Annotated in this window: 36 protein-coding genes and 2 pseudogenes; 12 read left to right on the top strand and 26 right to left on the bottom strand. The window is 43.1% G+C overall.

Features of this window, described 5'->3' with window-relative positions; genetic code table 11:
* The 3 genes and pseudogenes from QL919_RS11635 to QL919_RS11625 form a co-directional block, all read left to right on the top strand.
* Positions 1-212, top strand: a pseudogene (locus tag QL919_RS11635) (IS982 family transposase); the annotation flags it as partial.
* Between the two features lie 2 nt (positions 213-214).
* A complete protein-coding gene (locus tag QL919_RS11630; protein ID WP_290189686.1) occupies positions 215-1,258 on the top strand; it encodes a histidinol-phosphate transaminase in 1,044 nt (347 codons plus the stop codon).
* A 271-nt stretch (positions 1,259-1,529) separates the two neighbouring features.
* Complete coding sequence (locus tag QL919_RS11625; protein ID WP_290189685.1) at positions 1,530-1,907, top strand: hypothetical protein; 378 nt, start codon at positions 1,530-1,532, stop codon at positions 1,905-1,907.
* A gap of 301 nt (positions 1,908-2,208) precedes the next feature.
* On the opposite strand, the gene QL919_RS11620 is transcribed toward QL919_RS11625, so the two are convergent.
* From QL919_RS11620 to QL919_RS11610, 3 genes are all read right to left on the bottom strand, one after another.
* The gene (locus QL919_RS11620; protein ID WP_290189684.1) at positions 2,209-3,894 is read right to left on the bottom strand and encodes an alkaline phosphatase D family protein; all 1,686 of its coding nucleotides are present in this window, start codon (positions 3,892-3,894) and stop codon (positions 2,209-2,211) included.
* Between the two features lie 204 nt (positions 3,895-4,098).
* Entirely contained in the window at positions 4,099-4,488 is a 390-nt protein-coding gene (locus QL919_RS11615) for a hypothetical protein (protein ID WP_290189683.1), read from the bottom strand.
* Positions 4,489-4,875: 387 nt separating this feature from the next.
* Positions 4,876-5,391 carry a hypothetical protein gene (locus tag QL919_RS11610; RefSeq protein WP_290189682.1) on the bottom strand — a complete coding sequence of 172 codons (516 nt, stop codon included), beginning with the start codon at positions 5,389-5,391 and terminating at the stop codon, positions 4,876-4,878.
* A gap of 371 nt (positions 5,392-5,762) precedes the next feature.
* Here QL919_RS11610 and recJ point away from each other — a divergent pair, with 371 nt between their 5' ends.
* Positions 5,763-7,592, top strand: a complete 1,830-nt coding sequence (recJ, locus tag QL919_RS11605) for a single-stranded-DNA-specific exonuclease RecJ (RefSeq protein ID WP_290189681.1) — start codon at positions 5,763-5,765, stop codon at positions 7,590-7,592.
* Between the two features lie 214 nt (positions 7,593-7,806).
* On the opposite strand, the gene QL919_RS11600 is transcribed toward recJ, so the two are convergent.
* The 6 genes from QL919_RS11600 to QL919_RS11575 form a co-directional block, all read right to left on the bottom strand.
* The gene (locus tag QL919_RS11600; RefSeq protein WP_290189680.1) at positions 7,807-8,472 is read right to left on the bottom strand and encodes a trimeric intracellular cation channel family protein; all 666 of its coding nucleotides are present in this window, start codon (positions 8,470-8,472) and stop codon (positions 7,807-7,809) included.
* A 24-nt stretch (positions 8,473-8,496) separates the two neighbouring features.
* A complete protein-coding gene (locus QL919_RS11595; RefSeq protein ID WP_290189679.1) occupies positions 8,497-9,132 on the bottom strand; it encodes a trimeric intracellular cation channel family protein in 636 nt (211 codons plus the stop codon).
* A 152-nt stretch (positions 9,133-9,284) separates the two neighbouring features.
* Complete coding sequence (locus QL919_RS11590; protein WP_290189678.1) at positions 9,285-10,439, bottom strand: multidrug resistance efflux transporter family protein; 1,155 nt, start codon at positions 10,437-10,439, stop codon at positions 9,285-9,287.
* A gap of 131 nt (positions 10,440-10,570) precedes the next feature.
* Positions 10,571-11,302: a 7-carboxy-7-deazaguanine synthase QueE gene (gene queE / locus QL919_RS11585; RefSeq protein WP_290189677.1), complete on the bottom strand. Its 732-nt coding sequence runs from the start codon at positions 11,300-11,302 to the stop codon at positions 10,571-10,573.
* A 387-nt stretch (positions 11,303-11,689) separates the two neighbouring features.
* Positions 11,690-12,511: a 2,3,4,5-tetrahydropyridine-2,6-dicarboxylate N-succinyltransferase gene (gene dapD / locus QL919_RS11580; RefSeq protein WP_290189676.1), complete on the bottom strand. Its 822-nt coding sequence runs from the start codon at positions 12,509-12,511 to the stop codon at positions 11,690-11,692.
* Between the two features lie 300 nt (positions 12,512-12,811).
* Positions 12,812-13,768 carry an alpha/beta fold hydrolase gene (locus QL919_RS11575; RefSeq protein ID WP_290189675.1) on the bottom strand — a complete coding sequence of 319 codons (957 nt, stop codon included), beginning with the start codon at positions 13,766-13,768 and terminating at the stop codon, positions 12,812-12,814.
* 157 nt (positions 13,769-13,925) lie between these two features.
* Between QL919_RS11575 and QL919_RS11570 the strand changes: the two genes are divergently transcribed.
* Entirely contained in the window at positions 13,926-14,627 is a 702-nt protein-coding gene (locus tag QL919_RS11570) for an IS1 family transposase (RefSeq protein ID WP_290189674.1), read from the top strand.
* A gap of 279 nt (positions 14,628-14,906) precedes the next feature.
* On the opposite strand, the gene QL919_RS11565 is transcribed toward QL919_RS11570, so the two are convergent.
* The 3 genes from QL919_RS11565 to QL919_RS11555 all read right to left on the bottom strand — a co-directional run bounded on the left by QL919_RS11565 (position 14,907) and on the right by QL919_RS11555 (position 17,161).
* The gene (locus QL919_RS11565; RefSeq protein WP_290189673.1) at positions 14,907-15,380 is read right to left on the bottom strand and encodes a GFA family protein; all 474 of its coding nucleotides are present in this window, start codon (positions 15,378-15,380) and stop codon (positions 14,907-14,909) included.
* Between the two features lie 167 nt (positions 15,381-15,547).
* A complete protein-coding gene (gene lipA, locus QL919_RS11560) occupies positions 15,548-16,591 on the bottom strand; it encodes a lipoyl synthase (RefSeq protein WP_290189672.1) in 1,044 nt (347 codons plus the stop codon).
* A gap of 162 nt (positions 16,592-16,753) precedes the next feature.
* Positions 16,754-17,161 carry a carboxymuconolactone decarboxylase family protein gene (locus QL919_RS11555; protein ID WP_290189671.1) on the bottom strand — a complete coding sequence of 136 codons (408 nt, stop codon included), beginning with the start codon at positions 17,159-17,161 and terminating at the stop codon, positions 16,754-16,756.
* Positions 17,162-17,558: 397 nt separating this feature from the next.
* Between QL919_RS11555 and acnB the strand changes: the two genes are divergently transcribed.
* Positions 17,559-20,162, top strand: coding sequence for a bifunctional aconitate hydratase 2/2-methylisocitrate dehydratase (gene acnB / locus QL919_RS11550; RefSeq protein WP_290189670.1), 2,604 nt, complete (start codon positions 17,559-17,561; stop codon positions 20,160-20,162).
* A 231-nt stretch (positions 20,163-20,393) separates the two neighbouring features.
* The gene (locus QL919_RS11545; protein ID WP_290189669.1) at positions 20,394-20,840 is read left to right on the top strand and encodes a PACE efflux transporter; all 447 of its coding nucleotides are present in this window, start codon (positions 20,394-20,396) and stop codon (positions 20,838-20,840) included.
* A gap of 124 nt (positions 20,841-20,964) precedes the next feature.
* Here QL919_RS11545 and QL919_RS11540 read toward each other — a convergent pair whose 3' ends face one another.
* Positions 20,965-21,762 carry an enoyl-CoA hydratase-related protein gene (locus QL919_RS11540; RefSeq protein WP_290189668.1) on the bottom strand — a complete coding sequence of 266 codons (798 nt, stop codon included), beginning with the start codon at positions 21,760-21,762 and terminating at the stop codon, positions 20,965-20,967.
* 422 nt (positions 21,763-22,184) lie between these two features.
* On the opposite strand from QL919_RS11540, the gene QL919_RS11535 reads away from it, so the two are divergent.
* Complete coding sequence (locus tag QL919_RS11535; RefSeq protein WP_290189667.1) at positions 22,185-22,997, top strand: alpha/beta fold hydrolase; 813 nt, start codon at positions 22,185-22,187, stop codon at positions 22,995-22,997.
* Between the two features lie 93 nt (positions 22,998-23,090).
* On the opposite strand, the gene QL919_RS11530 is transcribed toward QL919_RS11535, so the two are convergent.
* From QL919_RS11530 to QL919_RS11515, 4 genes are all read right to left on the bottom strand, one after another.
* Positions 23,091-24,179 carry an HpcH/HpaI aldolase/citrate lyase family protein gene (locus QL919_RS11530; RefSeq protein ID WP_290189666.1) on the bottom strand — a complete coding sequence of 363 codons (1,089 nt, stop codon included), beginning with the start codon at positions 24,177-24,179 and terminating at the stop codon, positions 23,091-23,093.
* 83 nt (positions 24,180-24,262) lie between these two features.
* A complete protein-coding gene (locus tag QL919_RS11525) occupies positions 24,263-25,489 on the bottom strand; it encodes a cysteine protease StiP domain-containing protein (protein WP_290189665.1) in 1,227 nt (408 codons plus the stop codon).
* A 78-nt stretch (positions 25,490-25,567) separates the two neighbouring features.
* Positions 25,568-26,386, bottom strand: a complete 819-nt coding sequence (locus QL919_RS11520; RefSeq protein ID WP_290189664.1) for an HAD hydrolase family protein — start codon at positions 26,384-26,386, stop codon at positions 25,568-25,570.
* 46 nt (positions 26,387-26,432) lie between these two features.
* Complete coding sequence (locus tag QL919_RS11515; RefSeq protein ID WP_290189663.1) at positions 26,433-27,692, bottom strand: phosphoribosyltransferase domain-containing protein; 1,260 nt, start codon at positions 27,690-27,692, stop codon at positions 26,433-26,435.
* A 693-nt stretch (positions 27,693-28,385) separates the two neighbouring features.
* Between QL919_RS11515 and QL919_RS11510 the strand changes: the two genes are divergently transcribed.
* A complete protein-coding gene (locus tag QL919_RS11510) occupies positions 28,386-29,096 on the top strand; it encodes a hypothetical protein (RefSeq protein WP_290189662.1) in 711 nt (236 codons plus the stop codon).
* A 137-nt stretch (positions 29,097-29,233) separates the two neighbouring features.
* Complete coding sequence (locus tag QL919_RS11505) at positions 29,234-29,974, top strand: MHYT domain-containing protein (protein ID WP_290189661.1); 741 nt, start codon at positions 29,234-29,236, stop codon at positions 29,972-29,974.
* Between the two features lie 294 nt (positions 29,975-30,268).
* Here the strand turns inward: QL919_RS11505 and QL919_RS11500 are convergent, their stop codons facing one another.
* Positions 30,269-31,414 carry an ATP-grasp domain-containing protein gene (locus QL919_RS11500; protein WP_290189660.1) on the bottom strand — a complete coding sequence of 382 codons (1,146 nt, stop codon included), beginning with the start codon at positions 31,412-31,414 and terminating at the stop codon, positions 30,269-30,271.
* Positions 31,415-31,688: 274 nt separating this feature from the next.
* Here QL919_RS11500 and QL919_RS11495 point away from each other — a divergent pair, with 274 nt between their 5' ends.
* Complete coding sequence (locus tag QL919_RS11495; protein WP_290189659.1) at positions 31,689-32,930, top strand: TerD family protein; 1,242 nt, start codon at positions 31,689-31,691, stop codon at positions 32,928-32,930.
* Positions 32,931-33,059: 129 nt separating this feature from the next.
* Here the strand turns inward: QL919_RS11495 and QL919_RS11490 are convergent, their stop codons facing one another.
* The 3 genes from QL919_RS11490 to QL919_RS11480 all read right to left on the bottom strand — a co-directional run bounded on the left by QL919_RS11490 (position 33,060) and on the right by QL919_RS11480 (position 35,402).
* Complete coding sequence (locus QL919_RS11490; protein WP_290189658.1) at positions 33,060-33,668, bottom strand: TerD family protein; 609 nt, start codon at positions 33,666-33,668, stop codon at positions 33,060-33,062.
* Positions 33,669-33,744: 76 nt separating this feature from the next.
* Entirely contained in the window at positions 33,745-34,497 is a 753-nt protein-coding gene (locus QL919_RS11485; protein ID WP_290189657.1) for a TIGR00266 family protein, read from the bottom strand.
* A gap of 329 nt (positions 34,498-34,826) precedes the next feature.
* Entirely contained in the window at positions 34,827-35,402 is a 576-nt protein-coding gene (locus tag QL919_RS11480) for a TerD family protein (RefSeq protein WP_290189656.1), read from the bottom strand.
* A 319-nt stretch (positions 35,403-35,721) separates the two neighbouring features.
* Between QL919_RS11480 and QL919_RS11475 the strand changes: the two genes are divergently transcribed.
* Entirely contained in the window at positions 35,722-36,381 is a 660-nt protein-coding gene (locus QL919_RS11475; protein WP_290189655.1) for a 7-cyano-7-deazaguanine/7-aminomethyl-7-deazaguanine transporter, read from the top strand.
* 285 nt (positions 36,382-36,666) lie between these two features.
* Here the strand turns inward: QL919_RS11475 and QL919_RS11470 are convergent, their stop codons facing one another.
* From QL919_RS11470 to QL919_RS11450, 5 genes and pseudogenes are all read right to left on the bottom strand, one after another.
* Positions 36,667-37,734 carry a DUF475 domain-containing protein gene (locus QL919_RS11470; RefSeq protein WP_290189654.1) on the bottom strand — a complete coding sequence of 356 codons (1,068 nt, stop codon included), beginning with the start codon at positions 37,732-37,734 and terminating at the stop codon, positions 36,667-36,669.
* A gap of 382 nt (positions 37,735-38,116) precedes the next feature.
* Positions 38,117-38,692: a TerD family protein gene (locus QL919_RS11465; protein ID WP_290189653.1), complete on the bottom strand. Its 576-nt coding sequence runs from the start codon at positions 38,690-38,692 to the stop codon at positions 38,117-38,119.
* A gap of 296 nt (positions 38,693-38,988) precedes the next feature.
* Positions 38,989-41,295 carry a bifunctional 23S rRNA (guanine(2069)-N(7))-methyltransferase RlmK/23S rRNA (guanine(2445)-N(2))-methyltransferase RlmL gene (gene rlmKL, locus QL919_RS11460; protein ID WP_290189652.1) on the bottom strand — a complete coding sequence of 769 codons (2,307 nt, stop codon included), beginning with the start codon at positions 41,293-41,295 and terminating at the stop codon, positions 38,989-38,991.
* A 182-nt stretch (positions 41,296-41,477) separates the two neighbouring features.
* The gene (locus tag QL919_RS11455; protein ID WP_290189651.1) at positions 41,478-42,677 is read right to left on the bottom strand and encodes a mechanosensitive ion channel family protein; all 1,200 of its coding nucleotides are present in this window, start codon (positions 42,675-42,677) and stop codon (positions 41,478-41,480) included.
* 229 nt (positions 42,678-42,906) lie between these two features.
* A pseudogene (locus tag QL919_RS11450) lies at positions 42,907-43,006 on the bottom strand (IS1 family transposase); the annotation flags it as partial.

Here is a 43,006-nt window from a genome sequence, read left to right as displayed (position 1 = left end):
TGGTAAGGCGGCTAATGAAAGCCCGCCGTATCGTTGAAACAGTCATTGGTCAGTTATCAGAACGATTTAATATACAAAAGGTACGAGCAAGAGATTTATGGCATTTGTCTCATCGATTGATTCGTAAAATCCTGTCACACAATCTGTGCTTTGTACTCAACAAAAAACTTGGTAACCCGCCTCTTCAGTTTGAATTGCTTATTTCAAGTTGAGAGTGGGGTTACTAGAGTTAAACTCTAACGAAAACTCATTGGGCATGTCAGACGCTGCCAGAAAAGCCATTTTAGAATCTTTAGACATTGGTTTTCGTTATCCAGATGATCAACGCGCAGCTTTAATCACTAAAGTTGCTAAAATCAATGGCGTGACGGAAAGCCAAATCTCTTTGGGCAGCGGGTCGAGCGAAAATATTCGAACGGTCGTGCAAATGCTGCAAAACAAAGCGTTGAGAGCAGGCAAGAAGTTTCAAGTAATTGTGCCGCATCCAACCTTTGCCTATGCTGAATTATATGCAACTTCCATCGATGTGCCTGTGGTAAAGGTGCCGCTTGTCTCTGACAGCTATTCCTTTGATTTGCAAGGTATGCAAAAAGCAGCTGATGACTTTAACGGTATCAGCTTATTTTATCTGTGTAACCCCAATAATCCGACGGCGACGATTGCTGCTACGGATATGCTAAAAGAGTGGGTAGGGACAGCGCCAGACCATCATTACTTCTTATTAGATGAGGCCTATTCAGAATACGTCACTGACTCAAGCTTTGAGAGCGGGATTGCGTGGATTAGAGAGCAGCGCTCAGAGAATATCGTTGTGGTTCGGACCTTCTCAAAACTGTGCGCGCTCGCGGGTATGCGTGTCGGTTATGCGGTCGCCAGCCCGCAAATGATTGCTAAGTTAGAGGCGTTTATCTCGGTTGACAATACCAATTTAGCCGGTGCTGTCGCTGCGCTAGCGACCTTGGATGACGAGGCGTTCTTGGCACTAAGCCTGCGTACCGCCAATGAGTCGCGCCAACTGGTTGAGCAAACGTTAGATGAGCTTGGTTTGCGCTACTTGCCCTCACAAGCCAGCTTTATATTCCACGAAATAAAAGGCGATGTGCAAACCTATATCAATAGAATGCGTGAGCATGGCATCGCTGTTGGTCGTGAGTTTGCACCTATCACAGGTTTCAATCGCTTGACGCTTGGCAGGCCTGATGAGATGACAGTATTTGTTAAAGTATTGAAGTCGTTCCGTGAAAAAGGTTGGGTGTGATTAAACTAGGTATATTTTAATAAGCAGAAAAGGGAGGCTATCTATTGTGTAGCTTTCCTTTTTTTATTGAATCTATACCAAAGCTAAAGTTAAAAACACGTTTTACCAACTGCAAACGCAGTTTTACATATCCTGTCTTAAAAACTAGCCTTCTATCTTATACGATACATTTATAAAGCACGACCTACCAAGCAGGCAAATAAATGCTGGTTGATAATCATAAAGTCAGGCGTGTGAGTGTATTTTATAATTTTAAGACAAGGGTGTATCTATGTTTGATATCAAATCATTTTTTAAACGAGAAGTAGAAAAAAAGCTCATTGATGTAGAAGATTATATTTTTATGCCTGAGCGCGTAGAAATGGCGCTTGAAGGTGGTGAGCTAAACTGTGTATTAAACAGCGATGGTCGCGTTGATATTTTCTATAGTAAACAAGGTGTGACAGAAGTCAGCTCAGCCTCACGTAAGCACCCATTTACAGCGTTTGAGACCGAATTGCATCATGGTGTTTATGATGACGTCATTGCGGACTTAATCAAAGAAGTAGACAAGATTATTGACGGGTCTTCTAAATACTTTCGCCGCAGTAAAATATTGCCGTCGACAGCCTCCTTACCTGCGAGCCCAACCACCGTTAACAAAATATAAGTGACCCAACCATTCGAAAGATACGGTTGCTGCTTTTATAAGCGCTATGTAATACCAAACCCAAAAAGTGCAATTAACGTTGTCAAATTTGCTAAGCCTACTAGGTGTAGTACTTGCGCAATTTTTCCGCGTTACTCTAATTTTTGGGAATGGTATAAGTATCATTAAAATATAGGTCATAAACAATAAAACGAAAAACATAAAAGGGTGCGTTGATTAACGCACCCTTTTATGTTTTTAACGCTTACCCTTTTACACGGTCAAAGTATTGCTTTTAAGCATTATGAAGACGATGAACCTATCAAGCTTCGCTCAACGTTGCTGACTTTTTCACCGGCATTGCTTTATTGGCCGCAGCCAAGGCCGCAACATTAGTGATAGGACGAGATTGACTGCCTTCAAGCAAATGATTGGTATTGCTGTTAGTGTACAGCCCTTTGGCGAATTGAGTACGGTCGTTACGCGTTTTTAAGGTATCAGTATAATACCACTCGCATTGAAAGGCTTGCTCAGTGATGTCTAATAGCATATAGCCATGATCGACTTGATTAATGAACTTTTGATGCGGATTTACCTCTGGTCCATTGTTTTTTTCAGGGAATGCAAGAGAGGTCAGGGCAGGGCAGACGAATTCAACTGCCAGTGAGCCTTCACCTGTCGCTGGATTATAGCTATCGGCATCAAACGGATTTTTGGCAACATCAAAGGCGAACGAGGCGTGATAATCGCCAGTGAGCACGACTGTATTTTCGATATTATTATTGTCGATATAGTCTAGTAGACGATCGCGAGCGCTAGCATAACCATTCCATATGTCCCCTGAGGTGCTGGCAGAGGCACCTTTGAATGGGGCTAAAATCACTTGTTGTCCCAGTATCTGCCATTTTGTACCGCGGTTTTTGCCTTTTGTCATGTTCAGGTATAGCCAGTTTTCTTGTTCAAGTCCTAGCAATTGGCGTTCAGGTTCATGACTGGCATCGACATCAAGCTTTTCACGGCCAAAGATACGAGTGTCTAACATGTTCAAATCGAATAATTTGCCAAACTCAAAGCGTCTATAAATTCGCAGTTGGCTATCAAGCTCGTTGCTGCTATCGTCACGGATGGGCATCCATTCATGATAAGCGCGTACGGCGGCCATTTTTCTTTCTAAATAGTTGCCCTTATTTGGGAAATGGAATCGAGCACCCCCTTTCCACGAGTTATCTGCTATCTCATGGTCATCCCACACCACGATAAAAGGATGTTGGCGATGGCACTCCTGCAGGTCGATATCCGTGCGATAACACGCATAGCGCAGGCGATAATCTTCTAAACTGATGACTTCATGTTCAGGAAAGATAGGTCGCTCTTCTTTTAAGTCGTTGTCGCGATAGAACCCTTCTTGATACTCATAGATATAGTCACCCAAATGCAATACGGCTGATATATCGGCTTGCTTGGCGATATCAGCATAACCATTGAAGTAGCCAAATCCATAGTTCGAGCAAGAGACGACAGCCAAGCGCACACGCTCTACCTGATTGGCGGGTAAGTCAGGCTGCGGAATGGTACGGGTACGACCGGTAGGAGAGAGATAGCCCAGAGCTTGAAAGGTATAGTAATAAGTGGTGTTGGGCTGTAGAGATTTGGCGTCAACTTTGACAGTAAAGTCGGACTCTGCACTAGCGATTGCTCTGCCTTGAGCGACGATGTTTTTTAGGTCAGGGTCTGTTGCGACCGTATAACCGACAGGGATACTAGTGGCATTTATGCTGCCGTCATTGGTGATTCGTGTCCATAATATTACCCTGTCTTGTAACGGATCACCACTGGCGATGCCATGTACAAATGGCGCGGCACCTTGGTAGCCTAAGTCGTCTAAATCATCCAGTTGGTCGAAATTGAGATTGTCATCATCATCCGATGAGCAAGCACTTAGCTGAGTTAATAATGTGCCAGCCACAGTTGCTTGACCGCCCAATTTAATAAAGTCACGTCTTTTCATCGTTCATCCTTGATATGAAAGTAAAATCCATTTACTCATAATCTATAGCAATAGACTGGGTTAAGCAATCGCTAACCCAGTCTACTTTTGATTTCAAAGCACTGTTTCAAAACTCACTAATTCAAGCTTTGCAAATCCACTGCATATTATCACTCAGTGATGCACAGGCTTGGTTACTTTAGATAGATTAAGTTAAATGGTCAGCTATTTAGCGAAGCTTGCATAGCAGCTCTGTAGCGACTTGGCGACGACGCGAGTGACCAATTGAGTCCGATAATTGGTATCAATGGCGGCATTGCCCAATTCAACGATGGTGACTTGTTGCGGCGCTTGCTCGCTGACACAGCCACACACATTACTTTTTATGGCTTCTTCTTGCGTTTCAGTCATCGCCGCACTGGCAATACGCCACGCACTTTGGTTTTCAATCTGACTGCGACATTGGTTATCAACTGCTGCCCGAAAGACATTCATACCAATCTCATTGGCAGTACCGATAGCATTACCGGCGTTGTTATTGACACCGCCTGTCGTGGTACATCCTGTTAAAGAAAAGATGGCAAGCATCGCAGTAGAGATTAAGATTTTTTTCATGAATTAGTCCTTTAATGGTGGTTGGTTTTTTTGGCTAAAAGTATTTATTTATGGTGCATCACTGCCATATTTTGAAATGAGGTTTAGCAGTCCTTTATCGTAAAGGCTCATATTATCACTTAGTCAGTGATTGATGAATTATTATCAGTCAGAAACAACGTCTGCCTCTTTAGTTCTATAGTAAGGTTATCTGGTTATCGAATCAGCTATCCATGTGAGCAGCTCGCGAGCAGAGGTATGGAATAAGTATTGCGGGCAATAAAGGGCTAGCAGACAAATATAGAATAAAAAAACCAGCCAAGGCAGTTTGTCTTGGCTGGTTTACTATTTATATCATCTCAGTCTTTAATACTAACGACTGCTGAGAACTTTGTTTTAGGTATCACTTTAGACATTCTTGCCATGTTGTTTCTGCTGAATGTCTTTAGCCAGTTTGTAGCATTCATTGATATGGTCAGTGGCGATTTTCTTAAAAATGGTATAGCCCATAGTGGCTGCGACCAATTGACCACCCAGTGGAATAAACTTGGTGACTTGTTTGGCAGCGATACGACCGCCAAAGCCTTGGATTGTTTTTTTAACGATACCACGTGTTGCCATTAAGCCTGCAAAGTCGACAGTACGGTCTCTGATTGCGCTCCAATGTACTTCACGTGACTCTAAGTCGATCGCAGATCTGCGGTTTTCAATTAGACCAAAACGTTCACTGATTTCAGGGATAAGCTGGGTCAACATGCCAGCATCTACTGCCACATCAAAGAACGGAACTGGAATAATAGCCACACCAGCAGAAACTCTGGCACGTTTTTTTACGAGACCAAGACATTCTTTCTTAACCTTATCAAGGTCTAGATTAGGGTCAATAGTATTTGGAAGTTTTTCAGCAACTGGCGTGGTTTTCATAAGGTGTCCTATTAATTTGTGAAAATAGAATAATTCGAATATTGGTATAAGTGTAGCAATAAATATTAATTATCTAAAAATATCAAGTATCTTAAGTTGCTACCTATTTTATGGATTTATTAGCGGCATACAATCATTGCTTTGTAGCAAAATGCAGAAAAATACAGTCACTATGCACCGTTTTTGTAAACAGTCTTTTAAAAACACTTTTTTAAAGAGATGACGAATTCAGCAAACTGATAAAACTCTAAATTTCGCTAAGTATCGGTAGTAAAATATGATTTATAGCGCAGTAAAGCAATCATAAAGGGTAAACCAAGTCAGCAAACTTAACCATTGTGACCCTTAACTAAAGCCAGTAGAATACGCTCATGCTAAATTTAACCCCTCGTTATACCAGCACTCGCATCGACGAGTTGCCCGCCGCGTTGCAACCACTTGCCGCTCAATCACTGACGCTTGCTCGCCTGTATGCAGGTCGCGGTATTACTGCGCCTGATGAGCTCGAAACTGGATTGTCTGGTCTACTGCCAGCTGAGATGCTGCACGGTGTCGTTGATGCGGTGCGTCTATTAGATGTGGCCATTGATGACCGTCAGCGCATCCTTATTGTTGGCGACTTTGACTGTGACGGCGCGACCAGCACTGCGCTAATGATGCGTGCGCTCACCAAGATGGGCGCGGTCGTTGATTTCCTAGTACCAGATCGCTTCAAATACGGTTATGGTTTGACGCCAGAAATTGTCGAGTTAGGTATCGAAACCTACAAGCCAGATATGATAGTTACTGTCGATAATGGTATCTCAAGCCATGAAGGCGTGGCACGCGCACAGGCTGAGGGCATTATCGTCATCATCACTGATCATCACTTGACCACTAAAGAGACACCACCTGCAGAGGCTGTGGTCAATCCCAATCAGCTCGATTGTAATTTTACTAGTAAAGCATTGGTAGGGGTTGGGGTGGCGTTTTATGTACTTGGACGACTGGCAAAACTGCGCCGTGAAGCCGGTAAGTCTACTGTCCAAGTCAGTCAATATTTAGACTTAGTGGCGCTTGGCACGATTGCAGACGTTGGTGTCCTTGATAAAAACAACCGTATCTTAGTGCATCATGGATTGAATGCTATTCGTCAGAGTCGCTGCTGTTTAGGTATACTGGCACTGCTCGAGCAAGCGGGTCGAGATCCCAAGCAGTTACATGCGCAGGATTTTGGTTTTGTTTTAGGCCCGCGTATCAATGCTGCTGGGCGCATGGATAATATGCGCATCGGTATAGAGTGCTTATTGACTGAAGACTGGAGCACCGCGCAACGTTTGGCGCAGGAGCTTGAGCAGCTAAACCGTACCCGTCGCCATGTTGAAGGTGAGATGCGTGCGCAAGCAGATAATATTGTGCAAGCATTAGCTACTGCTGCAAATGAAAACGATGAGAATACTGCTACTGACGAGAGCGATGAAATTCTTATTCAGTCTAAAACTGATAAAGAGACTGTGAATAATCGAGATCGCAGCATTATTTTATATCAAGACGATTGGCATCAAGGCGTCATCGGTATCGTCGCCGGACGTTTAAAGGAAAGCCATTATTTACCTAGTATTGTCTTTGCACCAGCGGATACAGAGCGTACTGGAGATGATGATGCGATTAAAGGCTCAGCGCGATCTATTGCGGGCGTGCATATTCGTGATGCCATTGAGCAGGTCGCCGAGCGTTATCCTGAATTGATTACTCACTTTGGTGGTCATGCGATGGCCGCAGGTTTGACGATCAAACGTCGCAACTTTGAGGGTTTTGTGACAGCGTTCAATGAAGTCATGGCAGAGATGGATGAAGAAGTGTTCGCCGAGCAAAAATTCACCGATGGGCCACTACAAGCAGGTGACTTTAGCTTGTGGTTCGCTGAGCATCTGGCTGATGCCAGTATTTGGGGTCATGGCTTTGCACCGCCGATATTTGACGGCATATTTGAAGTGCTGAGCTTTAAAGTCTTAAAAGACAAGCATCTTAAATTGTCACTGCGTTATCCTGATGTGCAGTACCCAATCGAAGCCATTTATTTTAACTTTGATAACAGCGTTTGGGATTACCGAGCCGAAAAAGTACACTTATTATTTCAGCTAGACATCAACGAGTGGAATGGCAAACAAAGCTTGCAGCTTATGGTAAAAGATTTAGCGCTCGTCAAAGACACGGTATAGTCGATCCACTATAAAATAAATACAGTGCTACTGGGATAAATTTTGTGCAGCCTCTGGAGTGATGGAGTCGCACAGCAAGCAAAGGAAGTTTATCCCAGTAGCACGCTGTAAAAACTGCACTCTTTTTATTTAGGACTCACTATAGAAGTGGGCTAGGGGTATTAATAGTATTGGCAGTAATGTTAGCAACAACTGTAGCAACCGTTATTAAGAGTTAATACTTCCATTCTAGTGTTGGAAACTGCCAATCGTAGCGTATTGCTAGCATGCGTAAGGTAAAGATAGTACTCATCGCAGAGATATCAGCCACCCAAGGCGTCACGCCAAGGTTGTGCAACGCAAAGTATAGAACGCCGCCCGTTAAGGCGGCCGTGATATAAATCTCTTGCTGCAACACCAACGGAATCTCGTTGCAAATCATATCGCGGATGATACCGCCGACCACAATAGTAATCACCCCTAATAACAATGCCACGGGCACATTGGCGCCCATGCTATCAGCAACCTTAATACCGATTAAGGTAAAAGCTGATAGACCAATGGTGTCAGAAAGCTTTAGGAACTTATCGACGCGTCTAGAGTTTGGGTGAAAGAATATTTGCATGGTTAGCGAAGAGATAGTAATCACCGTCAGATAGCTCATATCTACCATCCAAAACAGCGGATGACGGTCTAAAATGACATCACGCACTGTACCGCCCCCGATAGCGGTGACAATAGACACCAGCAAACAGCCAAACACATCGAAATTTTTATGCTTGGCCAGTATGGTGCCTGAAATGCTACAAGCAACAATGCCAATCATATCAAACAAATATATCAAAGAGCGCGGGTCAAAAGTGGTGATCAGTGCTGCAGGATCTAATGCGATGGTCAACATGGGTGATTCTCATTAAAATTCATTTTAATCAACCAAGCGAATAGACGGTAGGTGCCAATCAAATCTAAGCGCTAGCATACGTACGACAAAGATAACGAACAGCATAATAAACTCATTGATACCCGCATCGACACCGAAATACTGCAAAAACAAATAGGTCGTAGAGCCTGCGATACTGGCCGTGATATAAATCTCTCGTTGTAGCAATAACGGAATCTCATTACAGATAATATCGCGTAGTAGACCACCAATAATAGCCGTCCAAACACCCATCATAATAGCAATCAGGGGCGACACGTCTTGATTTAAAGCAACCTTAAAGCCGATGACACTAAAGGCCGCGAGTCCGATAGCATCAAAAAACTTAAGCGCATTATCAATCTTATGATAGAGATGAAAGAATATCTGTAGGATAAGAGAGGTCACCGTGATAACGATCACATAGTTGAGATCTGTCATCCAAAATAATGGATGACGGTCTAGCGCCATATCACGTAGTGTACCACCGCCGATGGCATTGACCATCGATACTAGGATACAACCAGCAATGTCAAAGCCTTTATGCTGCGCAAGTAAAGTACCTGCTATCGCGCAAGCAATCACGCCGATCATATCCAGTAAGTACAATAAAATATCAGGAAAAATCAAATCATTAACCATCGTTATAGTACCAAGTAGTGACCGTTAAGTTGGATTGGCTGGCTGTGTTTTATACGTCGTAAGTATTGGAGGTTCTTATATCAATGAGTTCAATAATCTCATTGTCTTCAACTCAGTAAAAGAATGCTATTCAGCCATTATTTGTAAGCCAATTAGCCGTCTTTTGCAAACAATATCAGTCCTAAAATAATCAGTCCGATACCGACCAAGCCCATCGCTGACGGAATAGAATTATTTAATAATAATATACCGCCGATTAATGCAAACACCACTTCACTGGCCTGGGTTGAGTCGACGCCAGCGACTTCGCTTGACGTAACCGCCTGACCACGCGCATATAAAAATATAGTGGTGGCCGCTACACCTGCCAATACAGCCACGAGCAAAGTATTGAACAGCTGTGTGGTATCTGGCCGTTCAGGTCGCACTATAATGCCCAAAAATAGCCAGAATGGCAAACTACCGAGTGTCATGAGCCAGACTTTATTAAAAGCATTGTGCAGCAATGTCGTTTCAATAGCAGGGATACGGGCGATTAGAGTCTGTAATATAGAAGGTGAGGAGGTATTGGTAAGACGGGCGTGAGGATTGTCATTATCGGTGTTATCGTCAGTCGCATCGTAGAGGCTATCAGATAGATCATAGGCTTCAGATACCAGCGGCTGCTCATCGGCACTATTTGTCTGAGCACTGAGCGTTTGTGCGCGATGCCGCTCAGTCGTATGCTTGCGCGAGTTATGAGAAACTTGCCAGACCAACTGATTACCGATGGGATAACTAAAGGCGGCGATTAAAGCGGGCAAAGCACCATACAGTAGCATCTCTGCCATTGGCGCAGCATTAATATCTGTTACAGCCGCGGCGCGCAGGCCTTCGCTGACATTGACCAGCACCACACCGATAAAGACCAATATGGCATAAATAATGAATTTTTTATCAAAGCGCTGACCAAAAGCTAATAGTACGAGCAAACTGGTGACCACAGTGAACATAAATGTCGCCGCGACCACCCAACCCGCGACGTGATCAGCCGCGTAGCAAATACCTGTATAAAATAATCCAAAACCAATACTGCCGGTAATACACCAAAAGCCCCAATGTTGACAGAAGATAGTGGTCAGCTCTCTAATGCGACCAAAACCATACTGCGCCATAATGATACCAGTGATAATCAGCCACATAAAAACGTAACGTAGACTGGCTGACCAAAACCAATGACCACCGGCTGCACTCATCAGCTCGTTTAAGATAAATGTTGAGCTAAAAAAAGCACCAGCTAATAGGCCTAACAAAATCAATCTGACCATTCCAGTGTCCTTACATCTGACTGGTATTTACTTTTAAATATGCGGATTAACGACTGTGTAAACACGATGACATTAATCAAGCAAGTTCACAGAAATAGGTCGGCTATTCGTTTTCAGTTGTTAATTATTGGCTATTTACCTTTGGCATCGGCCCAAATGATCTTGTGCAATTGCAATTGAAAGCGCACTGGCAAGGCATCAGCTAACATCCATTCCGCCAACTCTTTCGCCAGTACAGGCACTTCAGGGCTGGATGCTTCATCAGTATCAACTGCTACATTGAACATTGGTGAAAACCAAACCGTACCGACCAACTTATTAAGCTTATGCTCGAACAATTTTGCTCTCGCCCAATCGTAGTCCTCACGATTCATAATGACAAACTTAATCTGATCATGCTGAGTCAAGTAGTCAAGATTTGACCATAGGTTTTTATCGACTTCACCTGAGCTTGGCGTTTTGATATCCATGACTTTGCTGACTGCTGGCGGGACGTTTTCTACCGTGAGCGCACCTGCCGTCTCAAGAGAAATCTCATAATCATCAGCCAGTAAGCGCGTCATAAGCTCAATGGCATTCGGCTGTGCCAAAGGCTCACCGCCCGTCAGGCAGATACGTTTGCAAGGGTAGTTTTTAATCGTGTCTATGATGGTTTCAAGCGCTTGACGCTCGCCACCTGTAAAGGCGTATTCGGTATCGCAATAGACACAGCGTAGCGGACAGCCGGTCAGGCGGACAAATATCGTTGGCAAGCCTGAGGTTAGTGCTTCGCCTTGTAAAGAATAGAAAATTTCAGTGAGGCGAAGTCCTGCTTCAGGGTCAGTAACAGGAATGGCAACGGTGCGTAATGGAGACATGCTCATAATGTTTTCAAATACATTTAAAGGTTGATAAAGCGTTGAGGTATTTAGCAATCGTAGTCGAAAAGCGATTTATGGCTATATTGCTTTATAGGTATGTTGCTTTATATAGTCAGTGAAAAGTAATATCGATACATCACGTTCTGCTGATATCAATTTTTCTTGCTTGCTGTGCCTGCGCAGACAGAGGCTACAAAAAATTGATATCAGCAATATCGAAGCGTTTTTAGAATATTTTGATTATATGTGAATAATAGATATCTAATAAAAGGAATTATAGCCTAACGACCTTTATTAAGCTGCTATTTACCTGCTACAAGGCAACAAAAAAGATGCTGGAGTTAGCCCCAACATCTTTTTTACTAAAACAACGAATGCAGCGATGAAAGATTACGCTAAGCGTAATAACTCATTCACGGACGTTTTAGCACGAGTTTGTGCATCCACTTTTTTCACGATGATAGCGGCATATAAGCTATGCGTGCCATCTTCAGAAGGCAAGCTACCTGGTACGACAACTGAGCCCGCAGGGACACGGCCGCGATGAATCTCGCCCGTTTCGCGGTCATAAATGCGCGTAGATTGACCAATGTAAACACCCATAGAGATAACTGCGCCTTCTTCTACGATAACGCCTTCAACGATTTCAGAGCGTGCACCGATGAAGCAATTGTCTTCGATAATCGTTGGGTTGGCTTGTAGTGGCTCAAGTACGCCGCCGATACCCACGCCGCCTGATAGATGGACGTTTTTACCGATTTGCGCACATGAACCAACTGTTGCCCATGTATCTACCATGGCGCCTTGGTCAACATAAGCACCAATATTGACATACGATGGCATTAATACTGCACCTGCTGCGATATATGAGCCTTTACGCGCAACCGCTGGTGGTACAACACGAACACCGGCTTCTTTAAATTGAGCTTCAGTCCAATCAGCAAACTTAGTGGGTACTTTGTCATAAAACTGCACATGGTCGCCGGCGGCTTGAACGTAGTTATCATTCAAACGAAAAGAGAGCAATACGGCTTTTTTAGCCCATTGATTGACAATCCACTCGCCATCTTTCTTTTCAGCAACGCGCAAGCTACCATTGTCTAGTTGTTCAAGCACTTTATTAATGGCGTCGCGTACGTCTTGTGGCATGGTTGCTGGACTATATTCGTTACGATTTTCAAAGGCTTGTTCAATGGTTTGTTGCAATGACATAAATATTCCTAAAATTGATGAAAGATAAAGTAAATTAATGCTTAGAGCGCATTGGCGAATGTGCAATACGTCCTAGTAAAAGTAAATCTAATAATGAGCGCATGATTGCCACTGAGACGAAAAACGTGCTTATCGTATTGTCGCTAATTTGACCGTTTTTAGCAAACGGGTTCAGTGTAACCTCATTACTTATTCTCTATGAGCATATTCAGAATAGATGCCTCAACGCACAAGTAATATAAGGACATTCTCAGTTTGTACCTTTCTAATTCATCTGTGCTGAATGGTTTCAAACAAGTGCTAAGCGTCTGAGGTATTGTCTTCTATCCACTCCAATATATCCTGATAGACCGCTTGATGATTCTTTTCATGCAATGGCTCATGACGCATGTTTGGATAAAGTTGGATATCTACATTGCTAAAGTTCTGCTTGTTTAAGCGAGTGACAATGTTGCGAATGCCTTTACCCATATCCCCAATTGGGTCATCTTCACCACTGATAAACAGCATCGGGAAGTTTTTAGCAATCGTTGTCGCCCAACGTTTATTTATCCCTGTTTCCATGAGAGAGAATAACGTCATAAAGCCATTGTTGGTGAAGTCGAAGCCTGTCAACGGATCAGCTTCATAAGCGGCAATAGCGTCAGGGTCTTCATTTAGCCAAGCAAATTCTGATGATGAAATACGGTTTTTAAGCTTACTATTAAGGACTTTGTTCATCACATCAGCAAATACAGCATTTGGTTGTCTCGGCGCGACTTTGGCTAGTATTTTATTGACGGGTAGCAGTAATTTGGTCAATGGGTTGGCGTCCGCGCTGCCCATCAATATAGCACCTGCAAAGTTGTGCGCGTGATGCTTTAGGACGTTGCGCACGATAAATGAGCCCATAGAATGACCCATCACAAAGTGCGGTACCTCAGGGTGACGGGCTTTTAAGCTGTCTGCCATGACAATGACGTCTTTTAGTAACGACTGTACAGGATGCTCGTCAGCAAAAAAACCAAAATCTGCGTCGGTTTTAACGGTCTTTCCATGTCCCAAATGGTCATAAGTTGCCACCGCGACACCATTGTCTGCTAAAAACTGAGCGAAGTCTGCATAACGACCACCATGCTCTGCCATACCATGAACGATGAGCAAGGTGGCTTGTATGGTTGTGTCGCCGTTACTTGGTTCAAAGAAACGGTGATGCAAATAATGAATATTATCTGAGGATAAAATATGGTCGTTACTGCTATCAGTGTTGTTACTCATAAATGCTTCCTGTAAATCAGTTGAATGCTGGGCGTGTTGTTTTGATAGAGATAAACTATAACTGGCACGATATAATTTGTCTGGGTGGTGTATCAAAAAGTATGCTGGGGTAATAAAGGAAAGGTGACAGCCGAAGCAAGATGATATATTTGAGGTTATGAAGACACAAATACAGATCAATTGCCCCGACTGTCACAGTCTTAGTCTAAAGAAAAATGGTATAAAAAGCTATGGCAAGCAGAACTACCAATGCAAGGACTGCAAACGCCAATTTATTGGCGACCATGCGGTAACCTATAACGGCTGTCACTCTAGAATAGAAGATCTCATACGACTGATGACTGTCCGAGGTTGTGGTGTTAGAGACATAGCCGTTATAGCCAAGGTTAGCATTGGTAAAGTACTTGGCACCATAGGCTCATCTGTTTATAAGATCGCGCCTAAGAAGCGATATTATGAACGCTTAGAGGTTGATGAGTTCTGGACTTACGTGTATCGCAAGAAGCGTAAAGTCTGGCTTATTTATGCTTATGACCGGGCTACTAATGAGATTGTCGCTTATGTCTGGGGCAAACGTGACCTAAAAACGGCTAAGAAGTTAAGAGCACGTTTAAAGCAGCTTACAGTCAGCTATGGCTCTATCAGTATGGACAACTGGGACAGTTTTATAACCGCCTTTAAAAGTGATAACAAACAAGTTGGCAAATCTCATACTGTAGGCATTGAAGGTAATAACTGCCGTCTTAGACACCGATTGTGTCGGGCGGTTAGAAAGACTTGTTGCTTCTCAAAAAAGCTTGATAATCACTTTAAAGTATTCGATCTGGTGTTCTTTTATGTCAATTATGGTTACGTCTGATGCCAGCATACTTTTTAGAACACCACCTTTGTCTGAAATTGTTCAAGAGCAATACGGCTATTACCCGCTATTGTACTGGACGCTGATAAATAGTGCTAAGCATGTCGTTTGATAAATGATGAATATAACCAATCTAACTATAAACTCAGCGGCGGTCAATTTTAATTAAGTGCTTAGCTGCTTGACGACCTTATGCAATAGATAGGTGTTTTGTAGTCCTGTTTTTTAAAGAGGGCTTTTTGAGTTTATAAAATTGGATTTTATCTTCAATCCCAACTCTTAGCCTTTACTCATTCTCTTATACAACCCTTGAGTTATTGCTTTAACAATCATCGCCTGACTTTGTACAAAGCCATTGTACTTAGGTAAATCATCGTCCATGTCATCAACGCGGCGATTATAAAACAGATGCATCATCGGTTCAGGCAATGCAGCTATATTAGGATAATTGGCAGTCGGTACTAATATGAGACTGCCACCCAACGCTATTTCTATACTGGGTTTATTGCAGCGAGTACAAAGCCCGCGGCTGATATTTGGCGGGAGTTTCCAACGGCGAAACTTGGTTCTGATGAGGTTTAAATCACTGACATCGGACTTCATTAAGACCGTTACATCATTATAAGCTTGACCAGTGAATTCTTGGCAAATAGTACAGTGGCAGATAAAGCGCCCAACAGGGGCATTGTTGACCGTATAAGTATTGCTATAACAGGAGCAAGAGCCTTCTTGTGGGGTAAATTCGCTGCTCATTGGTCAGTCCTTAAATAGGGTAGGTAGGGTTTTTATTATTTCGAAATATAGCACTATTCTTGTTTAAGAGTGTAGAAGCTTTGAGTAGCACACAATAAAATAAGCACAAAAAAGAGACCGATAGCAGGTCTCTTTTTCTATAAATAACTGGCTCAATCAATCGAATACTAACAACCAAGTTTGCCTTCAGCTTCTAATGCCTTTTTACTACGGATTGGCGCTGGGCAATCTTCACCATAGTATTGGCGGTCTGCGAAGTAGCTTGAGCGTACCATTGGGCCTGCCCAAATGCTAAAGAAGCCAATCTTTTTGCCGTAGTCCATATAGCGCTGGAACTCGTCTGGATGGACATAACGATCAACTGGCGCGTGGTCTTTACTAGGTTGCAGATACTGGCCAACCGTAATCATGTCCACGTTATGCGCTTTTAAATCATCAAGCAATGCATAAACTTCTTCTTCAGTTTCACCAAGTCCAACCATAAAACCGCACTTGGTAGCGATATCAGGGCGACGTTCTTTATATATCTTGAGCAAATCTAATGAATGCTGATAGTCAGAGCCTGGGCGGAAGGCTTTATACAGACGCGGAACCGTTTCGATATTGTGGTTGAAGACATCTGGCGCTGTTTCCGTCAGCAGATCTAAAGCCACTTCCATGCGACCACGGAAATCTGGTACGAGTATTTCAATTAAGCAGTTCGGGCTAAGCGCTCTTGACTCATTGAGTACTTCAACGAAATGGGCAGCACCGCCATCTTTTAGATCATCGCGATCAACAGAGGTAATAACGGCATATTTAAGTCCCAAGCCGAGTATCGTCTCAGCGGTATGTCGCGGTTCGTCTTTATCTAATTCATTCGGACGACCATGACCAACATCACAGAACGGACAGCGACGGGTACAGATATCACCCATAATCATAAATGTTGCCGTACCATCAGCGAAGCACTGCGGCAGGTTAGGGCAAGCGGCTTCTTCACAGACGGTATAGAGCTTTTGCTCACGCAAGGTGGCTTTGATACGCGCCACCTCGCTAGGCGATGACATCTTAACCCGAATCCAATCTGGCTTTTTCTTGGCCTCGACTGTCGGGATTACCTTAATTGGGATACGCGCAACTTTATCGTAGCCGCGTAGCTTTTCGCCCTGAATGGCTTTTTTAGGTTTGACCTTAGCAGCAGGCACATGTGTTTGTACGGCAGTTGTCATAATTAGATTATCTCTTAACCCTTTGTAGTATAAGGGTTTATGGAATTATTAAAATGTTTTATGAGTTGAGATATTATAGCAGAAATTTAGGCGTTAATTTTCAATGAATGTTGTCTAACTGATCTTATTAAGACTACTACGATTGGTCTGATTACCATAGTTTTAAATATCTATGTCAATGTCCAACTCATTCAGTATTTCTATGGCAGCACGAAACGCTTCTTGGGTGGCAGGTGCACCGCAGTATGGCAGACTGTGCATTAATACTTCTCGAATCTCAGCGACACTGGCACCGTTATTAATGGCACCTCGGATATGTCCTTTTAGCTCAGTTGGGCTTTTTTGCGCAATTAAAAAGGCGATGGTGATTAAGGAGCGGTATTTGCGCGGCAATACTGAGTCATCTTGCCAAGTGCTGCCCCAAGCATGTTCAATAATCCAGTCTTGTAACGGCTGGGTAAATCCAGTTGCGTTATCAAGCGAGCGTTTGACATGTGCCTTACCCATAACTTCAGTACGAACCTTGAGGCCGGTTTGATAATTATTATGTTCCGTATTATTGTCAGCCATATTCATATCCTTAATATTTATTCATTTACGATGCGCTTATAAACTTATTTACTCATAAAGTTATATCTTGCGAAAGAGTATAGCAGCCACATGGTGTTTGTTTAACCGTAAATCAAGCAGTACGAGATGAGTGTTGTAATTTAGTATAGGTATTAAATAAAAGCTTTCAAAGTACAAGCTCTAAAAGGCTGCTCAATCATATTATTGATGGTACTATTTTTATAATAAATGTCCAATATGGCCCTATTATGAGCCTTTTAGAGGCTGAGCCATTAACATTTAGAGCGTTTTAAGCTATGATTGCACGGATAATTATTCCACCTAGTACATAGACGCAGGCTGTCATGCTGACTACCCACGTAATGTGCTAATCCCCCAACTGACGAGGACGACTATTGTGTTAGAAGCTTATCGTAAACATGTCGAAGAACGTGCTGAGCTAGGAACTGTACCGCTACCACTAAATGAGAAACAAGTAGCAGAGTTGGTTGAACTATTGAAAAACCCACCAGCAGGCGAAGACGCGTTCTTGATGAACCTGCTAGAAAACCGTATTCCTGCTGGCGTTGACCAAGCTGCTTACGTTAAAGCTGCATTTTTAGCCGCTATCCTTAAGGGTGAAGCATCATCACCACTTATCAGCAAGCAAAAAGCCGTTGAAATCCTAGGCACTATGCAAGGTGGCTACAACGTACAGCCATTGGTTGCTGCACTAGATGACGCCGATGTCGCACAAGACGCTGCTGAAGCGTTGAAAAAAACGCTACTAGTATTTGACGCTTTCAATGACGTCACTGAAAAAGCTGAAGCTGGTAATGACATCGCAAAAGAAGTCGTGCAGTCTTGGGCTGACGCTGAATGGTTCCTAAACCGTGATGCTGTACCAGAAAAGACCACTTATACGACGTTTAAAGTGACTGGCGAAACCAACACTGATGACTTGTCTCCTGCGCAAGATGCGTGGAGCCGTCCTGACATCCCATTGCATTCATTAGCCATGCACAAAAACTCTCGCGACGGCATCACTGCTGACGAAGAGGGCGTTGTCGGTCCAATGAAGCAGATCGAAGCGCTGAAAGAAAAAGGCCATCCATTGGCTTATGTTGGTGATGTGGTTGGTACGGGTTCTAGCCGTAAGTCTGCGACCAACTCAGTACTGTGGCTGATGGGTGAAGATATTCCTAACGTGCCAAACAAACGTGGTGGCGGTTTAGTATTAGGTAACAACATCGCTCCTATCTTCTTTAACACTATGGAAGATTCTGGCGCATTGCCAATCGAAAAAGTAGCGGTTGATAACCTAAACATGGGTGATGTTTTTGACATCTATCCGTACGAAGGCAAAATCACTAAGCATGACTCTGATGAAGTATTGTCAACGTTCAAGCTAAATTCACCAACATTGCTTGATGAAGTTCGTGCTGGTGGCCGTATTCCATTAATCGTTGGTCGTGGTTTGACTAACCGTGCTCGTGAGTACATGGGTCTTGGTCATTCAGACGTATTTGCTAAGCCAGAAGAGCCAGCCGATACCGGTAAAGGCTTTACCTTAGCACAAAAAATGGTTGGTAAAGCTTGTGGTCTGTCAGGCGTACGTCCAGGTATGTACTGTGAGCCTAAGATGACGACTGTAGGAAGTCAGGATACTACTGGTCCAATGACGCGTGATGAGCTAAAAGACTTGGCATGTTTGGGCTTCCAAGCGGATCTCGTGATGCAGTCATTCTGTCATACTGCCGCTTATCCAAAGCCAGTTGACGTTGAGACTCAGCACACACTACCTGACTTTATCATGAACCGTGGTGGCGTAAGCTTACGTCCAGGTGATGGTATCATTCACTCATGGTTGAACCGTATGCTACTTCCAGATACCGTTGGTACTGGTGGTGACTCGCATACTCGTTTCCCAATGGGTATCTCGTTCCCAGCGGGTTCTGGTCTAGTTGCTTTCGCAGCTGCAACTGGTGTGATGCCACTTGATATGCCTGAATCTGTTCGTGTTCGTTTTGTTGGTGAGCGTCAGCCTGGTATCACCCTACGTGACCTAGTACATGCTATCCCTTATCAAGCGATCAAAGAAGGTTACCTGACGGTTGATAAGAAAGGTAAAATCAACGAATTTAATGGTCGTATCCTTGAAATCGAAGGCTTAGAAGACCTAACCGCTGAGCAAGCGTTTGAGCTATCTGATGCGTCAGCTGAGCGTAGTGCTGCAGGTTGTACTATCACGCTATCTGAAGAGTCAGTGACTGAGTACCTAAACTCAAACATTACGCTACTTAAGTGGATGATTTCAGAAGGCTATGGCGATGCGCGTACTATCAGCCGTCGTATCGAGCAAATGCAAGAGTGGCTAGCGAACCCAAGCCTCATGCGTGCTGACGAAGATGCAGAATACGCTATCGATATGACCATCGATATGAGCACGATTAAAGAGCCGATTCTTTGCTGCCCGAACGATCCAGATGATGCAAAAACATTGGCTGACGTGGCAGGTGATACCATTGATGAAGTATTCATTGGTTCATGTATGACCAACATTGGTCATTTCCGTGCTGCCGGTAAACTGCTACAAGACGTACCAGCAGGTAGCCTCAAAACTCGTCTATGGATTGCGCCACCAACGAAGATGGATGCGCGTCAATTGATGGAAGAAGGTTATTACAATATTTACGCTCAAGCCGGCGCTCGTACTGAGATGCCTGGTTGTTCACTATGTATGGGTAACCAAGCACGTATCGCACCGAACTCTACTGCGGTATCGACTTCTACCCGTAACTTCCCGAACCGTCTAGGTCAAGGTGCTGATGTATATCTGGCTTCTGCAGAGCTTGCAGCAGTGGCAGCGGTACTTGGTAAATTGCCAACTAACGATGAATACCAGCAATACGCTGGCATGCTCAACAGCATGGGCGAAGAAGTGTATCAGTACATGAACTTCGACCGTATGGAAGAGTACACTGAAGAAGCGGATAAAATTAACGTTGCTCAGTTGACCTAAGCCTTTAACTTAAACGTTTTTAAGTTTTACCGCTCTTGTTTACATAGGAACCCCGTATCGTTATGATGCGGGGTTCTTTGCTATCAGCTCAGACTGGTTTCTCTCGTTATCTTAGGTATAATATAGGGGCAGGCGGAAACCGTGGCTCTGCACTTAACCTATCTTTTCTATCTCGGGACGGACCGATACTTTGATTATGCACTTATAAACCTATGTGCTTTGGAGTTTTGGTTGATTACTTTATCCTCACTCAAACGTCGCATCGTCTATGTGACTGTCTTTGAAATTATCGCAATCATTGCATCTACCTTCGTACTGATGAAACTGAGCGGTGGCGACGCGGCAGAGTCGCTACCGGTTGCCGTGATGGTGTCATTGGCCGCAGTCATTTGGAACTTTTTATACAATACTGCCTTTGAGGCTTGGGAGCGTCGCAAGCATGTGACCAAGCGTACATTATGGATACGTAGTGCTCATGCTTTAGGGTTTGAAGGTGGCTTGGTTTTGATTTGCCTGCCACTTTACATGATTTGGTACGATGTTGGTTTGATGAAAGCCTTTACGATTGAGGCGGCGTTACTGTTGTTCTTCTTGGTTTATACTTTTATTTTTACGTTGGGGTTTGACAAGATATTTACCTTGCCGCATCAGTATAAACCAGCCTCTGCTGCTTCATAAGTAGTTAGATTTTTATGATGCTGTTAAGTATTATCTATATGATTTGACCCAAAAAAAGCTGCCTAAGGGCAGCCTTTTTGATGATATTGCACATCTGAGCTTTATTGGTACATTTCTTAGTTTATTACTTACCTTGATAAACAGGTTTGCGCTTTTCAATAAACGCGGTAACGCCTTCGATGAAGTCATCTGTTTTTGCTAGGCGAGCTTGTTGATGTACTTCCATATCGAGTGCTTCGTTCAAGCCTGAATAGGCGTGAGTGTTGAGCATGTGCTTCATGCTTGATAGCGCTTTTCCTGGTAGAGCCGTTAGACGAGAGGCGAGCTTTAATACGGCAGCATCAAGCGCTTCAGGCGACACAACTTGATTGACCAAATTTAAGTCAGCCATGTCTTGTGCGCTGATTTTATCGCCAAGCATCACAAGTTCAGTTGTCTTAGCAGGACCGATTAACTGGTTTAATAAGTATACACCGCCAGCATCAGGTACGAGGCCGATGTGTACAAACGCTTGTACAAACTTCGCATTATCTGCGGTGATACGAAAATCGCAAGTTAAGGCCAAGTTCATACCTGCGCCTGCAACCGCGCCTTCCAATTTTGCAATAATGGGCTTATGAATTTTACGCAATTTTAAGCTGACCTCTCCAGCACCTTCAACCATTCCTTTTAGTTTGTTTGAAATCACTTCTTTATCGATGCCTTCTGACAACATCTCTTTAATGTCACCACCGCTTGAAAAGTTGCCGCCAGCACCCTGTAAGACAATCACACGAACATCATCATCAGATTCAGCTTGCTCCAGCGTTTTTAATACACTGTTCTTTAGCGGTGTGCTAAATGCATTCAGGCTTTTTGGGTCATTTAGCGTGATGGTGGCAATATGGTTTTCACTTTGGTACTCGACGATAGATGCTGACATTTTGGATTTCCTTATTTACTGTGGCTATGTGAAGATTGATGGCAAAAATAATGTAACAAATGGGTCAGTGCTAATTACTGATGCTAATTATTGGTGCTGATTACTATAGCAGCTTGCTATGATTATAAAAGCGAGTTTTGTGGGCGCTTAAGACACATCAAAAGGTTGGATAATTTTATAGAGGTGCAAGGCTGCAAAGATTAGCAATCTGCAAAGTTGAAGGGCAAGCCGGTTTATAAGATATCAATCAATCGCGTTTGCCTAGATGGGCTAGCGTATACAGAATGACAGATACGTAAAAATGCTACCATCTTAACCATCAATAAATTATGCTAAAATTAATAGCAGAAATTTATGGATTAAGAGTCTCAAGCGTTTAGATAAGCATTTGTTTCTCTCATTTATCAGACAAGGATGTGATTATGCCGATTATCAATATCAACAATGCCGATATTTATTATGAAGACAGTGCGCCAAATGACACGCAAAAGCCAATCATGGTATTTGCGCATGGACTGCTCTGGAATACGCGGATGTATGATAAGCAAGTTGAGCACTTCCAAGAAGACTATCGCTGTATTGCTTTTGACTTTCGCGGTCAGGGGCAGTCACAAATTACGAAGTCGGGCTATGATATGGAGAGTCTGACGGAAGACACACTAGGATTGCTTGCCGCACTTGGTATTGAGAAGTGTCATTTTGTTGGCTTGTCAATGGGCGGCTTTGTGGCGCAGCGTATAGCAATAAAACAGCCTGAGCTCCTATTATCATTAACCTTACTAGAGACCTCAGCTGACCCTGAAGATCCAAAAAACGTACCGCAGTATCGCAAGCTTATCAAAGCCATTCGTTGGCTCGGCATAAAACGTGTGAGTAATAAAGTCATGCCAATCATGTTCGGCAGTAGCTTCTTAGCAGATAAGCTGCGCAAATCTGATCGTAAAGAGTGGCTAACGATGCTACAGGGCAATCGCAAGGGCGGCGTGGTTAAGGCAACGATGGGCGTTATTGAGCGGTCAGGAACTTATGAGCAGCTTGGGAGTATTACGACGCCAACATTGATTATAGTCGGTGATGAAGATGCAGCAACGCCATACGCTAAGTCTGAGCGTATGCATTTTGCGATTAAAGGCTCAAAGTTAGCAGTTATCAAAGGCGCGGGTCATACTGCAACAGTAGAAGAGCCTGAGCAAGTCAATCGCGTGATGAGTCAGTTTTTAGAATGCTGTGTGTAGCGTTTTAACATGTGTCCACACCCAAATAAAAAGCCACTATCATAGATGCGATAGCGGCTTTTTTACTTTATACAGCAGTCAATTCTTTGATCGCTACATGCGTGAGCTGTACTCACTATTACCGTCATCAATCGTTCCAAACACCTCAGCACGATTGACAATCTCAGTGGCCCAAGCGCGATGGGTGGCAGGCTCTAGCATGGTGTTGTTGTACTTAAACACTGCCTTGGCTTCACTATGCAGTATCGCTTGTGCTTCATCTAGCATGCTTTTTGGCACGCAATACGCTTGTTGTACCAAGGCGATTTGGCTTGGATGTATGACCGTTTTTCCGACCAGTCCCAAGCTCACATCACGGGTCAGCTCTTGCATAAATAGCGTTGGCTGGTCTAAATATTCAAAGACTGGCGCAGTGAGATAAAAACCATGCGGCACAAAACAGCCAAGTAACTGATAAGCAAGAGTACCAATCGGTGAAGCGTAAATGATGCTGTTTTTAGGACGGCGCAAGCGCAGGGCAGCAAACAAATCATTACCACCGATACGCAGCGCAAATACTGGCTGGCTAAAGGCTTCTTTAAAACCAATGGCAAGTTCTTGGTTATGATGCGGGTCAAATAAAGCAGCGGTCTCTAAGGTTGGCATCAATAGCTGGTCTGTGCTTAAGTTCTGACAGGCCATTCGCCAATTGGATAAACTATACATATCAACTTTAGGCAATACAAAACCATCGATAAGATCAATATGAGAAAACCCTGCTAGGTGTTCTAACATCGCTGGATTACGCGGACGTACAAAGACCAATGGGCGTGTCGGGTGCTGGTTTTGCTGACCCGTTCGCTGCTCTGAATGAAGCGCCGCTTGTTTTGAAGGTTCAGTAATACTGTCAACATGTTCAGCCCATGTATCAAGTAGCATTTGCAATCGTTCCAGTGCCACCTCAACATCGTTATGACTAACGGCATCTTCTAAACAAATAATAATGCTATTAATGGTCGATAATTTATCACGCTTGATAACTTGCCAGATATCTTGACGAGTAGCAGGCATGTAGAGACTGGCACCTAACTGATAAGGGTGATGAGTGAGTGGCTTTATCATCGCATGACGTTCAGTAATGAGGTGCGCATAAGACTGAGTGTTGCTATAAATCTTCGATTCGTTGTTTGGCATATCGGACATAGTTGGCATCGTAAATAGTGATAAATGGATAGCTATCAATGGCTATAAAAGGCAGGGCGTCTCAATTGCTCAGTATTACTGGTTTAGTTGTCTTTGCTACGCTGCTTGATAAGGGTGATGGCTTGATAGGGGAGTATTTTATCACCTAATACACTGATATTAATATCTCGCTGCGCACATAAATGTCGTAATAACACGGTATCGGGATGTTCAGCGGTAGCCAGTAGAATACGCTCTGGATCGCGGCGCAATATGGCTCGTGTCGCCTCTGCAATTGTCGGCTTGATACGATTACGATTGCTGATTTGATAGTTTTTTGCCAACTCATTAATTAAATCAGCAGTCTGGTAGCGTGGTTGTTTAAAAGTTGGCAAACGTTGCAAAGATGTCGTTAATGCACGTCGTGCTGCATCGATATGATCGATAAACGCCAAGCTATGATCTGCCTTTACCAAGCTATCATAAAACACACTGCGGTGTAGACCCGATTGTGGCTCAGTATAAAGACTACGTGAAATCAGTCCCGACACCGTGCTATTTAATAAACCTGATGGGATCAACCAGTCTTCTTCGCTAGCAGCTAGCCATGCTACGCCAGCTGGATCAGCGAGTGTCAGTAGGGGAATGACAGCAGTATTATCAGCAGCACCTTGATCAGAAGTGCTTTGATGGAATATATTGGCAAAATTGGGGTGACTTGGGTCATTAAAGACTTCTAAGCTACGAGCAAGCTCTTGATAAATGGCACCTTTACCCGTCCAGCCATCGACGAATACGATGGGGCTTTCTGGGTAAGCGTCCAATATCATCTGTAAAGCGACTGGATCAAGGCCACGATCACGGATGATGCTAATACCGTAATGCACACTGGGCAGAGAGTAGTCGCTATCGGCATCTGACCTTTCATTATCTGACCCTTTCTTATCTGATAGGGCACGTTGTAATAATACGCCAACTGGCAAACCTGCTCGTACTAAGCTGACCAATACTAACGGGCGCTCAGAATTAACCGTTTGCAAGAAAGTATTGTGTAACGTATGCGCTAAATTAGCGATATCAGTTGCGGTTCTATTTGTGCCTTGCTTTAATGCCTGCGCGTATAATTGCTCATGCATGGCTGTCGGTGCTTGCTCTAAGGTTAGCATGTCTGAATAATGGCGCTGCCCACTTTGAATCAGTGCTTCTTTATGGCTAACCGGCACGTCTGCAACCGCGTCTTTATCGACGATATCGAGTAGCACTGTTACATCGCTGGCAAGGTAACTGCCTGAGCCGTATTTATCGAGTTTTTCAATATTGGAATTGGTCATAGGAGGTTTTTTACTCGTATAAGCTGCTGTCGTTATTATAATTATTGATATTTGAGAGTTGTTAAGAGCCGAAAATCATTAAGAACTAAGGTTTTCGTGCAGCTGACCATGATTAGGCATACCATACCAGTCTAGCAGTTGCAGAAACGGCAAATCTGCCAGACTGTCACCAAAGCCAAAACTCGGACGTTGACTGTCTAAATGATGGTCTAATAAAAACTGTACCGCATGATGCTTATGTACTGTATGTGGCAGTATTGCGAGATTATTTGCGTTGACGTGCACATAAAAATCCTGATCAAAATCACGTATTAGATTGGGTAACTGTGCAGCTAATTCCGCCAATGCTTGATGGTCTTTTTGCGCATGTTTAATAGCCAGATAAATGGTCAACTCTTCATTAACAGAACCATTATTAAAACTATCAATATGCGGTGTAAATACTAATTGACTGTCATCTTTTCTACTGTGATCCACGAATAATTGGCTTAGCTGGTGAAGTTTGTCTTGCAAGAGACTAAGCTGCTCATACATACGCTGTTGCCATGCGCTTAATAGTTCTCCATCAGCTGTTAAAATAATCGCGCCATGAGTCAAAACTTGCCAACTGTCAAAAGGTAGCTTTACACGTTTGATTTCGCTACGGTCGCGCGCGGTAACCACTATTAATTCAGTGCTAGCAAGCAACCAATTAAAAAACGTCGCTTGACGCTGACTCATAAAGCTTAATGGTTCGGCTTGTTTGTTTACCGTGGCGCACACTAAGCTTTCAGATTCAGCGGTAGGTAAATCCCAAGCGTCGATCTTACGCTGCGTTTGAAATAGGGTATCGTCTAAATCCATGAGCGCGTAGGGTTTGATGATTTCGGGGTTGCTCTTGAAGAAAGGGGTGGTCATAAAAGTGTCCGTACATAATGGATTTGAAAATCAGATAGTAGCTAAGTTAAATCGATGGACTCACCACCAACACATTATCCAACCCTTGCCACATGTCATCCACGCTATCAGCAGCCGTTTCTACACATAGCACAATCAAATCCCAATCGCTAGGATCCACGTTATAAGCAAAATTGGTCATACCTAGACCATAATTGTCACTAAAGCTTAGCATGGTGGTAATCGCACCACCAAGGGCAATCGGTGAGCGTGTCAAGGCGCTAAACTTCACCGTAGCCACTGGTTTAGAGTCTTGAGTCTGTGTCTCAAGCCATTCTGCTAATAAGAAAGGTAGCCATACAAACTCATTACTACCCAATACTAAAATACGCTCAGGCAGTTGTTCTTTATCAAACGGTGCTTGCCCACTAAAACGGGTAAATGCGGATTGAAACTTTGCTAAATAATTATTAAATCCATCTGTGCTATCTAGCGTTGGGAAGCGTCCCCAATTACCAGTATTGCCTAATGGTTGACTGCCAGCCTCAGTCGTATCAACCGATGGCATAGTAATCGGCTCAGGGTTGGGCGCATCCGTCCATTGCCATGCACCAGATAATAGGTGATGACGATAAAAGTCGATATTAGGTAGGCGTGTAGATATTGTATCCTCCATATCGGCTGCATCCTGATTCTGATTTAATGACCAATCAACCAAAGTGGTTAGGTGTACTTGCTCTAATTGATGAAGACCAGCTTCACGCAAAGCTGTCACGACATTGACGCAAGTATTGCCCGTTGAGGCTTCGTCATCCACCATAATTAATGTTTTGCTAGCAAGTAATTGCTTTTGCGTAGTTTTATCTGCACTTTGATAGATTAAATGTTGGCTGGCGTGACTGTGGTCTTCGCTAAAAGTCGTTAGTAACGTTTCACTATTATCATCATTGTGTTGCGCATGACGCGTAGAGTTTAATAATAAAGCATTGGGATAGCGCGTTTGTAGCGCTTGATGCACACCAGCGGATAACCCAACAGCAGTCTCTGCCATACCAATGACTAAAATCGGCTCGGGTAAATCGCTAGGTACTAGATTTGCTAAGTCAGTAAAAGCCTTGCGCATGTTACTAGGTGCAACTGGGATATGACGGCCTAAGACCTTTGAGACGAATAAAAACGCACGTTTGGGGTTAATGCGTTGCGCAAATCCAAGCAAGTCTTCTAATTGGTAAGTGGCATCGTTATCTAGTGCGCTATTGGTTTGATAGGTTAGGTCAAGCGTACCGCGAGGTAGGGTGATGGTAGTACTGTGTTGCTGATTTGGCATTCATATTCCTTGGCGTTTCTAATTTTATAGTATTTTTGATTTCACATTATTCAAGCGCGAGATATATCATATGTGTCAGACAAATCATGCAAACTGATGCCAGCACTCGCGAGTAGAGCAGATAATAACTGAGATTTTACCGCATTATTGCTAGAGTCTGTTGAATAATAAAACAGACCCTCTAGATTTATCACCATTACTGCATTCATTAAAATCTCTGCATTTTTATTATTATTGCAGAACAACAACCATTGTCTATTCTAGCGATTTTTAATCGAGTATTTGATACAGATGCTTTCATGTGATTATCCTGCTGTAACCTGCTAAATAAATTCAGCACATAAAAAACCCCTAAGCTTTAAAACCTTACATAGGTCATGGTATTAAAGCGATTCAGTCTATTTTGCATAAAGAAAAATACTTCTCTGTTTCAGCTTGTGGCCACCCATCGGATAATCATACCATCTATCGGGCAATGTCGAGTTTAGTCTTGCTAGAGTGTGTTTATTCGATGATAATGCGCCCGAAATCCCTTCTATAAAGTAACTAATATATAGTAACCAAAAAATTACTAGGTTACGATCAAAAAGGTCGATGGACTAACGGTCCAAAAACTAATCCATATTGGTTGTTAAGCCTATTCAATGGTTTGTTGCTAAAAATTTGGTTGTATTCTCAAATAAGGAGTGATCTTTGAAATTCTCTTGTGCATTAGAAACGTCTTCTGAACGCATTCGTTTGGTTAACGTCATATCGCCGCTTATCAAGGCAGGCTACCAACTCATATCACAAAAACAAGAACCGTCAGAAAATGGCGGGAATATCATTCATGTGGTGGCCAAAACTCAAGGGACAAAGACACAAGCCGATTTAATCGACGACTTATCTTCGATTGAAGGCTGTACGCTCTTTAAGTTAGAAATTGATGAAGAAACAGTCAGTTCACCTTCTACACCGGTCAAAAAAGCGCTAGATGAAAAAAGTGTTCTAGCTGCGATCGGTGCTCAGTATCCTGACATCGTCGATGTTGTCAGACAGTATGAGGACGGTTTACCTGATGAGATGCGTATCCGTGCATTACATGAGTTGGGTCGTAAGGTTGGTGGCGGCATTTACCAACGTGACTATGCTCTTGGCAGTCCGTTAAAGATGTCTGCTGCTATCAGCCGTGAACTGGTGCCAGCGTTAAAAGCTTTTACTAAGGTCAAGGCCAGTGACCATTCAATCACTTTGATTAAATGCCCGTTTTGTAAGACCTCGCACAGCCATCATTTAGGCTGTAACTTTGTGGTTGGTTATATAGAAGGTTTCTTGACGAGCAATCCGATAGTCGGACGCGTTCGAGTGGAAGAAACCAAATGCGGCGCTGGCAGCACCAATATTTGTGAATTTACTATTTGGTAAACATAACGATTACGTAGCATTAACGATTACATAGGTAAATTAATACCTATGAAAAGAGTAATGAGCGTTGAGCATCTTGGTTCATCCAAACCACTATTGTCTACGCTCAGTTTATATGAAATTTAAAGGGCGAAAAAATGATTGAAGTTGAATATAACCTGCTTTTGGTGCTTGTATCCTATGCCATCGCAGTATTTGGTTCTTATGTTGGTTTAAACCTTGCTATTCGTGTTCCCTCTGCCAAGCCAGGTACAGACTTGTATTTTTGGGTTGCCTTATCTTCTATCGCGATTGGTGGTGCGATTTGGTCAATGCATTATATCGGCATGATGGCAGTCGATATGAAGATGCCTGTGACTTATGATTTAGGTTTAACGATTGTATCGATGTTATTGGCGATTTTGTTTGTTGCGGTTGGTGTTGTCATTGTAGGTCGTGGTCCAGCAAGCATCGCTAAATTGATTGGCGGTGGTGTTTTGACGGGTCTTGGTGTTGCAGCCATGCATTATACTGGTATGGCCTCAATGCAGATGGAAGGAACGATGTCTTACAATACGACTCTGCTGATTGCATCGATTGTAATTGCTATTGCCGCCTCAATCGCAGCACTATGGTTGGCGTTTAACTTACGTGGCAATCTACAACGTTTCGGCAGTGCGTTTATCATGGGTATTGCGGTTTGTGGTATGCATTACACTGGTATGGCAGCGATGGAGATGCATCATACAGGTGAGATGATGGCGATGGAATACTCGCATTCAGGCGCATTCATGTCATCGATTTTCATCTTTATCGGCTCAGCAGTTGTATTAAGCTTACTATGGGTGATTGCTTCTAAGAATGCACCTCAAAAAGCAACATTAGTATTCGGCGAATAATCCCAAGTATTTGGCGAGTAATAAGCCAAAATGATTGGCGACTAAGTAGCTAATAAAAAAGGTTTTTAGATATATTCTAAAAACCTTTTTTTTGTGTCATTTTTTAAAGTATAGTCAGTGAAAAGTAATATCGATACATCACGCGCTGCTGATATCAATTTTTCTTGCTTGCTGTGCCTGCGCAGACAGAGGCTACAAAAAATTTATATCAGCAATACCGTAGCGTTTTTAGGGTATTTTGACTATATATGTTATGAACAGCTCAATTATCAGTGTGTTGCCCCGCTCAGCCTCTTAAATCTTTACACTCATCATAATGGAGCGCACTTGGCAAGGCGTAACCTGCTGAGCGATATCAGCCAGTTTGGGTTTATCCGTTAAACCTAACCAATAGCCGAAGCCAACTTGAGTCAAGTCGACACCGCTATGAGCGGTATAACCAATACCACCTGAAGGGCGACTATTAATTTCAAGAACACGGTGTTGACCCTCATCATCTTCCTTGGTTTGTACACTGACGATACCGTCACAGCCAAACGCTTTAATCAAAGGAATGACCACACCCATGACGGACTGCTCGTAGCCAACATGCTGAATTTTCCCTGTTTTGTGACGGGTGACAGCCGCCAATACCTCACCATATTCGCACACCACATCGATAGAGTACTCTCGTCCTGACAAGTAAGGCATCAGCAGCATAGGAATAGGGCGCTCGTGTATCATTTGGCTTTTGGTGTACGCATGTAAAAACTGCTCAGTATTGATTTTTTTCTCTTCGGTAAAGTATAAATGCTCAAAGCTATCGTAATTCTCGTCTTTTGCCTTACCTGAATCTAAGCGCCAAAACCCTTGCGCAAATATACCAGTGACTGGTTTGACACATAACGGCTGATGGCCGTATGTAGCCAACAACGCCTTAAGCTCAGCAATATTATCAAAACGCCAAGCATCTGCCACCGGAATATTATGAGCATAGCATTGTTGCATAAAAGCAAATTTATCATCGATAGACTCTAAAGCGGCTATGCTGGTTGCACCAGTCAAAAGGCGAATGCCAGCACTCTCAAAAGCTTCACGCTGCGCCTCGTAGTCAATACCATTACGACCAGTCAGTAATACCTTTACATTCTGACGCTGGGCTTCTTCAAGTACAAACTGCCAACGTGATACAGAATCAGTAGCAATTTGCTCATCGATATCCGCAGTAATGTCTATATCAGTGTCTACAGTAGTGTCAAGTGGCTCTCGATAAACCACATCAGCAAACTCAAAAATCTCAGGTCTGTCATGGCGATGTGAGGCGATGATGTTAAATGGTGTATTACCTTGTAATTTTAATGCTTGCAGGCTGGCTAACATATCACGCTGGCTGGATTGACCTTCAGCCAACCAAGCAGCTATAGGTGTTGAGTGATGAGTATCGTTAGCAGGGTTATCCATAAATCTCTCAGCATTATAATGGGTTTTTAGGTGGTTAGACAAAGTGTGGTTATCAAATCACTATTGTCTATAACATGGTTCATTATATACAACTGCCACCCGTTATAAATGCTACTGATAAAATAACCTCAAGGATGTGCCATAGGATTTTAACGGTTTGCAAAGGCTAGCTTATTAAAAGTATGGTGACATCCATGCTACTATATGGCAGTGTTTAAAACGACAAATCAAGTTATAAATCAATAAGCATTATCAATAATTATAAGGACAAGTTATGAGCCAAAATCAGCCTCAACAATTGGTGGCAGGTGCCAATGCGCCCCTACCAACAGATAATATCAGCCTCCGTATTCTAAGCCAAAATCCAATTGATTGTGCTGCTTATCGCTTGACGACTGATGGTAAGGTTCGCGGGGATGGTGACATGATATTTTATGGGCAGACACGTAGTGATGATGGCAATGTCAGCTTCCGTGGTCATGATAGTGATGGGTTTTTTGATATCAATTTACCCGCTCAGCCTACAAGCATTGATAAGATTGCCTTGGCTTTTTCTAGTGGACAGACTCTGGCTCAAATTGGTGATGTGGATATTCAAGTACTACAGGGCAACCAAGTACTATTAACGTGTCGGTTAAGTGCTGCCGGACGTGAGGAAAAGGCCATTATTTTAGCTGAATGCTATCGCCGGCAGGGCAGCTGGAAGTTCCGCTTTATTGCACAGGGATTTAACGGCGGGTTAAAGCCTTTGTCTGAGCATTTCGGTGTTGAGATTGCCGATGAAGCGCCAGCTCAAGCTCAACCAATCAACACGCAAAAAGCCGGTAATAATGCTCAAGCAAGCACGCCACCACCTATTCCTACAGGCGCTACCAATCCTTCAATTAACTTAAGTAAAATTACCTTAACCAAAAACCAATCCAGTATCAACCTCAAAAAACGGGATGACTTCGGCAAAATTGCTGTCAATCTCAACTGGAATCAACGTCCAAATAACGACCAACAAGCCCCTAAAAAAGGCATATTGGGCGATCTGTTTAAGCAGCATAAAGCGGGTGGCATCGACTTGGATGTTGGCGCAATGATTCATCTAAAAAATGGCGAAAAAACACTCATTCAAGCATTAGGCAATCGCTTTGGCAATCTGCAATCAGCACCTTATGTGTTGTTACGTGCTGACGATAGAACCGGACAAGTCAGCGGCGGTGAGTGGCTTGATATCAATGGTCAGCAGTGGTCACAGATTGAGGAAGTATTTATCTTCGCATTCATCTATGAGGGTGCACCGAACTGGGCGCAGACGGATGGGGTAGTGACCATTCATGTGCCAGAGCAGCCACCGATTGAGACACGCTTGACGGAAGGGACGGGTAACTTACCTATGTGTGCGATTGCACGTTTGGTCAATCAGCAAGGCAGTATCAACGTCGAGCGTATCAACCAATACTTTAAAGGTCATCAAGAAATGGATAAAGCCTTTAACTGGGGGTTTAGCTGGAAGCGTGGGCGTAAATAGTATTTAACACAATTTCCCTTAATGACACTTAATATAACTTATGGCAAAAAAATCAGCCCGTCTATCATAAATAGACGGGCTGATTGCTTATTAAGTAATAACTGTCTTGATTAAGACGGTTTAAACTATTTACGCATGCGGTGTGATAGCCGGCATCAAGTCATGGAAGGTGCGACCAGAAGCGGTTTCGCCAATCGCATGCATTTTCCACTCATTATTATGACGATACACTTTTGCCATAATCATGGCTGTATGAGTACCTTGTGATGATAAGTTATAGCGCGCCACTTCAGTATTGTTATTTGCATTGACGATACGGCAAAAAGCGTTGTCAACGGTTTCAAATGTTTGGCCAGTGAAACTATTGACCGTAAATACTAGTGATACCACGTTTGCTGGTACTCTTGATAAATCAACGTTGATAACTTCATCATCACCGTCGCCATCACCAGTGCGGTTATCGCCTGTATGCACGATACTGCCATCTTTTGATTTTAATTGGCTGAACCAAATAGCATCGACCGCCTGTTTATTACTGTCAAACATGATGCAAGAGGCGTCCAAATCGATTGAGTCACCGCCAGCACCACCGCCGAACAATTTTCCTAAAAACCCGCCTTTTTTGGCTTGTGGGCCTTGAGCGACATCCCAACCTAAGCCCAATTTTACTTGGGTAAGCTCGCCACCAGCTTCTTTGCTGAGAGAGATTTTTTGCCCTTTTTGTAGACTAACTGCCATGTCATTATCCTTATAATAATTGTGAGTAAAAGCGTTTAAAAATAGTTCTAAATAGTTTAATAAATTGTGTAAGGCGCTATAAAATATTATCTAAAAATCCACCGCCGCCGCCGCGACCACCTGAGCTGCTACCTAGTATGCTTTGTAGCCAACCTTGATAGCTATCACGATTACGTGAGCAGATGATGACCTTGCCCGTTCCAGAGAAGTTTAAAACCATCCCTTCGCCGCTAGTGACCGAGTTAATAATATTACTCATGATACCTTTTTTTTTGCTGGTCGAGACCGACAGTTTATAATCAAGGTTTGAATCCCAACAGACCACATGACCATTATCGATGATGACGTCTTTGTCTGGTGTCACCTCAATCTCAAACAATGAGCCAAAACCCGATACCACGACTTGTCCTTGACCTTGGGTTTGCATGACCATAAAGCCACCAGTATCACCAAACACCGCACCGCCAAGGTTACGCTGAATGTTGGCTCTAATATCAACCCCAGTTTGCGCGGCGACAAAAGCCCCATCGCTCAAGGTGTACTGCTGAGCGCCACAGTCGATGATTTGCATATCGCCATCTAGTGTTGGTGCTAGTAGGCAATCGCCTTCACCACCTGTCGCTTCAATTTGCTGTTGAAATAATGATTCATCATTGGCAAAGCGGCGCATCAGTGACTGCATGAGACCACCTTGTAGCTTACCTTTCAGCTCAAGGTTGGATTCCATCATCACCATTGCATTGGCTTCACAATAGATTGAATCGCCTTTTTTTAGGTTGCAATGCAAAAAAGGTTCGATAGTACCGATTAAGCTAAAGGTAGCGGCCATGGGGTGCAAGTCCTTATTCTAATATCTAAAATGTGTGCGCTAAATGGATACAGCTAGATTTAAGCTGTTTTTAAAATTTTATCTATAATTTCTGACTTCAAAAAATTGAGTCTAAAATTTCAGCTATTTTAAGTGGCTGATTCATTTAAACCAACCAATGTAAGAGTCTAGTTAAACGTAAAGCCATCAAATGCTTAGAACTGGCACACTTGATGGCTTTGGGACATCGCACTCGATATTGATTGCGATGGTTATTTGACGAACGATAATCTGCTAAAACGAGTATCGGCTTAAACGATTATGCTCGATTTAGCCTCAAACGATATGAATTATACGTTTACGCCATAAGAGGCCGCTAATGGTCCAAGACCACCACTGAAGCCTTGACCAACAGCACGGAATTTCCAGTCGCCGCTGTGACGGTATAATTCACCAAAAATCATCGCTGTTTCAGTGCTGCCATCTTCTGATAGGTCGTAGCGTGCGATTTCAGATTCGCCGTTATCATTTACCACACGGATGTAAGCATCACCAACTTGACCGAAGTTTTGGTTACGGGCTGTGCCTTCATAAATGATGGCGCAGATAGCCACTTTGCTGACGTCAGCTGGGATGCTGCCAAGGTTGATTTTGATTTTTTCATCATCGCCATCACCTTCGCCAGTGCGGTTGTCACCAGTGTGTTCAACAGCGCCATTGTCTGACTTTAGGTTATTAAAGAAAATAAAGTCTTGATCGTTACGCACTTTACCTGCTTCGTTGATCAAAAAACCAATTGCGTCTAGGTCAAATTCTTGACCATCAGTCGCGCGTGGATCCCAGCCAAGACCAACTGTAATATTGGTTAAACCTGGTGCTTCTTTTGATAAGTTTACGTTGCCGCCTTTGGTTAAGCTAATAGCCATATAAATATCCTTTGGATTAATGGTTAAGTGGATTTGGTTTTATAAAATGAATTAAAAATAGGGCAGTGATTACTATTTGAGCGAATAAGGTCAGTAAATCGACCTGTACGCCACGTCCTGCCTATCATTACGTTTTACTATACTAAGCGTTTGCTTACTAAGCAAGGCGTATTTTGTGTGACTATATGACAGTTATATTTTTGTTTATAAAAAATGGGTTTTATGGCGATATCAGACCTATTTTGGCTATTTATCTTATTATGATTTATAATAGCGCGCCCAGGTTCCCTCAACCCTGAATTAAAAAAAGGATTCTTCTATGAGCAGTCGTACCCTTTCAACCACCCCGATTCAATCTATTCGCTACAGCCGTGCGTTATTCTGGCTTGTCAGCCTACATATTTTTATCATCGCTATTAGTAATTACTTGGTGCAAATACCTGTCGGGCTATTTGGTTTTTTTACCACATGGGGCGCCGTCACCTTTCCGTTCATCTTTCTGATTACGGACTTGACCGTACGTATATTCGGTCAACATCTTGCCAGAAGAATCATCTTCTTTGCTATGTTGCCAGCTTTGGTGATTTCTTATTATTTCTCAGTGGTATTTTCAAATGGTCAATTTGTTGGTCATGAGCATCTGTTGGATTTTAATCTGTTTGTCTTTCGTATTGTGGTGGCAAGCTTTAGTGCATATGTCGTCGGACAGCTGCTAGATATAAAAGTATTTAATAAATTACGCCAACTTAAAACTTGGTGGATTGCGCCCTTGGTATCGACGTTTATTGGTAATCTTGTCGATAGCTTTTGCTTTTTTGCCATCGCTTTTTATAAAAGTCCAGACCCCTTTATGGCCACACACTGGGTTGAGATTGGCGCAATGGATTACTTATTTAAGATAGTGATGGGCGTGCTTATCTTTTTGCCTTTATATGGTGTGATATTGGCAAAATTGCAGAAGATACTGGCAGGGAAGTGAAAGTAGTGTAGGTTGATTGTACTGAGGCTGGGATAGGCTGGTGTGTGCTACATGCACCAAGCGTGTAGAAAGATTGAAATTTAACGCCAAAGGCTTACCTAAGTATTTAGACACATTTTTTTCAGAGGTAGCTAAGCACTCATAAACACTTAAGTATTCAGACTATGCAAATACGGATAAAAAAACAGGTTATACCAATTACTTGATATAACCTGTCATTATTACGATTTTCTGTCAAAGCGCTTTTTTCTTAATGTGAAGTTAGTGTTTAAACTAACATTCAAACTAAGTAATCGACTTTGCTTCTCGCTTACGATAGTTCAGTGACGCGACAAACGCCCAACCGATAAACGCAATACCAATCAGACCAGTGACAATCTCTGGCACATGGAACTTCACCGATAACAACATGATGATGGCTAAAGCACCGATGGCATAATGCGCACCATGCTCAAGATAGACAAACTCATCAAGCGTTCCTTTATCGACTAAGAAGATAGTCATCGAACGGACAAACATCGCACCGATGGCAAGACCAAGCATAATCACGATAACGTCATTGGTAATCGCAAATGCGCCGATAACACCATCAAAACTGAATGAAGCATCAAGGACTTCTAAGTATAAGAAGCCGATAATACCGCCTTTCATAATGGCGCTGGTTGCAGCAGCCCCTGATCCACCTTCTTCGTTTTCCAAGTCCGCTTCAAGATCACCTTCTAACATACCGGATACAACCTGTACGCCAAGATAAACAAGGATACCCCAGACACCAGCGATTAATACAGCGGCTGATTGATCTGCGTCGGCCCATGATACCGCAACCATCAGGACAATAAGGGCGACGAATACGCTCATCGCATCGACCTTACCCAGTTTAGCCAAACGGCTCTCTAACCAGTCAAACCAATGGACTTCCTTTTCATCAAAGATGAAGTTTAAGAACACCAAGAGTAAGAAGATACCGCCAAATGCTGATATTTCAGCATGGTGTGCCATCAAGCGGGCAGAGTATTCTTTAGGGTCGTTTAAAGCTAGGTCGACCACTTGCATAATACCTAAGTCGGCGGTAACCGCGACGATGACAATAGGGAATACCAAGCGCATACCAAAGACGGCAATTAAAATACCGACGGTTAAGAAAATCTTTTTCCAAAATTCATCCCAGCCCTTAAGGACTGAAGCGTTGACCACCGCATTATCAAATGATAATGAAATCTCCATGACGGCCAAAATAGCAGTAATAGATAGGGTGGTTATCAAGCCGCCCATACCGCCGTGTGAATACCCCCACCATGCCGCTACCGCTAGAGCAATGGCTGTGAAGATAAAGTCTAAATAAAAATGTCTCATGACACATCCTGTCTGGTTGCGTAAAGCTAAAGTCGGCCTATTATAGACACAAACTGCAAAAAATTGGCTATTGCTAACCACTTTTTTTGGGTAATTTTAAACGAAACGTAAAGTATTGCTAGTGGTTTGGTGATTAAAAATTGTGACTGTTTTGCAACGATAATCTTGTGCTCACCATGCTGGGTAAGAGGCATTATAAATAGCCAGATTGAACGGCGACTAATAGTCCTAGCAGCGTTACATTTTGGATGTGATAACGGTTTAAATACTTGGTCAGCGCTTGGTTTGTTTATACAATTATTGAGTACAGAGCCAAGCGCCAACCTTATAATTATTAGTACTTAGGAAATACCATGTTAGATATTTGTGTTAGGTATCAGCTTTAGATATCAACACCGTATTGCTGACACATGGCTTGTAGACCACCTGAATAGCCTTGACCAACAGCGCGGAATTTCCACTCGCCGTTGTGACGATAAACTTCGCCAAATACCATCGCCGTCTCAACAGAGTAGTCTTCTGCCAAATCAAAACGTACCACTTCAGTGCCAGTCTCTTCGTTCACGACGCGAATAAAGGCATTGGCTACTTGGCCAAAGTTTTGACTGCGAGCGGCAGCATCATGAATGGTGACAGTCACAACAATTTTATCGACATCAGCAGGTACTTGAGTCAGGTTTACTTTGATGACTTCATCGTCACCATCACCTTCGCCAGTACGGTTGTCACCAGTATGCTCAACCGCACCATTGTCAGATTTGAGCTGGTTATAAAAGATAAAGTCATGGTCGCCGCGTACTTTACCTGCCGTGCTGAGCAAAAACACACTGGCATCAAGGTCGAACTCAGCACCAGAGGTGGCGCGCTCATCCCAGCCAAGACCGATAAGTAGTTTGGTCAAGTTTGGGTCAGTTTTGGTTAGCGATAAATTACCGCCTTTATTAAGTGATAATGCCATGGGATTGTCCTTGTTATTAGGGTGAGTTGAAGTTATTAGAGTAAGTTAAATATTTTTTTGAAAGAGTTGAGAGTAAGATTGTGCAAAAAAAGCAATGTTGAGTCAAAACTGGCGTAGGACCAACGTTTAATGACGCTCTATCATAACAACAAAAAATGACCCAATCAAAGCCGATTGGGTCATTGTTATGTGTACGGTTATGTGTCCGAAAAGACGAATGGTCAAAGGCAATGTTTAAATGAAAAAACAAGGCTTAAATGCGGTGATTCACCTTTGACTGCATCCATAGACCTGAACTAGAGGCTTTGGCGATGACGAATCTCAAAACTCTGATGAATCGGTTTTTTAATATTAAAATCAAAGCCAATGGTTTTTGGCGTGATGTCGATAATATTGTAGCGCTCGGTCAACTGCTCATCCAGCTCAAAGCGGGTAAAGTTGTTAGAGAAGTATAATACGCCATCAGAGGTTAAGCGGTTCATCGCACGATTAATAAGTGCTGCATGGTCACGCTGCACATCAAAAGTACCTTGGAACTTTTTCGAGTTCGAAAAGGTTGGCGGATCGATAAAGATAATATCAAATTGTTCGGTATTATCCTTAATCCATTCAAAGATATCAGCGGCGACAAACTGATATTTGTTGCGGCTAACGTCAAGACCATTGAGCACAAAGTTTTGCTTGCCCCAATCGAGATAATTCTGTGATAAGTCAACACTGGTGACTTTTTTTGCACCAGCCAATGCCGCGTGGACACTTGCGGTACAAGTATAGGCAAATAAGTTCAACACTGATTTTCCGCGACTGTTGTCTTTGATACGCGCGCGCATATTACGGTGGTCGATAAAAAGCCCCGTATCGAGATAATCGGTAAAGTTGACATAGAGGTACGCGCCATCTTCACGAGCGACATAAAACTTACCACGCTTTTCAGTATTGCCTTGCTTGCTATATTGGTCATTACCAGACTGACGCGCCCGAGTTTTGATAAAGACTTGTTCGCGGTTAATGTCGAACACTTCACGGATACCCATCAACGCCAAATTAAAGCGTTTCTTGGCGGTCTCAGGTGGAATGGTTTTAGGCGGCGCATACTCTTGCACATGTGCATAATCGCCGTATAAGTCGATAGCGACTTTGAAGTCAGGCAAGTCAGCATCGTAAACCCGCACATTACTCACGTTATCTTTTTTGGCAAGTTTTTTAAGTTTGACAAGGTTTTTTTGCAAGCGATTAATGAAGTCCTGTCCATCTTCTACTTCAATCTCACGCTTCTCGAAACGGCTAACAAGATTGCCCGTTTGCCCAGCAATCAACGTGCCATAGCGGAAATAAACGGTGATGGCACCGTTATGACAACGCAACGTTTTTGGCTCTTTAATTGGCAGTATATCAACCTGTTCGACATTAGCCGCCAAGATGCCAAGCATTGGGTCAATCCCGCTACCAGCAAAGCTATCTTGTAAAATAAGCCCAATTGCTTGATATAACGGCTTAATCATCTCTTCATCACCCAAGCGCTCACCATAAGGTGGGTTGGTAATGATTAAAGGATTGCTCAATCGACCGTCATCGACCAATGGCTTTAGCACGTTGCTTAGCTGGTCTAGGGCGCGTGTTTCAATATCGAGTAGCGGCAATAAGTCTTGCAAACCTGCAGCAATCAGGTTTTTTTCTGTGGCGAGAATCGCGCCACTATCCGCATCAAAACCTAAAATTAGCGGTAAGGTATCTGGCTGCTCGTTAGCAATTGCTAAGGCTTCGCGAAAACGAGTCTGTGCGTCATCAATCATCTGTTGCCACAGCGCATCGTCATGATGTTGCCACTGGTAAAAGCCAAATTGATTGGCGGCTTTATCTATACCGACCGCATAATCACAATGCATGAGCAGCGCTTCAATGATGAATGTTCCAGAGCCACACATCGGATCGACCAAAGCATTATAGAAAGGCGCGTTGCCAGCGTCATTTTTCTTATGCCAGCCTGCGCTATAAAGCAAAGCCGCCGCTAAGTTTTCTTTTAATGGCGCTTCTGTCATTGCCACACGATAACCACGGCGATGCAAACTGGTACCTGATAAATCTAGATACAGTTCAGCTTGTTTGTCATTGACTGTCGCAAACACAGAAAAATCTGGGTTTTTACTATCGACGTTAGGGCGGCTGTCGTAAACTTCATTAAAGGTATCCGCAATCGCATCTTTGATGCGCAGCATGGCAAACTGCTGACTGACGGCAACGCGCTTATCAACCGATAGACGAATAGCAAACGTTTGCTCCAAGCTAAATTGCTCAGTCCAATTGACCGATTTTGCCAAACCGTACAGCTGTTCAGCCACATCATATTCAGTATTGATGTTTTTGCGTTTAATCAGCATCAATACCCGCGAGGCTACTCGTGACCATAGACAAATGGTATAAAGGTCACGCAATGTACCCGTCACCGCTAGACGACCTGTACTTTTGATGTCGCTTGCAATACCAAAGCTTGTCAGCTCAGTCTGTAGCGGCGCCTCAAGCCCATCGGCACAGGTGATGATAAGGTCAAGCGACAACTCTGGCGAAGATACTGTTGCAGATGCGGGCGAGGTTGTTTCGGTCATACGGATACCTGTGGGCTAAATTAATAAGTAATGCACATCATAAAATAGGATGTTTAACCGGCGATTTTACCATAATTCAAAGTAGAATGTTTCAAAGAGGTGGGCTTAAAATCCTGCATTCCAAAGCTTTTTTAGCCCATTTAGATATCCCTAGATTGAATTGAGGACACGCCATAATATCGTTAAAGATCGTTTTTGGGCAGTGGTAGTGGTTCTGATGGCGTTTGTGATACCACTTGCGTCGTCGTCGCAAAAGGTTTCGTTGCAATCGGGTAATCGACATCTTTTGGCATCAGTAGGCGCATATGCGGGTAGGGGGTGGAGATATTTGCAGCATCAAAGGCGCGCTTGATATCTTCTTTTAAGCCTTCTTTTATTTTTGGCATGCGTGCAACGGCTGCTGGTTTGACCCAAAAACGGACAATAAAAAATACGCCGTATTCACCAATCTCATCGACAGTGGCTGAGGTCTCAGGGCGGCTCAATACCACATCGGTGTCAGTCAGCACCTGCAAAATCTCCTTGCGGGCAGTATCTATATCATCCTCAAACGCAATCCGCACACGAATATCAAAACGTATAAAGTTTTTGGAGGTTAAATTGGTAACCTCGGAGGAGGCAACGTTAGAGTTTGGAATAATGACAGTGATGTTGTCTCGAGTCAAAATATGCGTGGTACGCAATGCAATAAGCACCACACGACCTTCATTATCGTTAATATGAATCCAGTCACCTACTTGAAAGGACTGCTCAAGTAAAATCGTGATACCAGCGATGAAGTTGGCAAGGGTAGATTGGGCAGCAAAACCGACTGCCAAGCCTACAATACCTAAACCAGCTACTAGAGAGACGATATCAAAACCAAATTGCGCCATGACGCTGGCGAGACCCAGTACCAATAGCAGTACGGACAAGATGTTTTTTAGCAGCTGCTCAATGGAAGCGTTAAGCCCATAGTGCTGTAAAACCTTGTGAATGATTTGCCCAGATGAGGTCCAGAGTACGTAATATATACCTGCCCATGTGCTTGCTTTGGCAGTGGCTTTAATGGTCTCTGGCTCAAAGTAAATCTGACTCATAATGGCAATGATACTTGCCACAATCCAAATATAACGCAGCACTGAGCGTACAATTTTTGTGCGCCGCTCATTCAAACGAATTTTCGTTCTGCTTTGCTTAAGGATGTATATTGCCAACCAATAAAAAAATCCCAATACCACAAGCAGTATTAGGATTTTGATACCAGTGCTGACCAGTTCCACTGCTTGCGATGACCAATCGATTGACTCTTCATCTGCAGAGCCACCGAGCGCAAGATACAGACTAGTATGAAGGTCACGAATGATTTCTCTAAAAAAATCAGTAATACTAGTGATTGGCATTTTTTGGTCCATGCAGGTTTTATAACAGGCAAAGTGTGTTACATGTCTTATTATAAGTTACCTTAAGGGGTAAGGGTAATCAAATATAATATCTGTGATGATGAATACCGCTAAGACATGCCCTCATTTCTATTAGCATTTTTAAAATGAGGATATGTCTTAAATAGGGCGTTTAAAAATATGACCGTTAATTAAAAAAAAAGGTGGTGTTCTAAAAAGTATGCTGGCATCAGACGTAGCCATAATTGACATAAAAGAACACCAGATCGAATACTTTAAAGTGATTATCAAGCTTTTTTGAGAAGCAACAAGTCTTTCTAACCGCCCGA

The sequence above is a fragment of the Psychrobacter sp. APC 3426 genome (genome assembly GCF_030408035.1).
In the GTDB taxonomy this organism is placed as follows: domain Bacteria; phylum Pseudomonadota; class Gammaproteobacteria; order Pseudomonadales; family Moraxellaceae; genus Psychrobacter.
The sequence above is the reverse complement of the archived record's forward strand: the minus strand, read 5'-3'. Positions and strand labels throughout refer to the sequence as shown.

What these genes read in the sequence shown, in the direction of transcription:
- QL919_RS11625 (WP_290189685.1), top strand. Translation starts at nt 1,530, where the DNA reads ATGTTTGATATCAAATCATTTTTTAAACGAGAAGTAGAAAAAAAGCTC.
- QL919_RS11620 (WP_290189684.1), bottom strand. Translation starts at nt 3,894, where the DNA reads ATGAAAAGACGTGACTTTATTAAATTGGGCGGTCAAGCAACTGTGGCT.
- QL919_RS11615 (WP_290189683.1), bottom strand. Translation starts at nt 4,488, where the DNA reads ATGAAAAAAATCTTAATCTCTACTGCGATGCTTGCCATCTTTTCTTTA.
- QL919_RS11610 (WP_290189682.1), bottom strand. Translation starts at nt 5,391, where the DNA reads ATGAAAACCACGCCAGTTGCTGAAAAACTTCCAAATACTATTGACCCT.
- recJ (WP_290189681.1), top strand. Translation starts at nt 5,763, where the DNA reads ATGCTAAATTTAACCCCTCGTTATACCAGCACTCGCATCGACGAGTTG.
- QL919_RS11600 (WP_290189680.1), bottom strand. Translation starts at nt 8,472, where the DNA reads ATGTTGACCATCGCATTAGATCCTGCAGCACTGATCACCACTTTTGAC.
- QL919_RS11595 (WP_290189679.1), bottom strand. Translation starts at nt 9,132, where the DNA reads ATGGTTAATGATTTGATTTTTCCTGATATTTTATTGTACTTACTGGAT.
- QL919_RS11590 (WP_290189678.1), bottom strand. Translation starts at nt 10,439, where the DNA reads ATGGTCAGATTGATTTTGTTAGGCCTATTAGCTGGTGCTTTTTTTAGC.
- queE (WP_290189677.1), bottom strand. Translation starts at nt 11,302, where the DNA reads ATGAGCATGTCTCCATTACGCACCGTTGCCATTCCTGTTACTGACCCT.
- dapD (WP_290189676.1), bottom strand. Translation starts at nt 12,511, where the DNA reads ATGTCATTGCAACAAACCATTGAACAAGCCTTTGAAAATCGTAACGAA.
- QL919_RS11575 (WP_290189675.1), bottom strand. Translation starts at nt 13,768, where the DNA reads ATGAGTAACAACACTGATAGCAGTAACGACCATATTTTATCCTCAGAT.
- QL919_RS11570 (WP_290189674.1), top strand. Translation starts at nt 13,926, where the DNA reads ATGAAGACACAAATACAGATCAATTGCCCCGACTGTCACAGTCTTAGT.
- QL919_RS11565 (WP_290189673.1), bottom strand. Translation starts at nt 15,380, where the DNA reads ATGAGCAGCGAATTTACCCCACAAGAAGGCTCTTGCTCCTGTTATAGC.
- lipA (WP_290189672.1), bottom strand. Translation starts at nt 16,591, where the DNA reads ATGACAACTGCCGTACAAACACATGTGCCTGCTGCTAAGGTCAAACCT.
- QL919_RS11555 (WP_290189671.1), bottom strand. Translation starts at nt 17,161, where the DNA reads ATGGCTGACAATAATACGGAACATAATAATTATCAAACCGGCCTCAAG.
- QL919_RS11540 (WP_290189668.1), bottom strand. Translation starts at nt 21,762, where the DNA reads ATGTCAGCATCTATCGTCGAGTACCAAAGTGAAAACCATATTGCCACC.
- QL919_RS11535 (WP_290189667.1), top strand. Translation starts at nt 22,185, where the DNA reads ATGCCGATTATCAATATCAACAATGCCGATATTTATTATGAAGACAGT.
- QL919_RS11530 (WP_290189666.1), bottom strand. Translation starts at nt 24,179, where the DNA reads ATGTCCGATATGCCAAACAACGAATCGAAGATTTATAGCAACACTCAG.
- QL919_RS11525 (WP_290189665.1), bottom strand. Translation starts at nt 25,489, where the DNA reads ATGACCAATTCCAATATTGAAAAACTCGATAAATACGGCTCAGGCAGT.
- QL919_RS11520 (WP_290189664.1), bottom strand. Translation starts at nt 26,386, where the DNA reads ATGACCACCCCTTTCTTCAAGAGCAACCCCGAAATCATCAAACCCTAC.
- QL919_RS11515 (WP_290189663.1), bottom strand. Translation starts at nt 27,692, where the DNA reads ATGCCAAATCAGCAACACAGTACTACCATCACCCTACCTCGCGGTACG.
- QL919_RS11505 (WP_290189661.1), top strand. Translation starts at nt 29,234, where the DNA reads ATGATTGAAGTTGAATATAACCTGCTTTTGGTGCTTGTATCCTATGCC.
- QL919_RS11500 (WP_290189660.1), bottom strand. Translation starts at nt 31,414, where the DNA reads ATGGATAACCCTGCTAACGATACTCATCACTCAACACCTATAGCTGCT.
- QL919_RS11495 (WP_290189659.1), top strand. Translation starts at nt 31,689, where the DNA reads ATGAGCCAAAATCAGCCTCAACAATTGGTGGCAGGTGCCAATGCGCCC.
- QL919_RS11490 (WP_290189658.1), bottom strand. Translation starts at nt 33,668, where the DNA reads ATGGCAGTTAGTCTACAAAAAGGGCAAAAAATCTCTCTCAGCAAAGAA.
- QL919_RS11485 (WP_290189657.1), bottom strand. Translation starts at nt 34,497, where the DNA reads ATGGCCGCTACCTTTAGCTTAATCGGTACTATCGAACCTTTTTTGCAT.
- QL919_RS11480 (WP_290189656.1), bottom strand. Translation starts at nt 35,402, where the DNA reads ATGGCTATTAGCTTAACCAAAGGCGGCAACGTAAACTTATCAAAAGAA.
- QL919_RS11475 (WP_290189655.1), top strand. Translation starts at nt 35,722, where the DNA reads ATGAGCAGTCGTACCCTTTCAACCACCCCGATTCAATCTATTCGCTAC.
- QL919_RS11470 (WP_290189654.1), bottom strand. Translation starts at nt 37,734, where the DNA reads ATGAGACATTTTTATTTAGACTTTATCTTCACAGCCATTGCTCTAGCG.
- QL919_RS11465 (WP_290189653.1), bottom strand. Translation starts at nt 38,692, where the DNA reads ATGGCATTATCACTTAATAAAGGCGGTAATTTATCGCTAACCAAAACT.
- rlmKL (WP_290189652.1), bottom strand. Translation starts at nt 41,295, where the DNA reads ATGACCGAAACAACCTCGCCCGCATCTGCAACAGTATCTTCGCCAGAG.
- QL919_RS11455 (WP_290189651.1), bottom strand. Translation starts at nt 42,677, where the DNA reads ATGCCAATCACTAGTATTACTGATTTTTTTAGAGAAATCATTCGTGAC.